Genomic DNA, 56,895 nt, shown 5'->3' with positions numbered 1-56,895 from the left:
CTTCGCGCCATCGACGTCGGCTGCGACAACGACCCGCCTGGCTCCGAGCGTCCCGTCGGCATCCTCTGTCGCGAGCAACCGCAGCGAGGCGCGCGCGGCCTCTGCCATCGCAACCTCGGCCAGCTCGTCGTCGTCGCCTGCCGTGTATGCCTCACGCAGAGCCGCTGTGACGGCGAAAGCCGTCCCGCTCACCGCATCGATCTCCCCTTCGGCCACGAGCCGCTGCAACATCGCGAGCGTCGCAGGCACATAGACGCGCGTCACTTCTCACCTACTGGCATCCAACAACTCCTCGAGTGATTCGTGCAGCAACGATGCGAGGACATCCACATCGGGCATGGCATCGCGGTCTGCATTCAAACCGTAGTAGATGTTGCCGTCGTACGACGTGAGGGCAACGCTGAGCGCCTGTGTCTTGAGCAACGGCGACACCGGGTACATCGCGAGAACGCGTGCCCCCGCGAGGTACAGCGCGTGCTGCGGCCCCGGGGCATTGGTGATCATGAGATTGAACATCCGCTGCGAGAACCCCGACGCGACCCGTGCGCCCACCGCGTGCATCGTGGCCGGAGCGAAGCCGGACAACCGGATCATCGTCTGCGCCGCGATACGTCTCCGCTGTCGCGAATAGGCCTCACCCGCATGCGAGATGTGCGACAGACGCACCACCGCATTCGGTTCGCCCACCGGCAGGTCCACGAGGAACGACGAGACCTCGCCCTGAGGATGGACCTGGATGGTATCGCCGTCGCCGACGGCTCCTTCCGGCTCCTGTGTGTACACCGACATCGGCACCATCGCACGTACCGTGGTCGCCTCGGTGACCGGCTCGCCACGCGACAACAGCCAATACCGCAAGGCACCCGCGATGACGGCGAGCACCACGTCGTTGATCGTGCATCCGTAGCGCGCGTGGATCGTTCGGTAGGGCCCGAGTCCGGACTGCACGACCGTGAACCTGCGGCTGCGTGAGATCGACGCGTTCAACGGTGATTCCGGCGCGGACTGCGCGGCCGTTCTCGCGAGCCTGCCCACCACATCGACGGTCTCCCCGATGGTGGACGCGAGATCGCCCAGCGCCGTACGCACGGCGGCCACTCCCTCACCGGGTCGCGCCACCGAACCCGCGAATGCACCCACCAACAGCGCGGTGTCCGATGGCTCCTGCTCGGGCATCCAGAGTTCTTCGGGGACCTCGCGCGGTTCGGGAGTGCGGTCGAACAGAACTTGGCCGATCTCGAGGGAGTCCTCGCCGTCCACGAGGGCGGAATGGGATTTGGTGAACAACGCGGCCCGGCCGTCGGCGAGGCCTTCGACGAGATACATCTCCCACAGGGGGCGGGTGCGATCGAGGGGACGGGAGATCAGGCGTGCGATCAGATCGAACAGCTGCTCGTCCGATCCGGGCCGGGGCAGCGCCGAGCGTCGTACGTGATAGGTGATGTCGAAGTCCCGGTCGTCGACCCAGACCGGACGCGCCATACCGAAGGCCACTTCGCGTACCTTCTGCCGGTACCGAGCGACTTCGGGGAGACGCTTCTCGACGAGGCGGACGACGCTCTCGTACTCGAGTCCGCCTTCCGGGGGTTCGAGGATGGCCAGCGATCCGATGTGCATCGGAGTGTTACTCGTCTCCAGGTAGTAGAACGATGCGTCCTGCGCCGTCATACGGCTCGTCATAGCGAAGCGTCCCCCTCGATCCCGTCGGCAACTTCCGATGCCTCGTCGATACTGAAGAGTACGGCCAACCCTGCCCTCATCGCGCGCGGAACGTCATGGTGGGCACCGGCCATCCCCGCCGCGGCAGCGCCGCGCACGTTCACGACGAGATCGTCGATGAACACCCATTGCGCCGGTTCCGGAGCCGACCCCTGTGCAGCCGGGAGACAACTTTCTTCGTCCGGTTCCACCACGCCGACGTCACCGAGCTCCTTGCAGGACGATATGTCACGATGTGCCTGGTTCCGTCCTCTCCCGGAGCCCACCACCGACCGGCATCCGCCGGCCGGTACAGATCGATGCTCCGGGGGTTTCGCGCATGTCACGTCCGCAATCGGGCCGCTTCATCCGACCCGTTCCACTCTTCGAGCCTCCGGTGCAGGAATCCTGCACCGCGCACCGGCCACACGCCCTACGCCGGACCACACCGCACTCCGGCCGGTCCGGACGCACCCGTGTGGCCGCGGATCGGATTCGCTCGCGGATCCCACTGGATACGCCGCTGAGTCCGGACATCGATCCGAGTGCGCATCGGTTCGCAGATCTCGCGGTGAGGCTCGTCCTCGAAGTCGTGGACGGCCGCCGACCGGACACTCAACTCTCGACGGTGCTCACACCGGCGCTGGCCACGACGTTCAGCGCCGCACGTCATGCCCGGTCCGAAGCGGACTCGGCCGTCGTGCTGCGCGCACGCCTACAGACACGCGATGCCCGCACGGCAGAACTGTTCGGGTCCTACGCACGCGGGCATCGTGTGTTCGCGATGGCCGGACGGGTCGTGCGCGCCCCGGCACGCGGACACAACCGTCACGGTTGGGTCATCACGACCCTGTGGCTCGGCTGAGAGTGCTCGATCGTGGGGTGATCATCCCTGCCGATTCGTCTTGGTGTCCTTGCGGGCAGCGGCCCGACGTTCCCGCCGCGTGCCACCCTGCTGTGGTCCGGACGCCTCGCTCGGACCCGAGCTGCTCCGGGCAACGTGGGCGCGGCCGTCCTCTGCCGGGCCCGTGTACGTCAGCCGACGCTCGGTCTCGTCGAGCCCTTTCGCTCGCAGCGCTGCCGGAGCGGGTGCAGGAGCGGTCTGCCGCGGCAGCGTGGGCGGCGCGGGCTGCCTGCCCGCCTGCTGCTGAGGCTGCTGGGCAGGCTTGGTCAGCGACGGCGCGTTGCGGGCAGCCGCGGCTGCGGACGAAGACGTGACCGCAACCCCACCGCCGGCTGCCTGTGCCTGGGGAGCGTTCGCCTCGACCTGCAGATTGAACAGGAAGCCGACCGATTCCTCTTTGAGACCCTCGAGCATGCCCGTGAACATGTCGAAGCCTTCACGCTGATACTCGACGAGGGGGTCGCGCTGTGCCATTGCCCGCAGGCCGATGCCCTCCTTGAGGTAGTCCATCTCGTAGAGGTGCTCACGCCACTTCCGGTCGAGGACGGAGAGCAATACCCGCCGTTCGAGTTCGCGCATCGCGCCCTCACCGGCGATGCTCTCGATCTCGGCCTCACGACGCGCGTATGCCTCGCGCGCATCCTGCAGCAAGATCTCGCGCAGCTGGTCGCGGTCGAGGTCCTCGTTCTTCTCGACGAGCGACTTGTAGTCCACGGTCACCGGGTAGAGCGTCTTGAGCGCGGTCCACAGCTGCTCGAGATCCCAGTCCTCGACATAACCTTCGGCAGCCGCACCGTCGACGTATGCGGTGACCACATCTGTGAGCATGCGCTCGACCTGGCCTTCGAGGTCCTCGCCACGCAGGATCCGGCGACGCTCCTCGTAGATGACGGTGCGCTGCTGGTTCATCACCTCGTCGTACTTGAGCACGTTCTTGCGGATCTCGTAGTTCTGCTGCTCGACCTGCGTCTGTGCACTCTTGATGGCTTTCGACACCATCTTCGCCTCGATCGGGACATCGTCGGGCAGGTTGAGTCGGGTCATGATCGACTCGAGTGCCGCGCCGTTGAAGCGCCTCATCAACTCATCGCCGAGTGAGAGGTAGAACCGCGACTCACCCGGGTCGCCCTGTCGACCGGACCGGCCACGCAACTGGTTGTCGATACGCCGCGACTCGTGCCGCTCGGTGCCGAGGACATACAGTCCGCCCGCCTCACGCACCCGGTCGGCGTCCACCTTGACGTCGGACTTGATCTGCTCGAGGGTCGGATCCCACGCGGCCTCGTACTCCTCCGGCGTGTTGACCGGATCCAGGCCGCGCTTGCGCAATGCGATGTCCGCAAGGATGTCGGGGTTGCCACCGAGCACGACGTCGGTACCGCGACCGGCCATGTTGGTCGCCACAGTGACCGCGCCCGACCGGCCGGCCTCCGCGATGATCTGCGCTTCCTGCTCGTGGAACTTCGCGTTGAGGACGCTGTGCGGAATACCCTTCTTGGTGAACTGCTTCGACAGGTACTCCGAGCGTTCGACGCTGGTCGTGCCGATCAGGACCGGTTGGCCCTTATGGTGCCGCTCGACGACGTCGTCCACCACGGCAGCGAACTTCGCTTCCTCGGACTTGTAGATGAGATCGCCCTGGTCCACGCGGACCATCGGGCGGTTCGTCGGGATCGGGATGACACCGAGGTCGTAGATCTGGTGGAGCTCGGCTGCCTCGGTCTCGGCCGTACCGGTCATGCCCGAGAGCTTGTCGTAGAGGCGGAAATAGTTCTGCAGCGTGATGGTGGCGAGGGTCTGGTTCTCCGCCTTGATCTCGACCCTTTCCTTGGCCTCGATCGCCTGGTGCATGCCCTCGTTGTAGCGGCGGCCGGAGAGCACACGTCCGGTGAACTCGTCGACGATGACGACCTCGCCGTCACGGACGATGTAGTCCTTGTCCTTGGTGTAGAGCTCTTTCGCCTTGATCGCGTTGTTGAGGTAGCTGACCAGCGGGGAGTTCGCCGCCTCGTACAGGTTGTCGATGCCGAGCTGGTCTTCGACGAATTCGACGCCTGCCTCGTGCACACCGATGGTGCGCTTCTTGATGTCCACCTCGTAGTGGACATCGAGCTTCAGCATCGGCACGATCCTCGAGAACTCCGCGTACCACTTGCTCGACGCATCTGCCGGACCCGAGATGATCAGCGGAGTACGGGCCTCGTCGATGAGGATCGAGTCGACCTCGTCGACGACCGCGAAGTTGTGTCCGCGCTGCACCAGGTCGTCGAGGGAGTGCGTCATGTTGTCGCGCAGATAGTCGAAGCCGAACTCGTTGTTCGTGCCGTACGTGATGTCGGACGCATATGCAGCGCGGCGCTGGGCCGGGGTGAGACCGGACAGGATCACGTCGGTTTCGAGACCGAGGAACCGGTGGACACGACCCATCCATTCGGAGTCTCGCTTGGCGAGGTAGTCGTTGACGGTGACCACGTGCACGCCGTCACCGGACAGAGCATTGAGGTAGGCCGGAAGAACGCAGGTCAGGGTCTTGCCCTCACCGGTCTTCATCTCGGCGATGTTGCCGAAGTGCAGCGCCGCGCCACCCATGATCTGGACGGTGTAGTGCTTCTGACCGATGACACGCCACGATGCTTCCCGCGCCACAGCGAACGCCTCGGGCAGCAGGTCGTCGAGGGTTTCCCCGTCCTGAATACGACCACGGAACTCGGCGGTCTTGGCCTGCAGCTCCGCATCGGTCAGGCTCTCGAACTCCGGGGCGATGGATTCGACGTGCTCTGCGATGTGCTTGAGCCGCTTGACCATGCGACCTTCACCGAATCGGAGCAGCTTCGTCAGCGACAGCACTGGTGTGTTCGTCCTCAATCTCGGGTACCTGCACGGACAAGAAAATCCGGCCGAGGCCTTTCGGACCCCGGCCGGATTCCATGGTAGGCGTTCACTCGAACGAACGGCGATCGCCACTACCTCATCGCCATCTCACACGGGCATCATCCGAGTCGGAGCAACCCGTAGTCGAACGCGTGACGGCGGTACACCACCGATGGCTTGTCGCTCTCCTTGTCGTAGAAAAGGTAGAAGTCGTGGCCCACGAGTTCCATCTCGTACAGTGCGTCGTCGACCGACATCGGATCTGCCTTGTGTTCCTTCGTGCGGACGATCCGGCCGGGGCCGTCGGGCTCCTGCTCGTATCCGTCGAAGTGTAGGTCAGGCGAGATCCCGAGGGAGTCGTCCTGCGCGAGCTCTGCCGTCGCTTCCGCAACCGACACCGGGGTCTTGTCCCCGTAGGACACCTTGCGGCGGTCCTTCGTGCGACGCAGTCGAGATTCGAGCTTGGCCGTCACCGATTCGAATGCGGCGTAGAAACTGTCGGCCGCGGCTTCAGCGCGGACGACGGGCCCTTTACCTCGAGCGGTGATCTCGACCCTCTGACAACTCTTCATCTGACGACGATTCCGCTCGTGCTGAAGTTCGACGTCGAACAGGAAGATCGTGGGGTCGAATCGTTCGAGCCGAGCTAGCTTCTCCGACACGTAGATCCGAAAATGATCGGGGACCTCGACGTTGCGGCCTTTCACCACGACATCGGCGTTCGCGGTCTGCGGAGCGGATTCGCCGGTGTCGGCGACCGCGACGGTGGACTTCGAAGGGGTCGTCACTCGTACCTCCCGAGTACGGCCGGTGCAGCACGCGCACCGGCAGATCGATGAGCGCCTGGGCGCTCCGCCCGGAACGAGAAGATCGAGTATTTCTACCCGTCTACCTTGTTGTTTCCGGGCCTGTGGCCGACGGTAGTACGTAACCGGAAGCTCCGCCACTGTTCCGATCGAATTCACTTTTCCGGCGATGACCCGCCTATCACACAGGCGCACTCAGGCACGTGCGATCACCAGAATTCCGGACGTCCGAAACCCCGCTTTCCGGAGGACTCGGACAGCTTCCGCCGTGGTCGCTCCCGTGGTGACGATGTCGTCGATCACCAGTACCGGAAGTCCCCGCGGTACGGAGTCGGCACGAATCGAGATCCTGCCCGCGAGATTGATCTGCCGCTGAGCCGCCGACAGTCCCACCGAATCGCGCACCCTCGCGCCCGTGACCAACACCGGATGTACGTGAAGCGACGGATCATGGGACGCCGCGCATCGGGCCATCCTCGTGACCGGGTCTCCCCCACGCGCACGCGCCACTCGGATACGAGTGGGGGCCGGCACCACGATCAACGGCCCGGTCGGTAACTCACCCCACCGCCGCAGACGAGCAATCGCGACGGCGGACGCCAACCCGAGCGGTGCCGCGAGGTCGCGGCGACCACGCTCCTTCGCGGCCACGACGGCACTGCGACGGGCACCGGAGTACGCCCCGAGCGTCCACACCGGCACCGTCGGATCCACGCGCGGACGCACTTGCGCCGGTGGGTCGTTCAACGTTCGCGCACACTCACGACACCATGGCGTACCGGGCGCATCGCAGCCACCGCAGCGGACGGGGAGCACCAGATCGAGCAACTCCGACAGCATCCGTACAGTGTGCCCACCCGGTACGACAGCTCGGTGTCGTCAGCCCGGTAGCACCGGCACCGCGGTCAATCCTGCCAGGCCGGGCACCTCCCGCCAGTAACGGTCACCTGCAGGATCGCTGTTGTTGAGTTGGAACACCGCTCGTGTGTCGGCGACGAACTCGGTGGTCGTCGACGCCTCGACTGCAACGACGGGCGGGGTGAGATTGCGGCTCGGGAGCGCGTCCATCCTCGATCCGTCGATCGCGATCTGCACGACCGGGATGTCGGAGGCCGACCGCGACACCACGACGGTATCCGCGGTGCTCCAGTCCAACGACAGTGCAGGGCCACCCAGATCGAAGGCGATCTCGCGTGGACTCGTGAGAGAGAACTCTCCGTTCGGAGTCTGGACGACGGTCGCGACATGGACACGACCGTCGATGATCATCGCGGCGCGCACGCCGTCGCGGGACAGACGCAGTTCGCTGACCCGGCCGCCGAGTGCGCGGATTGCTCCGGCCTCGACCCCCACGACGGTCACTCGCCCGCTCCCGGGCTCCCTGACGGCCCGCACGACGGCTGTGCCGTTGACCACCGCCCACACGGAATTTCCGTTGGGCGACCACGACGGCCGGGTGATCGATTCCCCTTCGACGGCAGGCTCGGGCGAGCCGTCGTTGTAGGCGCCGACCACGAGTTCGGCGGCGGGCTCCGGCGCCGGCCGACCGGTGTCTGCGACTGCAGCGAGGAGCGCGCCGTCCCGCGACATCCCGACCGACCGAAGATTGTCCGTAGACCCGAAGTAGCCCTGGACCGGGGTGACTCCGGTCTCCGCGACACTGACGAAGGCACCGCTGAGCAACGCGTGCAACCCGATCGGGGTGCCCGACGTCGCGAGCGGGTTCATCGACGCCACGTCCGCGGTGGTCCACCCGTTCGGGAAGCGCTCGTCGAGTGGCTGTCCGTCGGCGAGCAGGATGTAGGGCCCGGCGATCTCGGCATTGGCGAGAGTCCAGATCACCTGGGCGGCGAGGAGTTCCCGGGCCGGTTCCTCCAACGACGAGAGTCCACCGAAATCCACCCGGATCCCGCCCAGGCCCACACCGACCTGAGTGGTCCTACCGTCTGCCTTCGTGATCGCCCCGAGGATTGTTGCGCCGGCCAACTCGTTGTGGACCGCGGGCGCGAGCGAGGGTTTGGGACCCTCGATGAGAAGCCCGATCAGTTGCGTGGCCGCTTGCTCGGGTGTTCCGGAGATCCACCGGGGATCGGGCACCACGGTGTTGCCGTCAGGGGTGACGAAATACAACGACCGACGCTGATAACTGTTGAGGAAGCGGGGCTTGTCCATGATCACGCCCGGCGGCATCTCATCGATCCGCCATTCGCCGTCATTGCGGACCAGCGTGAATTTCGCTGCCAGATCACCGTCGTCGGCGCGGTAGAGGCCGCCTTCTTCCAGGTGCCCGACGATGTTCGCGCGCACGACGTACTTCGCGGTGTTGTCGTCGCGTTCCTCGGCCAGCACGTCGACCTTGTCGACGATGGTGGCGCTGGCGGCGTCATCCCACCGAGCCGACATCCCTGATGTGAGGAACTGTCGGGCGGCGACATGCCGGTTGGTGGGGTCGGTATTCGCTTGGAGGAAGTCGCGCAGGAGCAGGTCCGGTTCGCGCCCGGGTTCGGGTTCGGGGACCTCCGTCGTCGCAGGGCCGCGGTCGATCGTCCCGATGGCCTGAGGCGACGACGAATCGGGCAGGCTCGCGCAGCCCGAGATCACCAACGCGAGCGCTGAGAGCAGCACGATCATCGGGCCGAGCACACGTGAGCGTAGGCGGCTCATGTCGCGGCTCCTTCCGATGGGACATGCTCGTTCGCTCCGGCGCTGTCGTTCGCTCCGGTGTGTTCGGATCCTGCGGTATTCTCGACGGCCCTGTCGGCCTCGGGCACTACCGGCGGTGGTTTGCCCTGGACCGCGTGAACCGCTGTGGGCACGAGCGGGAGCGGGCTACGGCCCGCCTTGCGTCCCCGAACGCGTGGCAACGTCAACCGGAAGCTTGCACCTCGACCCGGTTCGCCCCAGGCTTCGAGTTTGCCGTTGTGCAGATTCGCATCCTCGACGCTGATCGCCAGACCCAGCCCGGTGCCACCCGAACGTCGCACCCGCGACGGGTCGGAGCGCCAGAACCGGTTGAAGACGAGTTTCTCTTCGCCGGGGCGCAGTCCGACGCCCTGGTCCCGCACGACGAATGCGGCGGCATTGTCGTCGGCGCGCAAGCGCAGCAGGATCGGTTTGCCTTCGCTGTGGTCGATGGCGTTGGCGAGCAGATTGCGCAGGATTCGCTCGACCCGGCGTGGATCGACGTCCGCGTTCACGGCTTCGTCCGGCAGGTCGACGATCAATTCGGTGGAGGTCTCACGCGCGAGGTGACGGACCGTGCCGATCGCCGCCCGCGCGCACATGCGCAGGTCGAGTTGCTCGGAGGCGAGCTCCGCCACGCCGGCGTCGTGACGACTGATCTCCAGGAGGTCGTTCAGCAGGGACTCGAACCTGTCGAGTTCGGCGACGAGCAGTTCGGAGGCGCGCTTGAGCGAAGGGTCCAGTTCGTCGCTGCCGTCGTGGATGAGATCGGCCGCCATCCGGACTGTGGTCAACGGAGTGCGGAGTTCGTGACTGACGTCGGACGTGAACCGCTTCTGCAGATTTCCGTATTCCTCGAGCTGAGTGATCTGCCGCGACAGGCTCTCTGCCATCTCGTTGAACGACATCGCCAGGCGTGCGATGTCGTCTTCGCCTCGCACCGGCATGCGCTCCTTGAGTCTGCCGTCGGCGAAGCGCACCGCGATGCGCGACGCCGACCGAATGGGCAGCACGACCTGCCGCGCGACGATCATGGAGATCGCCGCCAGCAGTACCAGGAGCACACCGGCACCGACGAGGAGTGTTCCCCGGACGAGCGCGAGAGTGCGCTCCTCGCCTCCGAGGGGAAACACCAGATACAACTCGAGGGTCGAGATATCGGACTCCGTCGGGCTGCCCACGATCAACGCCGGTCCGGAATAGCCGGCCGGATCGTCGACCGTCGCGAACTGGTATGCGATCTGATCGTTCTGGACGAAGGCGCGCAGATTCTGAGGGATCTGCTCGTCCGGTCCGCTCGACGTAGGTTCCCGCGGACCGTCGCCGGGGACGATGAGGACAGGATCGAATGTTCCGGCGACACCGGTGTCCTGTCCCGCGTCGCTCCCCCGGTTGGTCAGCGTCGCCGCGGCCCCGTCGAGCCGGACGGTCAGCGAACCGGAGTCGTCGGCTCCTGCCAGCTGCGCTTCGACCAGCGCGCGGGAGCGCTCCATCTCCTCGGTGGCCGCATCGATCTTGACTTCGAGAAGACGGTCGGTGATCTGGCTGGTGAGCACTACGCCCAGCACGAGCATCACGATCAGCGACAACGACAGGGTCGACGCAACGACCCTCAGCTGAAGTGATCGACGCCAGGTATGCGCGAGCCCACTGCTCAGTGTGCGTGACCACCTCAGCAGCGGCAGAGTTCTCCGTGTGATCCTCCGCCGCAGACGGTAACCACGGATCACGGCGGTCCGGCCTTGTAGCCGACCCCCCGAACAGTCAGAACGACCTCGGGGTTCTCGGGATCCTTCTCCACCTTCGCGCGCAGACGCTGCACATGAACGTTCACCAGGCGGGTATCAGCGGCGTGGCGGTATCCCCACACCTGTTCGAGCAACACCTCACGCGTGAACACCTGCCGCGGCTTCCGCGCGAGCGCCACGAGGAGGTCGAATTCGAGGGGAGTGAGGGAGATCTGTTCCTCTCCACGGCTGACCTTGTGCGCGGGGACGTCGATCGAGATCTCCCCGATGGACAGCATCTCGGCGGGTTCCTGCTCGGTGCGGCGCAGCCGCGCCCGCACGCGGGCCACGAGTTCCTTCGGCTTGAACGGCTTGACGATGTAGTCGTCGGCGCCCGATTCGAGGCCGAGTACGACATCGACGGTGTCCGACTTCGCCGTGAGCATGACGATGGGCACACCCGAATCCGACCGGAGCACCCTGCACACGTCGATCCCGTTCATGCCGGGCAACATCAGGTCGAGCAGGACGAGATCGGGGCGGATCTCACGCACGGCGCCCAGAGCCTGAGTCCCGTCGCCCACCACGAAGGGCTCGAACCCTTCACCGCGCAGGACGATCGTGAGCATCTCTGCGAGTGCAGAATCGTCGTCGACAACCAGAATCCTCGGCTTCATAACCTCTATCGTGTCACTCCTTGACCGTTGTGAAGCAGATTTGAGATCTGAACGGCGAGTTGATGTGGGTCGGAATCCGGTCCGGCCACAATCCACTCCGATGCCCACCGGTCTGCGGCGAGCCCGTCGTACACCTCACCGGTGCGTGCCTGCAGGCCCCCATCGCGCTCGTAGGCATCGCGATCGCGCGTGGAATCGGTGGCCTCCCGGTTGCGTGCGCGTTCGGCCGCGAGATCCACGGGGACCCGCAGCAGCACTTGCAGATCCGGCGCGGGTAGCCCGAACCTGCCGAATTCGAGTTCGCGCACCCACTCGACGGACGGTCCTGATGCCGACTCGTGATGCCGCGCAGCGGTGTACGCGGCGTTCGAAGCCACATAGCGATCGAGTAGCACGATGTCGTTGTCGGCAAGGAGCTTTCGGAGTTCGTCCGCCGCATCACGGCGATCCAGAGCCCACAGCAGGGCCATCGCCTCGATACTCGAGGCGGTGTCGCCGTGCCCGCCCCGCAGGGCTTCGGCCCCCAGGTCGGCATGCACGGACTGCCCGTATCGCGGGAATGCGAGAGTCGCCACCGACGACCCGTGTGCACGCCAAGTCTCGACGAGGCCGGCGGACAACGTCCGTTTGCCGGCTCCGTCGAGACCTTCGACGACGATCAGAACACCCATGCTGCTGTGTTTCTCGGATTCGCTGTGTTTCTCGGGTTCGCCTTGTCAGTAGCGGTAGTGCTCGGGCTTGTACGGGCCCTCGACGTCGACCCCGATGTACTCGGCCTGATCCTTGGTCAGCTTGGTGAGCGTGCCACCGAGCGCCTCGACGTGAATCCGCGCGACCTTCTCGTCGAGATGCTTGGGAAGGCGGTAGACCTCGTTGTCGTACTCGTCGGGCTTCGTCCACAGCTCGATCTGTGCGATGACCTGGTTAGCGAAGGAGTTGGACATGACGAAGGAGGGGTGACCCGTTGCGTTACCGAGGTTCAGCAGTCGTCCCTCGGACAGCACGATGATCGTGTGGCCGTCGGCGAAACGGAACTCGTCGACCTGCGGCTTGATGTTGACCCGCGTGACGTCGGCGGCCCGCTCGAGACCCGCCATGTCGATCTCGTTGTCGAAGTGCCCGATGTTGCCCAGGATCGCCTGGTGCTTCATCGCCTTCATGTGCTCGAAGGTGATGATGTCCTTGTTGCCGGTCGAGGTGATCACGATGTCGGCCCGGCCGATGAAGTCCTCGACGGTGACCACGTCGAAGCCGTCCATCATCGCCTGCAGGGCGTTGATGGGATCGACCTCGGTGACGGACACGCGTGCGCCCTGGCCGCGCAGAGCCTCGGCGCAGCCCTTGCCGACATCGCCGTAGCCGCAGACCAGCGCTGCCTTGCCGCCGATCAGGACGTCGGTGCCGCGGTTGATGCCGTCGAGCAGCGAATGCCGGGTTCCGTACTTGTTGTCGAACTTGCTCTTGGTGACCGAGTCGTTGACATTGATCGCCGGGAACACCAGCTCACCGGCGGCCGAGAGCTGGTAGAGCCGCAGCACGCCCGTCGTCGTCTCTTCGGTGACGCCCTGCACGGACTCGGCGATCGTGGACCACTTCTTCGAATCCGCGGCGAGCGATGCACGCAGCAGCTGCAGGAACACCTGGTATTCGCCCGAGTCCTGGTCTTCATCGGTCGGCGGCACGACGCCGGCCTTCTCGAACTGGGCGCCCTTGAGGACGAGCATCGTCGCGTCGCCGCCATCGTCGAGAATCATGTTCGCGGGCTGGTCGGGCCAGGTGAGCATCTGCTCGGCCGCCCACCAGTACTCCTCGAGGGTCTCGCCCTTCCACGCGAAGACCGGCACGCCCTTCGGCTCCTCGACGGTGCCGTGGGGACCGACCACGATCGCCGCTGCGGCGTGGTCCTGCGTGGAGAAGATGTTGCACGACGCCCACCGGACCTGCGCTCCGAGCGAGACCAGGGTCTCGATCAGGACCGCGGTCTGCACCGTCATGTGCAGCGAACCCGAGATCCGCGCACCCTTCAGCGGCTGGACCTCCGCGTACTCACGGCGCAGCGTCATCAAACCCGGCATCTCGTGCTCGGCCAGGCGGATCTCTTTGCGGCCGAATTCGGCCAGCGACAGATCGGCGACCTTGAAATCGAGTCCGTTGATCTGGTCGGCGACAAGCGTGGTGTCAGACACTGTGCGGGGGCCTCTTCCTATCGGCAATCGGTGGATGCCCACCAGGCTATACAACGCGCGGGCGTAGGACCTGCCCCAGCCCTGTTCGACCCCCAGTCCTGTTCGACCCCCAGTCCTGTTCGACCCCCAGTCCTGTTCGACCCCCAGTCCTGTTCGACGCAGCCCTGTCCACCGTGTGCTCAGTCCGTCGCGGTGACCTTCTCGACGAAGGGCACGAGGATGTCGGCGAGCTCCGCCGCGACATCCGACCCGGACGCCGGCGGCATCGAGATGAAACTCAGCGCCACGCGCACCACGACGCGAGCGAGCATCTCGGCATCGGAGACGGGTGCCGAGATCCAGCTGTTCTCGAAGGTGTCGGCAAGCCTGCCCGCGCCGCGTTCGAGGATCGGTGCTGCGTCCGTCGTGATCAAGCGCAACAGATCGGACTTGGCGTCGCCGTCGAGCAGCGAACGCACGAGCGGGTCGGCAGCCGAGGCGACGAAGTAGGACGCGAACCCGTCGACGAGGGCTGCGCGCGTATCGCCGACGTTGGCATATACCGAGTCCGCGACCGCATCGACGAATTCGTCGACGAGCCGCAGCGCGTATCCCTGCGCGAGGCCCTGCCGGGACGAGAATTCCTTGTAGAGCGTCTGCCGGCTGATCCCGGCTGCACGAGCGACATCGCTCATGGTCACCGCGGGCCAGTCTCGTTCCAGGAGCAGTCCGCGCATCGCATCGAGAATGGTTGTGCGCAGCAGAACCCGGCTCGCCTCGTGGAAGTGGCGAGGGGATTGTCCGCGCTCCGGTGCCATGACGGTGACATTCTCACGACCCGGAGGGTGCGTCAAAGCGCACCGTTCATCGCCGCACGATCTCGACCATCCGGAAATCGGCCTTCGCGGCGCCGCAGTCGGGGCACGACCAGTCGTCGGGGATGTCGTCCCACAGGGTGCCGGGACCGATACCCTCCTCGGGCCAGCCCTGCGCTTCGTCGTATTCGAACCCGCAGACCAGGCAGCGGAACAGTCGGTATTCGTCGGTTGTCATGCCTTCTCCTCGAAGCCTGTGGTCTGCGCCGGGTCCACATTCGCCTGCACGGCGTAGCGGGCGAGGATTGCGTCCCGGCGCCGCGGGTGCACGTTCACCCGGGAGATGTCGCCGGAGTAGTGCGCGAGGACCCGGTGGTCCATCACCTTCCGCCACAGCGGCGGGATGTACGCGAGGGTGAGCATGGTGGCGTACCCCGCGGGCAGCTGCGGCGAGATCTCCATGCTGCGCAGCGTCTGATAGCGCCGTGTCGGGTTGGCGTGATGATCGCTGTGCCGCTGCAGGTGGTAGAGGAAGACGTTCGTCACCAGGTGGTCGCTGTTCCAGCTGTGTGCGGGGCTGCACCGCTCGTAGCGGCCGCTCGCCGTCCGTTGACGCAGCAATCCGTAGTGTTCGAGGTAGTTCACGACTTCCAGCAGACTGAAACCGAATACGGCCTGGATCACGAGATACGGTGCGATCCCGATTCCGAACGCTGCGACGAGCGCGGCGAACAGAACGACCGAGATCAGCCACGCGCTCAGCACCTCGTTGCGGAGCGTCCACGTGGGGCGGCCGAGGCGCGCGAGCCGGTCACGTTCGAGCCGCCAGGCAGAACGCAGACTCCCGACCACACTGCGCGGCAGAAATTCCCAGAAGCTCTCCCCGAACCGCGCAGAGGCCGGGTCTTCCGGTGTCGACACACGGACGTGGTGGCCACGGTTGTGTTCGACGTAGAAGTGGCCGTAGAAGGACTGGGCGAGCGCGATCCGCGACAGCCGTCGCTCGAGACGGACCGTCTTGTGCCCGAGCTCGTGCGCGGTGTTGATGCCGATGCCCGCCACGACGCCCACCGAGATCGCGAGCCCGACCTCGGAGACGACGCCGAGGCCTCCGTCGATGCCGAGCCACGACAGGTTGTCGGCGGACCACAGGTAACACGCCCACACCAGCGTCGCGAATTGGAACGGCAGGTAGAGATAGGTGCAGTACCGGTAGAACCGGTCGTTCTCGAGCGCGTCGACGATGTCGTCGGGCGGATTCTCACCGTCGGGACCGAAGAGAAGATCGAGAGCCGGGACGAGCACGAAGACGAGGATCGGCCCGATCCACCAGACAGCGGGGGTGACCGCGTCCAGGCCTAACCGATTGCCGCCCCACACCAACGCCGTGGCCATGAATACCGCGGTGGGTGGAACGAGACCGAGCAGCCACAGGTATCGCTTGCGGTCGTGCCATTGCGGTGCGGGTGGGTTGTGTACCCCTTCCGTGTGCGTGGCCATGCCCGAGTCCCCTTCGTCCCGCATGAATGATCTATGTCACTACACGGTGGACACTACGCCGCTACAAGTGCGCGGTCTAGACAAATTCGTATCTTTGTAAGAGGTCATAGGCGAACGGAAAGGGGCGCCCCATGGGAGCGCCCCGAATGCGAGCGATCTATACCGTCCGAACCTTCGCTGTCATGACATGACCTGTCCGTCCGCATCGTCCCCGAGCCGGGCCCGGAACACCTGCACATCCGCGTCTCCGGCACGAATCTCCAGCTTCGGGTCGGACGCGGGAAGCCACACCGAGCGACCCGGCCCCAGCTCGATGCTCTCGCCGCCGCATTCGACCGTCGCCGAACCGGACGTGCACAGCATGATCTGCGGCCCGCAAGGAGCCAGCGACACGGCGTCGCCGGCACCGAGTTCGAGCCGAGACAGAGCGAACTCCGGAGCCGGCGCGCGATACCGCCATTCATACGGACCCACCGGGTCCGCCTCGAGGATCGGGACACCGGGTGCACCGAAATCGAGCACCCTCAACAGCTCCGGCACATCGACATGCTTCGGAGTCAGGCCACCACGCAGGACATTGTCCGAGTTCGCCATGATCTCGATGCCCATCCCGTGCAGATAGGCGTGCAGGTTGCCCGCGTCGAGATACAGGCCCTGGCCCGGTTCCAGAGTGATCCGGTTCAGCAACAACGACCCGAGGACACCCGCGTCGCCGGGATAGATCTCGGCGAGCTGCAACGCGGTACGCACCTCGGCGACGAACTCTCGGGGAGTGTCGCCGCCGGTCGCGAGATACGTCACACACCCATCCAGGACACGGGGAACGAGCGCCGACAACGCTTGCGCCGGCAACGTGATCCAGGTGGTGAACAGGGCTCGAAGCCCGTCGGAATCCGGCTGACCCGCGAGCAGGCCCACATACGGCTCCAGCTCGGGCACGGACAGCGCCTCGAGAAGCTCGACGGTCCGCGCCGCATCGCGGAAGCCCGCGAGCGCCTCGAAACGTGTCAACGCGACGACCAGTTCGGGCTTGTGATTCGGGTCGCGGTAATTGCGCACCGGCGAGTCGAGCGGCACGCCCAACGCTTCCTCACGTGCGTATCCCTCGGCGGCCTGCGCGGCGCTGGGATGAGCCTGCAGCGACAGCGGTTCCTCCGCGGCGAGGAGCTTCAACAGGAACGGCAACCTCGGGCCGAATCGTTCGACGATCTCGTCGCCGAGCTGCGCGGGAGGATCCTCGTCGAGAAGCTCGAGCAGCGACATCGACCCCTGACCGTCATCTATCACCCGAGCCGGATCGGCCGGGTGCGCACCGAACCACAACTCGGCCTCCGGATGATCGGACGGCACGGTCCTGCCGCACAGTGCGGCAATAGCAGTGCGCGAACCCCAGGCATAGGAACGCACTGCACCTTCGAGACGGTGCACTATCGACCACCGGCCAGCCGCAGATAGGCCGCAGCCATTTCCAGTCGCACGGTCAGCACCGCCACCTGCTCGAGCGCAGGTGGCACCTCACGGGCTTCGAACTCCCCCACAACAGACACCAATTCCATATCCGGTAGAGCCGCGGCTCGACGTCGCGCGGCCGGTCGATCCTCGTCCGTACTGAGCACGAACACCCGCACGGGCGCGACCGGTGCGGGTCCGTCCAGTTCCTCGTCGTGAAAGAACGGGTCGTATGTGTCGGAGGCAGCGGTCGAGTCGAGCAGCCGATCACGCGCTACCAGAGCATCCGGTAGTGCCGCTGGTGCAGCGATCACACCGGCAATCTGCAACAACGAATCCGTGGAGTGCCGTGCCAACACAGCCGTCGCCGGTGAATCCCCCGCGATCACGACCCGCCGCGACAGCATCCGCGCGGCCAGCGCCTTCGCCGGGTTCTCGAAGACATCGTTCGACGGATGGTCGCGCGCTGCCTCGGCGTCGACCGAATCGGCGATCGACCCGAGATCGGGGAGTGTGCTGCCGAGACGGGAGGCCTCCAGCGACGTGAGCACTGTGCAGAACACGGCGAGATGCCGCGCGAATGCATAAGCGGCCGGGACGCGCACGCGCGGCGCGAGCAGCACCGCGCGGCCTGCGGCCACCGACCGGACCGGCCCTTCGTCGGGAGCGTCGACCACGACCTCCGCACTCCGCCGCAGCGCACCGTCGATGGACGCAACGAGTGTCGGATCGCCCGCATCGTCCCCCGCGACGACCACCACGTCCAGCGGTCCCACCCACGGGGGTGTGGTGGGAGCGGCCACGAGCGGCACTGCACAGCGATCCGAGAAGAGAGCGACCACGATCTCGGCCGCGCGTCCGGCGCGGACGTCACCGCCCACGAGGACGACGCTGCGCGGATGGATACCCTGCAGGCGGTCACGCAGGTGCTCGTCGGCGACAGAGACGCTCGCGCGAATCTGGGCGCCCCCGAGCGCAGCGCTACGCAGGATGCCGTCGACATCTGCCTCGATGAGTGCAGTCGCGTCATCGAAGTCGAACAGCGGCGAGGGAGCCGTCACGACCGTGCCCCCTTTCTCTCCTCGCAGACTCGGGTCGACCCGATGCAGCACACGCACCGGGCACTTCGATTATCACTGCCACGAATACTTCCGTCACGCACGCACGACAGCCAGGATCTCTTCGACCAGCGTGTCGACCTCCGCGCGCGTGGGCGCCTCCACATTCAGCCGCAGCAGCGGCTCCGTGTTGGACGCGCGCAGGTTGAACCACGTGTTGCCGGGAAGTTCGACGGTGACTCCATCGAGCCGGTCGACGGACAGAGTGCGGTCGGCGAACGCGGTGACCACGGCTTCGGTCCGTTCCGCCGCATCACCGACGGTGGAGTTGATCTCCCCCGATGCCTCGTACCGGTTGTACGACTCCATGAGATCGGACAGCGGGCCATCATGGGCGGCAAGCGCGGCCAGGACGTGCAGAGCTGCGAGCATGCCCGAGTCTGCGCCCCAGAAATCACGGAAGTAGTAGTGGGCGGAGTGCTCCCCGCCGAACACTGCACCGGTCTCGGCCATCTGCTGCTTGATGAACGAGTGCCCGACCCGGGTGCGCACGGGCTTCCCGCCGAGTTCGGTCACCATCTCGGGCACGATGCGTGACGTGATCAGGTTGTGGATGATCGTGGCGCCCGGCTCTTTGCCGAGTTCACGGGCCGCGACCAGTGCGGTCACGGCGGAAGGAGTCACGGGTTGACCGCGCTCGTCGACGACGAAGCAACGGTCCGCGTCGCCGTCGAAGGCGAGGCCGACATCGGCACCGGACTCGACGACGAGGCGCTGCAGATCCACGAGGTTCGCGGGGTCGAGCGGGTTGGCCTCGTGGTTGGGGAAGGACCCGTCGAGTTCGAAGTACAGCGGCACCAGATCGATCGGGAGCGGGCCGAACGTCGCGGGGACGGTGTGGCCGCCCATTCCGTTGCCTGCGTCGACCGCCACCTTCAGCGGGCGCAACTGCGACAGATCCACCAGCCCCCGTACGAACGACGCGTATTCCTCGAGTACGTCTTGTTCGCTGATCGTGCCGGGAGCACCGTCATAGCCGGGTACCCCTGCGGTCACCTCGTCGGCGATGGTTCCGAGCCCGGTCTCCTGACCGACCGGCTTCGCGCCCGCCCGGCACAGCTTGATGCCGTTGTACTCGGCCGGGTTGTGGCTCGCGGTGAACATCGCGCCGGGGGCATCGAGGATGCCGGAGGCAAAGTACAGCTGATCGGTGGACGCGAGCCCGATGAGCACCACGTCGAGTCCCTGCGCGACGACGCCGTCCGCAAAAGCGTTCACCAGCGCCGGGGACGATTCGCGCATGTCGTGGCCGATCACCACGCGGGTCGCGGCGCTGTCGTCTCGGACGAGACGTCCGAACGACGCACCGATCTCGCGGACGAACTGCTCGTCGATCTGCGTCCCCACTACGCCGCGAACGTCGTACGCCTTGATCACGGCTGCAACCGATTCGGCAGATCTCGCCACTGTTTCCGCTCCTGATCGTCGAATTGCACCGCGCCACCCTCGTGGCGCAGACCCGCGATCAGCCTAGTGCGACGGAGTCAGCTCGTGGGATCGGGCAACACCCGCAGGTGACCTCGGCGGCCGGTACGCGCAGTCGACGGAACCGCAGCACGCGGCGCGACCTCGGCCTCTGCCGGATCCGCTTCGAGTCGGTTGCGTTCGCCCATACCTGCCTCGCGCACCGCCTCGGCGAGTGCAGTGAGATCGTCCTCATCAGGGGTGGCGCTGTCGAATGCCCCCTCGTAGCGGACGAGTTCCCAGCCCTTCGGCGCCGTGATTCTCGAGCCGTGTGTATCGCACAGATCCCACGAGTGCGGCTCCGCGACCGTGGCCAAGGGCCCCACCACGGCGGTCGAGTCCGAATAGACGTAGGTCAGCGTCGCAGCAGCAGGGTTCTTGCACCCAGGCCGGCAGCATCGACGCAGTGATCTCACGCATCGGAGCGTAGCGTGTCGCCCGCCCCGGGACTATTCGGACACACCGGGGAACCTCCCGATGTTTTCCTCTGTCGTAATCTCCACTGCATGGCCCGAGCACGTCGTACAACCCCCGTGTCGTCCCGCGCGGTGACGCGACGCGGTCGCGGAATCCGCGGACCGCTGTTTCCCCACGAGCTGCCGGCATGGAAGTCGCGTGCCGAGAAATTCGACCTCCTCGTGCTCAGCGCGTTCGCACCGATCGACGCTCAGTGGCACGACCGCCTGACGAAACTCGACCTCGCGGTCGACGACGTTCCGAAGATTCGCGCACGCGACCCGGACTCGGTGAACTGGCCCGACGAGGTCGTCGCCGACGGCCCTGTCCCGCTGTCGCGACTGGTGCCCGCGGGCATCGACCGGCGCGGCGCTGCCACTCGCGCACGGATCGTCTTGTTCCGCCGGCCGCTCGAACTCCGCGCGGAGGATCCCGAGGACCTCACCGATCTCGTCCACGACGTCCTCGTCCATCAGGTCGCGACCTACCTCGGCATCGAACCGGAGGTGGTCGATCCGGGACTCGGTGATCTCGGCGACGAGGACTGAGGCCGGCACGAGACACACATGACGAAGGCCGGGCACTCGGTTGCCCGAATACCCGGCCCTCGTCATGCATCGCGTCCGGACACGAATGGATCAGGCCCGTACTCCCCGTACCGGACCGGACCCGCCCGTCAGACGATGCCGCGCTTGAGGCGCCGCCGTTCCCTTTCTGACAGCCCACCCCAGATTCCGAAACGTTCGTCGTGAGCAAGGGCATATTCGAGACACTCGTCACGAACTTCACAGCCCAGGCAGATGCGCTTCGCTTCCCGCGTCGAACCGCCCTTTTCGGGGAAGAACGCCTCCGGGTCGGTCTGTGCGCACAGCGCGCGTTCCTGCCACTGCTCTTCGATATCCGTGGGATCACCGAATCCTGTAATCAATTGCAGAATCGGTGTGCCACTGTCGGACTCGTCGCAGATACTCTCGACTGCAGTATCGATCCGAGAGATCTCGAAAACTTCGCGCTCGTCGGCCATCCTCCGCCTCCTCACCTGCAGCGCCGCAACTTTCGCGGATCGGGATCTTTCTGCCACCCCCCGAATCTTGCTCGAATGCGACGTCGTCGCAATCGATCCCGATCCGGAAACCCGGAATGACACATATGTGATTAGACACGCCCGGCGTGTCGCGGTCAAGCGGAACGGATTTTCTCGCTTACGATCTACGACTTTGCAATTTCTTGGTTTGAGACGGCGCTCGACCGGGTACCACGCGCACCGCATAGGCTGGCCCCGTGAATGTGACTGTATTGGTCGGAGGTGTCGGCGGTGCCCGTTTCCTCACAGGATTGCGAGAACTCCTCGGCATCGCACCGGGCTCCGACATCGATCCCGACGCACCGCATCGGATCACCGCCATCGTCAATGTCGGCGACGACGTGTGGATGCACGGTCTGAGGATCTGCCCCGATCTCGACACATGCATGTACACCCTCGGCGACGGAATCGACACCGAGCGCGGATGGGGCCGCAAGGCCGAAACCTGGAACGCCAAGGAAGAACTCGCGGCATACGGCGCAGACCCCGACTGGTTCGGCCTCGGCGACCGCGACATCGCCACCCATCTGATCCGGACGAGGATGCTGCGCACAGGATATCCGCTCTCCGCGGTCACCGAAGCGCTGTGCACACGGTGGAAGCCCGGTGTGACGTTGCTCCCGGTTTCCGACGAGCGCAGCGAGACCCATGTCGTGATCACCGATCCGGCCGACGGCGAGCAGCGCGCAATCCACTTCGAGGAATGGTGGGTGCGTCACCGCGCACAGGTACCCACCCACAGCTTCGCCCACATCGGTGCCGACGAAGCGACACCCGCACCCGGCGTCCTCGAAGCCATCGAGTCCGCCGACGTGATAGTTCTCGCACCGTCGAACCCGGTCGTCAGTGTCGGCGCGATTCTCGCAGTGCCGGGAATACGTGGCGCGCTGCGCACGACGAAAGCCAAGGTCATCGGCCTCTCGCCCGTCGTCGGCGGTAAACCGCTGCGTGGCATGGCCGACGCGTGCCTCGACGTGATCGGAGTCGACACCACCGCAGAGGCCGTGGGCAGGCACTACGGAGCGCGCAGCGGTACCGGAATCCTCGATGGCTGGCTCGTACATTCGACCGACGACGCCGATGTTCCCGGCGTCGAGGTACGCAGCGTGCCACTGCTCATGACCGATGTCGATGCGACCGCCGAAATGGCGCGTGCCGCACTGGAACTCGCTGGAGTGCAATTGTGATGCCCGCCGATGCCGCGACCGATGCCCAAGTGCACGACCACGCACCTGGCGGCCCGATCGAGATCCGGCCGGTCACCGGACTACCGGAGTTCCGGCCCGGAGACGACCTCGCGGCCGCGCTCGTTGCTGCCGCGCCGTGGCTCGCCGACGGCGACATCCTGGTGGTCACCAGCAAGATCCTGTCGAAGACCGAGGGCCGCATCGTCGCCTCACCCACCGACGCCGACGCGCGCGACGCCCTGCGGCGGCGCCTCGTCACGCAGGAAGCGGTACGGGTGCTCGCCCAGAAAGGCCGCACCCTGATCACCGAGAACAAACTGGGTATCGTGCAGGCCGCATCGGGTATCGACGGCTCCAACGTCGACGGCGCGGAACTCGCACTGTTGCCCGAGAATCCCGATGCCAGCGCCGCCGCACTGCGCACCCGGATCTCGGAACTGCTCGGCGTCACCGTCGGGGTCGTGGTCACCGACACCATGGGCCGTGCGTGGCGGGTCGGCCAGACCGACGCTGCAATCGGATCGGCCGGACTGCCGGTCCTCCACGGCTACGAGGGTTCCCGCGACTCCCAGGGCAACGAACTCATGGTCACCTCCGTCGCCCTCGCCGACGAGATCGCGGCCGCGGGAGATCTCGTCAAGGGCAAACTCGGCGGAGTCCCGGTCGCGGTGGTCCGCGGCCTCGACCTTCCCGACGACGGATCCACCGCACGCGCACTCGTGCGCGGGGGCGAGGACGATCTGTTCTGGCTCGGCACCGCCGAAGCGCTGGAACGGGGTCGACGCGAAGCACTGCTGTTGCGCCGCTCGGTACGCGAGTTCTCTGCCGATCCCGTCGATCCCGAAGACCTGCGCGACGCGGTCGCCGAGGCCCTCACCGCGCCCGCGCCACACCACACCCGTCCGGTCAGGTTCGTGTGGGTACGTACCGAACAGGTGAGGGGACGTCTCCTCGACCGGATGCGCGACCGCTGGGCCGACGACCTCGCGGGCGACGGACTCGACCCTGTCGCCGTCGAACGTCGGCTCGCGCGCGGATCGATCCTCTACGACGCACCCGAGGTACTGGTGCCGTTCTGGGTTCCCGACGGTGCGCACGAGTATCCGGATGCGCGGCGCACCGCCGCCGAAGCCACGATGTTCACCGTCGCCGCCGGCGCAGCCGTGCAGGGCCTCCTCGTCGCACTCGCGACACGCGGCCTGGGTAGTTGCTGGATCGGTTCCACCATCTTCGCCCCCGACGTCGTACGTGAGGAACTCGACCTTCCCGCCGACTGGTCGCCTCTCGGCGCGATCGCGGTGGGGTATCCGAAGGACGATCCGCAGCCTCGCGAGGCCGCAGATCCGGGCGACGCCCTGCGGGAGCTGTAGTCGTGTCGGCCGGTTCCCTGCACGCGTCCGCACTCGAGCGCCTCACCGCATGGCGCACCGATTCGGCGGACGCGGAATCGTTGCGGCACACGATGCTCGCGTTCCTCGATTCGGCGCCGGGCGGCTGCCTGCGTTCACACGCTCCCGGGCACATCACCGCGTCGTCCCTCGTGCTCGACGCCGATCACCGCCATGTGCTGCTCACACTGCATCCTCGGGTCGGCAGATGGATCCAGCTCGGCGGGCACTGCGAGGAGAACGACGAGACCGTCGTCGACGCCGCCCTCCGCGAGGCCACCGAAGAGTCGGGCATCGACGAACTCAGGATCGACCCGAATGTGCTCTCGGCACATACTCACCCGATCACGTGCTCGCTCGGCGTGCCCACACGGCACCTCGACCTGAGGTTTCTCGTGACCGCGCCAGTGGGTGCGGTGCCGGTTCGCAGCGCCGAGTCGACCGACCTGCAGTGGTGGCCGATCGACGCATTGCCTGCCGACGCCGAACACGAGACGATCGAGCACCTCGTACGCCTCGCCGCTGCCCGGCGCTGATTCGCGCGACTGGGAGGCGCGCTACAGTTCGACCGGTGCCGGAATCGGACGTCTCGGGGCGATCCCGTCGCCCGAAGATTCGCGGCGGACCCGTCGCCCGACCCAGGGCACGAGGAACTCCCGCGCCCACTTGGCATCGGCCCGCCGCTGTTCCGGGCGAGCAACTGCCGGTGCCGGTCCGAGGTCCACGGGCTCGATCTCGTGCTCGGCTCCCAGCGTGTCCAGCACCCGGATCGCCATGTTGCGATGACCTTCCGGCGACATGTGCAGCCGATCGAAATCCCACATCCGGTAATCCTGATACTCCGCGAATCGCCAGTAGTCGACGAGCGTCGCACCGTGCCGGTCGGCGACCGCGCGGACGAGTTCGTTGTAGATCGCGACACGTCCCCGCAGATGCCGGAACACCGGGGCCCAGCCGACGTCGTACGCCGTCCACATCAGTACCCGGGCGCCGGTGCCGGTGAGTGCGGCGATCGCCTCCTCGTACTGCGCGACGAGCGCATCGAGATTCAGACCGGGTCGCATGATGTCGTTGCCACCGGCGTAGATGGTCACGAGATCGGGTTCGAGGGCGACTGCAACATCGACCTGTTCGTCGAGGATCTGCCGGAGCACCCGCCCACGGATCGCGAGATTGGCATAGCCGAATCCCTCGTGGCTCCTGCCGAGCTGCTCGGCGACGCGGTCGGCCCATCCCCGCACCCCGTTCGGACGGGACGGATCGAGATCGCCCACACCCTCGGTGAACGAATCCCCCAGCGCTACATACCTATCGAACTTCATGTCGACTTCCGTTCAGACATCGGTGCTGAACCGGATGCCTCCATCCGGGATCCGGACGCCGGGCCACACCCGCGCACCACGCAACAGTTCGCAGCGCGCACCGATGTCGGCGCCGTCGCCGATCACACCGTCGCGGATCAACGCGCGCGGACCCACCCGTACACCGAAACCGACGATAGTCCGCTCGATGACCGCACCGGCCTCGACCCTCGCACCGTCGAAGATCACCGCGCCGTCGAGGCGGGCCCCCGCACCGATCTCGGCGCCACGACCGACCACCGTGCCACCGATCAGCAGCGCACCCGGCGCCACCGACGCACCGGGGTGCACCAGCGACTCGCCACGCTGCCCGTACAGCGCCGGCGACGGAGCGATCCCACGTACCAGATCCGCCGAACCACGCACGAAGTCCTCGGGGGTGCCCATATCGCGCCAGTACGCAGCGTCGACGTGGCCGAAGAGCTTCTTACCCTCCGTCAACAGCGCGGGGAACACCTCACGCTCGACCGACACCGGACGGCCCTCCGGGATCGACTCGATGATCTCCCGGCGGAACACGTAGCAGCCCGCATTGATCTGGTCGGTCGGAGGATCCTGTGTCTTCTCGAGGAAGGCCGTCACCCGACCGTCGGCGTCTGTCGGCACGCAACCGAACGCGCGGGGATCACCGACCCGAACCAGGTGCAACGTCACGTCGGCCTCGGTGCGGACATGCGTGTCGAGCACGGCGCCGAGATCTGTACCACCGAGCACGTCACCGTTGAACACCATGATGTTTTCGGCACGAAGCTTCGGGAGCACATTGCGGATACCACCACCGGTCCCGAGGGGCTCGGTCTCGGTGACGTACTCGATCTCGAGTCCGAGATCGGATCCGTCCGCGAAGTGCTCCTCGAAGACCTCCGCCTTGAACGACGTTCCGAGCACCACGTGCTTGATGCCCGCCTCGCGAATACGCGCGAGCAGGTGTGTCAGGAACGGCAGACCCGCGGTCGGCAGCATCGGCTTCGGCGCCGACAGCGTCAACGGTCGCAGCCTCGTCCCCTGCCCGCCCACCAGAATCACCGCGTCGGTATGCGGTGCGGCAGCACTCGTCATGATTTCCCCTGTTTCTCGTCGAGATCGATCCCCTCGCGGCCGACCTTGCCTGCATCACGCTCACGTACGGCCGAAGCGACCGCCACCTTCGATCGCACCGCGAGGCCACCGCGCAATGCCCAGCGCAACGGGGCCTGCCACGGATGCGGGTGCCGATCGGCCTGGAACCGGTACGCACTCTCATGGTGCGCCGGAAGCATCAGTTCCGGGTGACGTCCCGCAGCGTGACCTTTGGCGTGCGTGACCTCGGAGGACGGGACGAAGACGTTGTGCCACCCGGCGCGCCCGAGTCGATCACCGAGGTCCACGTCCTCCATGTACATGAAGTACCGGGAATCGAAACCGTCGACGGTGTCGAAGGCTGCACGGCGAAGAAGCAGGCAGGACCCGGAGAGCCATCCGACGGGCCGTTCGCTGATCGCCTCGTTCTCCTGACGGTAACGCTGTGTCCACGGGTTCGTGGGCCACACCGTGCCGAGCAGTGCGTGCCCGGCGCCGGAGGACAACGTCGGCACAGTGCGCGCGGACGGATAGATACTTCCGTCCGGTTCGCGGATCAAGGGGCCCAGAGACCCAGCGCGCGGCCACCGCTGCGCCGCGGCCAGAAGGGTGTCCAGTGAGCCGGGACTCCACCGGACATCGGGGTTGGCGACCACCACGAACTCTGCCGACTCACCGATCTCGGCAACCGCACGGTTGACCGCGCCGCCGTAACCGATGTTGCCGCCGGTATGCAGCAAGGTCACATTCGAATGTGCCTGCGCTGCCGCTTCCGGCGTCCCGTCGGTCGAGCCGTTGTCGGCCATGATCACCCGAGTAGGCAGCGACGTCGCGGTCGCGAGCGAAGTCAGAAAGTTCTCGAGGTGCTCGCCGGGCGAGTAGGTCACCGTCACCACGGCCAGCGTCGAATCCACGCGCGCCACCATAGCGGCCGCGGCCGTGTGCGACGAGTCACAGGCAGAGTTCGTCGGATTCACGCGGGTGAATCCAGCGCACTGAGCGCCGCGTCCAACGCGTCCTTCCACGGCCGGAGTGGAGTGAGGCCCGCCACCGACCAGGCCCGCCCGTCCAGCACCGAGTACGCGGGACGCGGGGCCGGTCGCACGAACTCGTCGCTCGTGCAGGGCCGGACCCGTTCCGGATCGGCGCCGACACCGGCGAAGACAGCGCGCGCCAAGTCGTACCACGTGGTCTCCCCCGCATTGGTCGCATGCAGGATCCCGCCCGGGACCGGATCGGTGTCGGTGCGCTCTGCGAGTTCGAGCAGGCCCGCAGCGAGGTCACGCGCATAGGTGGGAGAGCCGACCTGGTCGTCGACGACGCGCACAGTGTCGCGTTCACGCTCGAGGCGTCGCATCGTCGCGACGAAATCGTTTCCGTCACCGGTGTAGACCCACGCGGTCCGCACGACGTGCGCGGACGGCAGGGCCGCGAGGACAGCCTGTTCGCCGAGTAGTTTCGTCCGTCCGTATGCGCTACGGGGGTCGGTGCGCGCATCGGTCGGGTACGGCTGTGAAGCATCCCCGGCGAACACGTAGTCGGTGGACACGTGGATCAGGTGTGCACCGGTGTCGGCGCACACCCGGGCGAGGACGGCCGGGCCGTGCCCATTGACGGCTGCGGCTGCATCCTCGTCGGCCTCCGCCGCATCGACCGCCGTGTACGCGGCACAGTTGATCACGACCGAGCCTGGCTCGACAGCGGCAGACACCGATGCGGCGTCGGTGATGTCGATCTCGGCGGAGCCCGCGCCACGAATCGGGATTCCGGAGGAGGTCGCGAGGTCGAGCACATGACGGCCGAGCTGGCCGTGGGCCCCGGTCACGAGAACGTTACGCACCTGGCCGAGTCTGGCACGCCGGTGTCGAACACGCCCGTCGGGGAATTCCACCAGTAACCTTCATCGAGTACCCGGACGACAGCCGAAGGAGGACCGCAGGTGCCGTCAGAGCCGCCCCGCCGCAGGACCAGGGCGCGCCCCAGCACGGGTGAGCGGCGTAGGACGCGTCCGACGCGCTCGTCGTCCCGGCCCGTAGGTGAGCAACGCAGCTCCCGGCGCAGCGCCGGTGAACGTGCGATGCCCCAGTCCACGCTCGGGGTGTCGCGGGTGTTCACGGGCCGGCCGCGCCAGTTCGCGGCCGCGATCGCCGCCGGACTCGTGTTGATCGCCACCGGGGTCGGCTGGCGTACCTATGATTCGTTCGCATCGTCGCTCGCATCGGTGGAAGGCCTGAACCTCGGAAACGGCGCGGACGGCGCCCTCGACATTCTCCTGGTGGGTACCGACAGTCGCACCGACGCGCACGGCAACCCCCTGTCGCAGCGCGAGCTCGACGCATTGCGCGCCGGCGATGAAGTAGCCAACAACACGGACACCATCATTTTGGTCCGGGTACCGAACGATGGAAGCTCGGCCACAGCCATCTCCATCCCTCGCGACACGTATGTCGAGGTGCCGGACATCGGGATGTCCAAGATCAACGCCGCGTACGGCGCCACGAAGGAACTCGCGCGGCTCGACGCCGCCGAATCCGGCGCCGATGCGGCCGAGGCGGAGAAGTCCTCCACGAAAGCCGGCCGGGAAGCGCTCATCGAATCGGTCGCGGACCTGACCGGTGTGACTGTGGACCACTACGCCGAAGTAGGGCTCCTCGGATTCGTCCTGCTCACCGACGCGGTCGGCGGTGTCGACGTGTGCCTCAACGCCGCGGTCGACGAACCGCTCTCGGGTGCCAATTTCCGGGCAGGAGAACAGACCTTGCAGGGATCCGACGCGTTGAGCTTCGTCCGCCAGCGCCACGACCTGCCGCGCGGAGATCTGGATCGGATCGTGCGTCAACAGGTGTTCATGGCCTCGCTCGTGCAGAAGGTTCTCAGCGCGAAGACCTTGAGCAATCCGTCGAAGGTCGCGCAGCTCACCGCCGCAGTGCAGCGCTCGGTGGCGCTCGACTCCGATTGGGACATCGTGCAGCTCGCCACCCAGATGCAGGGCCTCGCGGGCGGATCCGTGCAGTTCTCGACGATTCCGGTGCAGGACATCAACGCAATGACCGACTACGGCGAGTCCGTCGTCCAGGTCGATCCCGACGAGGTACGTGAGCAGGTCGCCGGTCTGGTGAATGAGGAGGCCCGTCAGGAGGGGTCCGAGACCACCACCAGCGACACACCGGCCCCCGATATCGACCCGTCGACCGTCACCGTGAACGTCTCCAATGCCGGCAGCGTGTCAGGGCTGGCCTCCGCGGTATCGCTGGCAATGAGTTCCGAAGGCTACGTCGAGGGCGAGATCGGCAACTACTCCGGCGGCACGACGTCGTCGACGACCCTGTACACCGCCGACGCCGACTCCGACGAAGCACTCTCCGTTGCCGCAGTACTCGGAGACGTCGATATCGAATCCGACCCGAGTCTGCCTGCCGGCACCGTCGAGGTAGTGCTCGCCGACGACTACACCGGTCCGGGTTCATCGTCCTACTCCGGATCGAGCTCATCATCCGCGTCGGGCACGACCGCACAATCCGGCGTGACACCGGCGGGTGAGTCGGCGACGCCTGCTCCTGCCGCGCCGCCCATCGACGCCGGGTCCGATGGTCCGCGCTGCGTCAATTGATCCATCCCGATACGACTCCCCAGAACGAGGTTTCCGTGACCACCTTGACCGCCGCCCTGCTCGACCCGATCCTCGCGTCCGATCCCGCCGGGCCGCGCATCACGTGGTACGACGACGCGACCGGCGCACGGATCGAACTGTCTGCGATCACGCTCGCGAACTGGGCAGCCAAGACCGCCAACATGATCCGTGACGAGTTCGGAATTCTGCCCGGCGGCCGGGTGTCGGTGCTGCTACCCGCGCATTGGCAGAGCGCTGCGGTCCTGCTCGGCGCGTGGTGGGCGGGTGCGGAGGTCGTCCTCGACGCCGACCCCGACGCGGAGCTCGCGCTCGTCACCCCGGACCGACTCGACGAGGTCGACGATGTCGCCGAGGTGGCGGCGCTGTCACTGGACGCATTCGGACGCCCCGTTCCCGACCTGCCCCCGGGTGTCACCGATTACGCCTCCAATGTGCGGCTGCACGGCGACCAGTTCCGTCCGTCCGGTGCCGGCGACGCCGCGCTCGACGGTCGCACGGTCGCCGATCTCGTTGCGGCAGCACAGGAGTCTGCGTCACGATCCGGGATCACCGGCACCGACCGTGTGTTGTCGAGTCGCGACTGGACCACCGTCGACGAACTCGTCGACGGGTTGATCTCGGTGCTCTCCGTCGGAGCTTCCCTGGTCCAGGTCAGCAATCCCGACCCTGCCGCGATCGGCCGTCGCGTCGAGAGCGAGAAGATCACCGCACGATTGGACGCATGACGCACATCCTCGTGCCGCACCATGAATGTGAGGCCGGCCCCGTGCGGTAGTCTCCTCGCCGGAGAAGACACGTAGGGGGATTCGTGCCGGGGGGCTCACCATCAGAAGAACTGTTCATCGACATCGTGGCCGTTGCCATGCTCGCGTCGACGCTCGACACGGCATCGGACGACATGTCGGCGGCGGTCGATGTCCTCGGATCGATCAGCGGTCAGGACCTCGGCTGCGCCGAATTGGATCGCGCTGCAGCCGATTTCCGTGACCGCTGGCAGGACGGCATCCGCAAGATCGCGTCGGCCACAGACGGCCTCGCGGTCGCACTGACAGAGACGTGCGATGCCTACAGCGCTCAGGTTCATGCCACCGCTGCAGCATTGGGCGCGGTCGGTTCGGCACTGCCAGACGGGGGCGACTCCGCCGGGAATGCCGCACCTCCACCCGCCCGGCCCCCTGTCATACTGCTGGGAGACTTCTGATGTCGGCACCCGGCACGTCGGGCGATTCGAATGCCGCGCTGTTCCCGAACCTCGGCTTCGACCCTGCCCCGGGCAATCCGGCCACGGTCGGTTCGGTCGCTATCCAACTGCGCACCACCGCACGCACGCTCGACGAGGCGCACCGAGCACTGGCCCGGATGGGGCACAGCGACGGCATCTGGCGGTCGACCGCTGCGACAGCATTCCGCGCTCGAAGCGCCGAACTTCCACCGATACTCGACACCGCCGGTTCCTCACTCCAGCAGGCCGGTCGGGCGCTCGAGGCATGGAGCGACGACCTTGTCTCGCTGCAGAAAAAGGCAGTGAGCCTCGAAGAGCTTGCTCGGGTCGCACGCAGCAATGTTGCTGCGGCGGAATCCAATCCTGCGCTGCAGGAACGCCATCGCACGTACTCCGATCCCGACCGGCTGGCAGCTGCACAGGGCCGGCTCGACAGTGCCGTCGCGGAGTTGGACCGCGCCCGCACCACACTCGACGACATCATCGCGCGCGCCGAATCGCTCCGAACGCAACATCGCGGACTCGTGGACGAGACCACACGTGTCCTCCGTAAGGCCGCCGAACAGGCACCCGACGAAGGACTCTTCGAACGGCTCGGGCGTCGCCTCGACGACTTCCTCGACGACGTCGGCGAGCTGTTCGAGGACATCTGGGATTACGTGCAGGACAATGCCGATCTCATCAACGAGTTGTCGAACACCCTCGCTACTTTGAGTTCTGTCCTCGGAGCTGCGGCAGCGGTCACGTTCTACTTTCCCGCCATCAGCGGACCGCTCGGAACGGCGGCTCTCGGATTGGGCGTCGCTGCGCTCGCTGGGCACGCACTCGCGAAGGCAGCCGGAGCCGAAGTGACCGCAACAACATTCGTGGTCGATATCGTCGGGGTCGCCACAGGCGGGATCGGCAAGGTTGCTTCGACGCTGGGAGACGGCGCCGGGATGGTCGTCAAAGGCGCCGACAGCATCGGGGACGCCCAGGGCGCTGCTGCTGCAGCCGTCCGGCAAGCGCAGCTTGAAGTGGTCGACAAAGCGGCAGGCAGGACCGGCGCGGGTACCGCACTTACCGTCCCGATTGCTGCACAGCTGACCGGCGCTGAAGGGGTGACCAACATCTTTCAGGACGTCAACAAGTACGTACTCCCTGATACGCCTTCCGAACAATTGAGCACTCTCATTCTCGGTCCGATATCCGGTTCAGTCTTCAACACTCTTGTCCGGGAGTCGTCGTGAGACTGCAACTAGATCTCCCGTCAGGGCTCTCTCTCATTCCGCTCCAAAGGGATATTCCGCTGAGGACAGCCGCAGCCGAGGCTCTTGTCGCCTCAGCCACTACACAAGACTCGAAGGCCGACGTCTCCAGTGTTCTCGCAACAAGCGAACTCCTGTCGCATTGCGACCTGGTGCTGGCCGGCGCCCTCGCCCTGCCTGATTCCGAGCCGAGCGAGTTCGCCGCTGTGACGCTGGCCGTTCGGCGCCTTCCTGACGGACGCGGCCCCTTCGATCGACCCGAAGCACGGGATGAACTCGCACGAGCATTGGCGGACACACTGGCTCGGGCCAACCCTGCCGCGGTGGTTCAATACCGCCGACTCGGATGCGGACCGGTCGTCCTCGCGCTGAGGGCATCCCTGTTCGATCTGCCGGGGGACATGACGGTCACCGGCAAAGCGGTCCTGATCACTTCCGATTCGTTCCAAGCACTCATTCCGCTGCCTGGAGGTGCCGAGATGGCTGTGCTCGATCTCAGTAGTTCATCGCGCGAACTGTGGCCCCGGTTCGTGGACATCGCACTGACGATGGTCGACAGCATCCGCATCGGATCCTCCGACGATGCCCACTCCGACCGAGCCGAGAGGTGAGCGTTGCATCTGCCGACACCATTGACCGCTATAGTCGCATCAGCCGATACCGGCGCTTACACCGCCAGCTGGTGGGCAAGCGTGGCGCTGCTCGTGGCCTTTCTGTATTACGTTGCCGTCTACGATTATCGAGTCGGTCACCGCTGGAAGGTACGAAGAGGTATCAAAAAAGCACCTGCTATCGACATTCAAGAAACACAGATCCGCGCAATTTTCGACGGCAGCCCCGTTGCCACGATCGACCCCAGAGAATTTACGGTCACAGTGGCTCGCATGAACGGTATCGCCAACACCTATGGCTACCACTACATAGGAGAACACGGCCATGCCTATGGCAGCACTCGAATCGCGTTCCAGTTCCTACCCTGCCGCCCCCCTCCGCGGATCCCTATCGTTTCGATTCGTTGGCGACCGTCCCCCCTTCCCCAGGTTCCGACCGCGACGCACCCCCAGCACTTTCCCACCGGCACGCAGCACGCCGGTTACCCACAGGGGTTTTCAGCGCATAACGGAATTCGGGCCGCACCCAGCTCGCCGCGCCCGGATCTATACAGAGCGACCAGGTACTTTTTCGACGGCCGCGACCTCGTACGCGTACGGGGCCCCTTGGAGGATCCGGTATACCTCGCCGACATTGCACACGAGCGCGGATATGCCTTCGCATGGTCGTATATGCCCAGAATCCGATCGTCGAAAAACGCACCGTGCTTCTGCTTTCGCCGCCTCTACCCCGCCGAATGACGCGCTCGTTTCGGGGCCGCCCCAACCTCGAGGTGAGCTACTCATACTGTCGAGACCCACTCGCCGTGACGGACTCACTCAGCTCCAAGAAGACGGTCGCAGAGAACGGGCCGCGGCCGACGAACTCGTCGTATCGACCACCACCAGACTCCTCCGACGACACCCACTTCCGCTGAGACGTCAAGAACGCACCGGACATCGACATACAGGAAACACAGATCCGCACGCTCTTTGACGGTCGTCCGCTCGTCACTCTCGATCCGCGCGAGTTCACCCTCACAGTGGCCCGAATCAATGGCATTGCAAACGAGTTCGGGTATCACTACGTCAATGAATGCGGAAACAGATTCGGGAGCATACGAGTGGATTTCCACCGCCTTCCTGAACCTCCACCACCCCGCATACCGCATCTGCCCCGGTGCTGGGCGCAAGGACGCGCCTTGGGATCCACTGGGACGAACACCTCCGTATATCTACCACCAGAGCAAGCCGATATTCTCCGCACGCATTGGGATCCCGTCTCGCTGATGCGGTGGAGGCCGGCGAGTATGACGTGCTCGACAACTCGGTTGAGGTGCGTCCGGACTATCGCCCCGGCCGGCCCCGCAGCGGGAATGCTGCCGAAGAAACCCGGCCCCTTGCCGTTCGACTCACCGAGGCCGATCGGCGTCGGTTGGCGGAGTACGCCGAACGGACTGGTCGGCCGATGAGTGCTGTCATTCGAGCTGCGATCGACGAGTACCTGAGCAGGCATCCAGCCGCGTGAATTGAAGCGTCGGATTCAATTCGCAAACGTAGCGTCTTCAGGTGCGGTAGCCGCCGTCCTCGAGCCCCGCTTCGATTTCGAACTTGTTGCGCGAACCGGGGTTGTGTACTTCCTCCCACAGATAGCGCACCGCGAAACCGAGTCCGTGACGTGCCCACTGATCGGCGTGGACGGCCTCGTGGCGAAGCAGCCGACGCGAGGGCATCGTGCGGGTGAGGAACACTCCCCCGATGGTGGTGCCGCCGCGCGCGAATCCGCCACGCATACCGGTACTCACGTAGAGACCGAACTCGTCGTCGAACGTCACCGCACCGCCCCAGAGACGTGCCCAGGTCAGGGCGAGGGCAGTCGGGATACGAGCGGAGGGGACTCCCCGCGACGCTCGCGTCATACGGTGTGGACTGCGGCCTGTTCTCGACACGCCTCGAGCCTAGCGACGACAGTGGGCGGCCTCCCACGAGGACCGCCCACCTCGACACTTTCCCCCACTTGTCCGAGTTTCCGTTGCCTCACGACCTACGGCAACCCATGCAACGGGAGGAAAGTGTCGTGCGGTGGGCGACCTTCATACGACGACCGCCCACCGCGACACGTTTCAGACCCGGACAGGGACCGCTTCGTCGACCTTGTCGAGTTGCTTCCGCTTGGCAACCGGAATCGTCAGTGTGATCACGGCGGCGATCACGGCGACACCGCATCCGATGAGCAGACCGGTCTGGAATCCCGATTCGGTCGGGATGCTGTAGTCACCCGACTGGACGCTCATCTGAGCGAGCACGAGACCGACGACGGCGGCCGAGATCGAGGTGCCCATTGCCCGCATCAGGGAGTTGACGCTGTTGGCCGATGCCGTCTCGGTCTGCGGCACCGCCGCCATGATCAGCGCAGGCATTGCACCGTAGGCGAATCCGACGCCGGTACTGCAGATCGCTACAACGATCATCAGACCCCATGTCGACCCCATGAGCAGGAGGGACGAGCCATACGCGATCGCAATGATCACGCAACCCACGAACAAGGAGACCTTCGGTCCACGTGCCGACGACAGTCGGCCCGCGATCGGCGAGACCGCCATCATCATCAATCCGCCCGGCGCCATCCACAGGCCCATCTCCAGCATCGACTGGCCGAGGCCGTATCCGGTTTCAGTGGGCAGCTGGAGCAACTGAGGGATGATCAGCGACTGCGCATACATTCCGAACCCCACGACAAGTGATGCCGCATTGGTCAGCAGCACCGCGGGCCGGGCCGCGATCCTCAGGTCGACGAGCGGGTCGGTGCGGCGCAGTTCCCACCAGCCCCAAGCCACCAGAACGATCGCCGCGAGCGCGAACAGTTCGAGCGTCGTCGCACTCCCCCATCCCCAGTCGGCCCCCTTCGATACCGCAAGCAGCAGCGATGTCAGTGCGATGCCCAGACCGATGGCGCCCACCATGTCGAAGCGTCCGGGATTCGCCTTGCGCGAACCATCGGGCACCACGTTCCACAGCAGGACGAACACCACGGCGCTCAGGACTGCCGTCGCCCAGAACAGCACACGCCAGCTCGTGTTCTCGGCGACGGCGGCGGCGATGGGGAGGCCGAGGGCGCCACCGATACCCATCGATGCGCTCATCAACGCGATCGACGAGTGAAGACGTTCCGGCGGGAGGGCGTCACGCAGCAGGCTGATACCCAGCGGAATCAAGCCGACGCCCAGTCCCTGCAAGCCGCGACCGAGGAGCATCGGCAGCAGTGACGACGACAATGCACACACCACGGCACCGAGAATCAGCGGAACCGTGCAGATCAACAGCATCCGACGCTTGCCGTAGGTGTCACCGAGGCGGCCGATGACCGGTGTCGCCACTGCGCCTGCGAGAAGGGTGACGGTGATCACCCACGATGCGTTGGACGCTGTCGTGTCCAGCATGGCGGGTAGTTGACCGATGAGGGGAACCACGAGCGTCTGGGTGAGGGCGCCGACGATTCCGGTGAACGCGAGCACCCCCACCAACAGTGAGGGACGCACTTCCGGCGTCGCGACAGAACCTTGCATGGAACGAACTCCGTCTTCGAGTAAAGAAAAACCCAAGCTAGCGGGTAATATGTATTGAGCACATGGTATGCATGATGCATATTCGTGGGTCAACACCGAGTTCGCCCATACTGGGAAAACGCGACCTAGGAGTGATGAGACACACAGATGGACAAGCCGACGCACCTGATCGAGTTCGAAATGATGCTCATCGGGCGGCATCTCAACTTCTTCGGCCCCCGCCGGCGAGATGCCGGACGTCTGGACCGTAGTGCGTACACCATGCTCAGTCGCCTCTCCGCCCAGGGACCGATGAGCATCGGCCAGCTGAGCGACGCATTCGGACTCGATTCATCCACGGTCAATCGCCAGACCTCGGCACTGTTGAAGACGGGGTTGGCCGAGCGCATCCCCGACCCTGACGGGGGTATCGCACGCAAGTTCCAGATCACCGAGAATGGCGCCCGTCGCCTGGACCACGAACGCGCCCGAGCGATCGAGTCGCTCGAGCGCGTTCTGGTCGATTGGGACGCCGACGACGTGGTCCAGTTCGCGCGCTATCTCGAACGGTTCAACACCGACATCGAGCGCTTGTCCGGCTCACCGTGGAGCCGGCGCGCCGATCTCGGGCAGCACGAAGCGCCGTAACTTCAACCGGCCAGCGCGGCGACGGGCGACACGTGACCACGACTCCACCGTTGCCACCGCTCGAGGATCGGGGTGGTCTGCACGGATCGCACCCGTCAGCCGAGCAGCTTCTGTCGCAATGCCTCGTCCTTGTCGAGCACCATGCTCTCGAGTCCGGCCTGGAACCGTTCCATCTGCTCACGCAGCGCGGGGTCGGATACTCCGAGGATGCGGGCGGCGAGCAGGCCTGCATTGCGGGCACCTCCGATCGACACCGTTGCGACGGGAACGCCCGCAGGCATCTGCACGATCGACAGCAGCGAATCCATTCCGTCGAGGTACTTCAATGGAACGGGCACACCGATCACGGGCAGTGGGGTCGCCGATGCCATCATCCCCGGCAGGTGTGCGGCACCGCCTGCTCCGGCGATGATGACCCGGATTCCGCGACCCGCGGCGTCCTTCGCATAGTCGAGCATCCGCTGCGGGGTTCGGTGCGCGGACACGACACCGACCTCGAATCGGATCCCGAACTCGGCGAGCGCCTCGGCGGCGGCCTCCATCGTGGGCCAATCCGAGTCGCTGCCCATGATCAGGCCGACCTGTGCACCCTGAGTCATGGCAGTTCCCTGCGTGGCGTCTGTCACTGTGCTTCTCCCGTGTGTTCGTTCCAGCCGTCGGTCCACTGTGCATGCGAGAGCCAGTGCGCGGCGCGCTCTGCACGTTCCCGGACCGCAGCGACGTACTCGGCGTCGTCGAGCGAGCCGGCCTGGTCGCCGAGCAGATTGACGTGCCCGATCTTGCGGTCTTTGCGTTCGCCCTTGCCGTAGAGATGCACGCGCACATCAGGCATCCGGGCGAACAGGTGATGCAGCCGCTCGTCCATGCTCATCGCCGGAGATTCCGGAGCACCGAGGACATTCGCCATCACGACCACAGGTGCGAGCGGTGTCGTGTCGCCGAGCGGGTAGTCGAGCACCGCGCGCAGGTGCTGCTCGAACTGCCCTGTCCGCGCACCGTCCATGCCCCAGTGGCCGGAGTTGTGCGGGCGCATCGCGAGTTCGTTGACGATCAGCTCACCGGTCTGTGTCTCGAACAGTTCGACGGCCATCACACCGACCACGCCGAGTTCGCCAGCGATCCGCAAAGCGAGATGTTCCGCCGAGGCGGCGACATTTGCAGGCAGGTTCGGTGCGGGCGCGATCACGACGGCGCACTGGCCGTCGCGCTGCACGGTTTCCACCACGGGCCAGCTCGCACCCTGGCCGAACGGCGAGCGGGCGACCATCGCCGACAGCTCCCGACGCCACGCGACCTTCTCCTCCGCGAGCAGCGGCACACCGCGGTCGAGTTGCTCGGCAACGATCCGCTCGAGTTCGGACTCGTCGTCGACGATCCACACGCCGCGCCCGTCGTACCCGCCGCGGGCGGCCTTGAGGACGAACGGCCATCCGAGGTGTTCCCGTGCCTCAGTGAGGTCGCCGACCGAGGTGATCTCCGCGAACTTCGGCATCGGCGCACCGAACGCTCCGAGCCGCTTGCGCATCGCGATCTTGTCCTGCGCGAAGATCAGAGCCTGCGGCGGCGGCAGCACAGCCACACCCTCGCTCTGCAGAACTTCGAGGTGCTCGGTGGGGACGCCTTCATGGTCGAAGGTGAGCGCGTGGGCACCGGTAGCGGCGCGACGCAGCGCATCGAGGTCGTCGTGGCTGCCCAGCACGACGTCGGGGCTCACCTGGGCGGCCGGTTCGTCCTCACTGGCCGCGAGCACACGCAGGGTCTGGCCGAGAGCGATCGCAGCCTGATGCGTCATCCGTGCGAGCTGGCCACCACCGATCATCGTCACGACGGGCATTCCGGCCGTCAATGCGCGGGGGGAGTCGGATCTGGGAAGCGAGTCAGGTCTACCGGTCACAGCTGACAATGGTGTCACAGCGGGGGGATGCAGCCGCGCGGCGCCGTCGTGCGGCGATCCGATGAACATTTCGAGACGAACCTTCCGATTCGTCACATTTCCGTGGTATGTCTGAGAATTTTTCGTTGTAGTTCGTAGAAACCGCTCCGGGTTTCGTAGACTCGGCCGAGTGTCCGTCGTCGATGATGCTTTGAGCCGCTTTCCCGCACCGCTACGGGAGCTGATGCTGCGTCATCGCGAACTTGTCAAGTTCGCGATCGTCGGTGGTACGACGTTCGTGATCGACTCCGGAATCTTCTACACCCTCAAGCTCACGGTCCTCTCGGAGAAGCCCGTCACGGCGAAAATCATCGCGGGTGTGATCGCGGTGATCTGCTCGTACGTCCTCAACCGCGAATGGTCGTTCCGGAACCGCGGCGGGCGGGAACGCGCGCACGAAGCGTTCTTGTTCTTCTTCGTCAGCGGCATCGGAGTGGTGCTCAGCTTCATTCCGCTGTGGATCTCGAGTTACGTATTCAATCTGCGGGTGCCCGAGGTCAGCCTCACCGTCGAGAACATCGCCGACTTCGTCAGCGCGTACATCATCGGGAACCTGCTGCAGATGTTCTTCCGCTTCTACTGTTTCAAACGGTTCGTGTTTCCCGACGAAACCGGCCCGGACGTGCACATTATCGACGCGCGGGACGAACCCGACCTCGACAGGGCCTGACCACACGCTCTCACCGCGGTTCCCGGGCACCGTCCGCACGTACCGCCGTCCAATCGCGTGCCGCGCCGAGGAACATCGCGAACAACGCAGGTCTGCGCCGCTGCAGTTCGAGGCGTCCACCATCCGCTTCCGCGAGCGCGCGGGCAAGTGCGAGACCGACACCGGTGGATCCCCGACCAGAGAACCCTCGATCGAAGATGTGCGGGACCATGTCGTCGCTGACGCCTTCTCCTTCGTCGCTGACTTCGACGCACACCGTCGAGTCCCCTCTCATCGCGACCTGCCGCACGGACACCGTGCAGGTCCCCCCGCCGTGCGCGAGCGCGTTGTCGACGAGGACGGCCGCCGCCTCGCGCAGACGCGACGCAGTCACGGACGATCGCAGAGACGGGTCGCCGCGAAGCAGCAACTCTCGGCCCGCATCCTGGTACGGACCTCGCCAGTCCGCGATCACCCCGGCGAGCTCCCCCACCACCGAGACCTCGGTACGCAGTTCCGCGCCACTGTTCCGTGACTGACGCACCAACCCGTCGATAGCGGTGGTGAGGCGATCCACCTGAGCCATCGCTGCCTCAGCCTCCTCGACCACCAGCGGATCTTCGTGCGTGGACAGCTCGTCGAGCCGCAATCGGATCGCGGTCATACGCGAGCGGAGCTGGTGAGAGACGTCCCCCACCAGTGCATGCTCGCGCTGCAGACGACCCGAGATCTCTACTGCGGCGGAATCGAGCACGTCCGAGACCCGGTCGAGCTCGACGATGGAATGACGCCGCGGCACCGGCCTGAAGTCGCCCTCGGCGAGCCGGGCGGCGCGGGACGCCACGTCACGCAGCGGGTCGGCCAATCGTCGCGCGGTGGCCACGGCCACGAGTGCTCCCACCGCCACGGACAACAGCACGAGGAAGCCCACAGCAGCGAGCACCTGGTGTTGCAGCGTGCGCATGCCATCGGAGGGCGCTTCGAGCCGCAGGGATCCCGATGTACCCATCGACAGCGATTCGACGAGCGGATTCTCCAAGGGGAGACCACCGATGTCGAGGCGCGCCACGTCGTTCTCGGGTGTGGGATACACCACCACCACCCGCCCGCCGTCCGGCACCAGCAGTCGTAGCGAGCTGGTATCGAGTCCGCCGACGACGAGGCCGTCGGTGCCTTCCTGCGCGATGATCTCGTCGGACATCCGCTCGAGCCGATCCTGCAGGTCCCGGCGCGTGGTGTCCTCCACGAACAGATAGGCCGTGAAAGCGAGAGGTAGTCCCAGCAGCAGAGCTACGAGCAGCACTGCGGCCAGGACGGCGTTCAGGATGCGCCTGCGCATCGCCGCGCCCCTTCTGGTCGGTGTTCAGCTCTAGTCGGTGTTCAGCCGGAAACCGACCCCGCGCACAGTCGCGATGCGGCGTTCCCCGGCGGGTCCCTCATCGCCGATCTTCCGGCGCAGCCACGACATGTGCATGTCGAGGGTCTTCGAGCCACGGAGGTCGGCGTCACCCCACACCTCGTCGAGGATCGCGTCGCGCGAGACCACCTGGCCGGCGTGTTCGAGCAGGACACGCAGGAGTTCGTATTCCTTGTTGGCGAGGGTGACCTCGGAGCCGTCGACCAGCACACGCCGGGCCGCATGTTCGAGGCGGATTCCCGACACCTCGACGACGTCGTCCGCTTCGCCGCCACCGCGGCGGCGCAGCAGCGCGCGGACCCGCGCCATCAGTTCGGCGAGCCGGAACGGCTTGCCGACGTAGTCGTCGGCGCCTGCGTCGAGACCCACCACGAAATCGACTTCATCGGTGCGCGCGGTGAGCATCAGCACCGCCAGGTCGGAACGGTTCGCCCGGATCTGACGGCACACTTCGAGGCCGTCCATCCCCGGCAGTCCGAGGTCGAGGATCAACAACTCGTAGTTTCCGGAGAGCGCCTGTTCGAGCGCGCGAGGTCCGGTGGACTCGGTGGTCACCTCGTAGCCTTCGCGCCCGAGGGCCCGGGACAGAGGTGCAGCGATCGCTTCGTCGTCTTCCGCTAGCAGAACGGTGGTCACGCCGTCAGCCTACGGACCGACCGGCGGGAAACCGGCTCACCACGCCAAATCACCACGCCTTGCGATGTCTCTCACCCTCATCCGGGGGGCGCGCGGCGGAACGGTCGGTGGAGTGCACATCGAACGCCGTCCGGTACAGCAGCGTGTGGACATTCTGGACGTCGGGAATGTTGTCGAACTCGAGTGGGTCGTCGGCGGCGGAGACCACGACGAGGGTGCCGGTGCGCAGGAGTCGGTCGACGAGTCCGTGCCGGAACTGCACGTTGCTGATCCGCCCCATCGGGATGTCGATCCCCGAATGGGTGATCACGCCCTGGCGCACCAGCACGCGCCGATCGGTGACGATGAAATGCGTGGTCAGCCACCGGATGAACGGAACGAGACACCGCCACACCACGATGGTCGCCCACAACACCAGGACCGCGATCACCACGAAGACGGACGCTCCTCCGTCGAGTCGGGTCTGCGCGAATCCCACGAGGAACCCGGCCACAGCTGTGGCCGGCAGGAAGACGAGGATGGGGACGATCAGCATCTTGGCGTGTGGATGACGGTGGAGCAGCAGGTTCTCGTCCGGTGCGAGGGCGTCCTCCGGGTATCCCATGGGCACCACGATGGCACACCCGATCACCGTGCCCGAGTCCCTGCCCGTCTACACCGGCCGGAGGTGTGTGATGTCACCCGCAGCGATCGCGACCGGCTCGCCCTCGCCGTCCGGTTGGATGACGATGCGGCCCTGCTCGTCGATGTTCACAGCGACGCCGTGCAGTTCTGTGTCGCCGGGCAGGATCGCGCGCACCCGCCTGCCGATGGTGCTGCACCGGTCCCGGTACGCGTCGGCAGCGGCCGTGGGGTCCCAACCGTGCCGCTCCCACTGACGGATGCGCTCACCGAACGACACGAGCAGAGCCTCGGCGAGCCTCGTGCGATCGAGTTCGCGGGCACCGGCAAGCAACAGTGACGTTGCCGTGGGCACCGGTAGTTCGTCCTCGGTGAGCGTGACGTTGATCCCGACGCCGACAACGACCGTGGGAACCGGAGAGGTCGATGCGACCTCGACGAGAATGCCTGCGAGCTTACGACCGTCGACGAGGACATCGTTGGGCCATTTGAGCTCGGCCGGAACACCGGTGACCTCGCGGACGGCGTCGACCGTCGCGATGCCGGTGAGCAGCGGAAGCCAACCGAGGTCCGGAAGGGCGACGCCGGGCAACTTCAGCAGCACCGACACGATCACCTGCGCACCGGGAATCCCGTTCCAGGCCCGCGCATGCCGTCCACGTCCGCCACTCTGGAACTCGGCAAGCAGGACCCGCCGGTCGCCGGATGTGGCCTCGGCGAGCAGGTCGGCGTTCGTCGAGCCCGTTTCGTCGACGACGTCGAGGCGATCGTAGAACCCGGCACCGTCTTCTACGCCGTCCACCAGTACGTTCTGCAGCCGCGACACGTCGAGCGGCATACGCAGATCGGGATCATTCGGCAATTCGGGGTTCCGGGACATGAGCCCAGCCTAAAGTGGGCGAAAACAGATACTGGCCGGTAGCTCCAGTTCAATAATTGAACGCACACCGACCTCCGTGCGGCGGTGCAGATTGACGATCGCTAAGCTGACTGCCCATGACCACTGTCCAGGAGCCGTCCGCGCCCGAGGCGGCGAGTACGCCCGATATCCACACCACCGCCGGCAAGCTGGCAGACCTGCGCGAACGGCAGGCCAAGGCTCAGGCTCCGGTCGGTGAAGCAGCCATCGAGAAGGTCCATGCCAAAGGCAAGATGACCGCCCGTGAGCGCATCAACGCGCTCCTCGACGAGGGCTCGTTCGTCGAAATCGATGCGCTCGCCCGCCACCGCAGTACCAATTTCGGCCTCGCCGACAACCGCCCCGTCGGTGACGGCGTCGTCACCGGCTACGGCACCGTCGACGGTCGTGACGTCTGTGTGTTCTCCCAGGACGGCGCCGTCTTCGGCGGCAGCCTCGGTGAGGTCTACGGCGAGAAGATCGTCAAGGTGATGGACCTGGCGCTGCGCACCGGCCGCCCGCTGGTCGGAATCAACGAAGGCGCAGGCGCTCGTATCCAGGAAGGCGTCGTCTCGCTCGGTCTCTACGGCGAGATCTTCCACCGCAATGTGCAGGCCTCCGGCGTGATCCCCCAGATCTCGCTCATCATGGGCGCCGCAGCAGGCGGGCACGTCTACTCCCCCGCGCTGACCGACTTCGTGGTGATGGTCGACCAGACCAGCCAGATGTTCGTCACCGGCCCCGACGTCATCAAGACCGTCACCGGCGAAGACGTCACCATGGAAGACCTCGGTGGCGCTCAGACCCACATGGTCAAGTCCGGTGTCGCCCACTACGTCGGCGACGACGAGCAGGACGCCCTCGACTACGTCAGGGACCTGCTGTCGTACCTGCCGTCGAACAACCAGGCCGCGGCACCGCGCACCGCGCCGACCGACCCGATCGCCGGGTCGATCGAGGACTCCCTCACCGACGAGGACCTCGAACTCGACACGATCATCCCGGATTCGGCGAACCAGCCGTACGACATGCACGAGATCATCCGTCGCCTGCTCGACGACGACGAGTTCCTCGAGGTTCAGGTCGAGCGCGCCAAGAACATCATCGTGGGCTTCGGTCGTGTCGACGGCCGCAGCGTCGGAATCGTCGCCAACCAGCCGATGCAGTTCGCCGGCTGCCTCGACATCGACGCCTCCGAGAAGGCCGCACGCTTCGTGCGCACCTGTGATGCGTTCAACGTCCCGATCATCACCCTGGTCGATGTCCCGGGCTTCCTGCCCGGTACCGACCAGGAGTACAACGGCATCATCCGCCGCGGCGCGAAGCTCCTCTACGCGTACGGCGAGGCGACGGTCGGCAAGATCACCGTCATCACCCGCAAGGCGTACGGCGGCGCGTACGACGTGATGGGCTCGAAGCACATGGGCGCCGACGTGAACCTCGCATGGCCGACGGCGCAGATCGCCGTCATGGGCGCCTCGGGTGCCGTCGGGTTCGTGTACCGCGGCAAGCTCAAGGAAGCCGCCGCGAACGGTGAGGACGTCGACGCATTGCGCCTCGAGCTGCAGAACGAGTACGAGGACACTCTTGTGAACCCGTACATCGCAGCAGAGCGCGGTTACGTCGACGCGGTCATCCCGCCGTCGCATACTCGCGGCCAGATCGTGTCCGCGCTTCGACTGCTCGAGCGCAAGATGGTCTCGCTCCCGCCGAAGAAGCATGGGAACATTCCGCTGTGACCGCGCTGACCGAGGAAAAGATCATCACTGACGCAGAGCTGACCGCCGCGACCATCGGTGCCCTCGAGGACACCGCCGGTCCTGCGACCGCAGACGCAGAGACGGCAGCGACCTCCGATGCTCCCGCTCTCCGCATCGTGAAGGGCAACCCGACCGACGCCGATGTCGCGGCGTTGGTCACCGTCCTCGCGGCTGCAGCCGCGGGCGGCGCGCCCGAAGGTGACGGGAAGCCGCCGGAAACCTGGGGCGCCCCTACCCGGATGCACCGACAGTGGGCTCCGTTCTCGCCGTACTCGTATCCCAACCTCGGCTGATCGATGCCCCGATTGGTTCTCGCTTCGGCGTCGCCGGCACGGTTGTCCGTGCTGCGCGGCGCCGGGGTCGAGCCGTTCGTCCAGGTGTCGGAAGTCGACGAGGACGCGATCATCGCGGAACTCGGCCCCGACGCGCTGCCGGAGGTCGTGGTCACCACGTTGGCCCGCGCCAAGGCCACTGACGTTCTCCGCAGACTCACCGCAGAAGGCACTGCTTCCGACGATCTCGTCGTCATCGGCTGCGATTCGATGCTGCTGTTCGACGGGAAACTCCAAGGCAAACCGGGCACCGTCGAGGTGGCCCGGGCCCGCTGGAAGCGCATGTCCGGGCACAGCGCGGAGTTGCTCACCGGACACAGCGTGCTGCGTGCGCGCGGCGGGCAGATCGTTGCCCAGGCCGACGATCATTCCGGCACCGCTGTGCGTTTCGGCACTCCATCCGACGCCGATCTCGAGGCCTACCTCGCGACCGGTGAGGCTCTGCAGGTCGCCGGAGCGTTCACGCTCGACGGCCTCGGCGGCTGGTTCATCGACGGCATCGAGGGCGATCCGTCGTCCGTGATCGGGATCGGTCTGCCGCTCGTCCGGCGACTGCTCGCCGATGCCGGAGTCTCCGTCGCCGACCTCTGGTCCTCGAACCCTTCAGCACATGAGTGACCCCGGCACGTCCGAAGGCAGTTTCGAACGCCTTCGGCAGGACCCGTTCTTCGACGTGGTCGTCGACCTCGTCGCCGGCTACCTCGCCACCGCCTTCACCGATCCGGACTCGGTAGCGGGCGAGAAGTGGACGTTGACGTGTCTCCCGGCGCACAACGACAAGGCGGGGATGACCCGTCTGTTCTCACTCCGCGTCGGGCCGCTCGAGGTTCTCTACATCGATCAGTACACCGAGAACGGCGAGACGGTCGACTACCGCACCGTGATGGTCACCTCGACATCCGCTCTGACCCGGGAACTCGGATGCCCGCTCGACGATCTCCTCCTGCGCTATCCACTGCTGCGTTTCCGTCCTGTCGAGGATGCCGCCGCAGGCGGCGACGCCGTGGCGATCGACTGGTTCCTCTCCGACGACGGCGCCGACGATCAGTTCTTCACTCTGCCGCTCGACGAGTCCACGATCGCACCGCTGGCAGAACGGCTGGCCGACAAGGAGCTCGGCCCGAACCCTCGGTCCCACAACCGATGGTTCGCGCAGTACGTGCTCGATGCGATCGAAGACGATGACTGACAGTTCGATTCGCCTACCCAAGGTGCTCGCATCGGGAGACGACGACAGTGCCGTCGACGTGGTGCGAGAGTACTTCTACGAGGCTCTGGTCAAGACCGGCCGGATCCGCAGCGGAGCGCTGTGGGACGAGTGGGATTCGACGAGCACGCGACAGCGTGACGTCGATGTCTTCACGGCCGACGATCTCGTTGCCGTCACTCTCTTGTCGGTATCGGTGGATCCCGATGGCGCACAGGTGCTTCTGAGGGAACGTCACGCCGAGTTCACCGAGCTGTTGCGCGAGATCGGACCCGACCGTGATCTCGTCGACGAGGCAGACGAGATCACACCCGAGTCGCCCACGTGGCGGCTGGAGACGGCACTGTGGACGGTGCCGAGCATCGGTCGCACGATCGCCTCGAAACTGATCGCCCGCAAGCGCCCCCGGCTGTACCCCGTCTACGACCGGGTCGTGGGCGAGGTTCTCGGAACGAGAACGGCGCACCTGGAGCCGATCCGACAGGCGTTGCGGGCGAACGATCGGGAGCTACACCATCGCCTCGTCACAGTGCGGGAACGTGCAGCTCTGCCTGCGACGGTCCCTGCGATCAGGATTCTCGATGTTCTCGCCCGCATGCAGGTGAAGTCGCCGCGCTGACGCAGTTCCGTTCCCGAGCAGTTCCGGCGGTCACGCTCCGGTCGTCGCGCGACGCAGCGCCACGACCATCGTGTCGGCCTTCGACTTCGCCCGGCTTGCGTCGACACCGGTGAACAGCTCGTCGACCGACTCGTGCCACAGCACCCGCCAGCGCTCGAACCGCTCGGGTGTCAGGTCGTACTTTCCGTGCAGCGCGCGGTGGACGGGTATGAAGGCTCCCTGGTAGCGCGTCGTACGGAAGAGGATCTGCTCCCAGAAGTCACCGACGACCACGAGGTGCTCGTCGAGGCCCACGATCGCGAGGACCTCGAACACCGGGGCCAGCAGAGGGTCGACCATGGCCCGTTCGTAGAAGACTCTCACCAGCCGATCGATGTCGGCACGCGACGACAGTTCGGTGCGGCGAGGTCGGCTGGAGGTCACACCCACCGAAGGTACCGCCTAGAATCGACGACGCACCTGCCACCACTGCCTCAGGAGCCCCTGTGCCCGTCGCGCCCGATCCCACCACTTCTTTCGCTTCCTACTCAGACCCCAGCCGCCTCGTGTCCACCGAGTGGCTGTCCGCTCATCTGGGCCACCCCGAGGTCAAGGTCGTCGAATCAGACGAGGACGTGCTCCTCTACGACGTCGGGCACATCCCCGGCGCAGTGAAGGTCGACTGGCACCTCGATCTCAACGATCCCGTCACCCGCGACTACATCGACGGTGCTGCGTTCGCCGCGCTCATGGACCGCAAGGGAATCCGGCGCACCGACACGGTCGTGATCTACGGCGACAAGTCCAACTGGTGGGCCGCATATGCACTGTGGGTGTTCACGCTCTTCGGTCACGAGGATGTCCGTCTGCTCGACGGCGGTCGCGACGCGTGGATCTCCGAGAACCGCGACACCACCCTCGACATCCCCTTCACCACGACGAGCGGTTATCCCGTCGTCGAGCGCAACGATGCCCCCATCCGGGCCTTCAAGAGCGACGTGCTCGAGCACCTGGACAACGGACCGCTGGTGGATGTCCGGTCGCTGCAGGAGTACACCGGCGAACGGACCCACATGCCCGACTACCCGGAGGAAGGCGCGCTCCGCGGCGGCCACATCCCCACCGCGGTGTCGATTCCGTGGGCGAAGGCAGCGGCACCGGACGGTCGGTTCCGTTCGCGCGCCGAACTCGACGAGATCTACGCGGGCATCGGCAAGGACGACGACGTCGTCGCGTACTGCCGCATCGGCGAGCGGTCGAGCCATACCTGGTTCGTACTGACTCACCTCCTCGGATACCCGCACGTGCGCAACTACGACGGTTCGTGGACCGAGTGGGGCAACGCCGTGCGCGTCCCGATCGCCAAGGGCGAGGAGCCGGGGGCTGTTCCCGCATCATGAGCATCCCCGCACCACTCGCCGAGATCGTCGACGACTTCGCTGCCGTCGAGGGCCAGGACAAACTTCAGTTGCTCCTCGAGTTCAGCCGCGAACTACCGCCGCTGCCTGCAGAACTCGAGGAAGCAGGCATGGAGCCGGTCCCCGAATGCCAGTCGCCCCTGTTCCTCTCCGTCGACGCCACCGACCGGGCACACGTGAAGCTGCATTTCAGTGCGCCCGCCGAAGCACCCACCACGCGCGGTTTCGCGTCGATCCTGCATCAGGGACTCGACGGACTCAGCGCGCAGGAGATCCTCGACGTACCCGACGATTTCTATTCGGATCTCGGTCTCGCAGCCGCGGTCAGCCCGTTGCGGCTGCGCGGTATGAGTGCGATGCTGGCGCGCATCAAGCGGCATCTGCGAGTCTGACGGGTCATGGAGTTCACGGAGCTCGCCGACTACTCGATCCCGGCGGGGGTCTTGATCGAGTGGTTGCCCTGCGCCGAGCAGGACGCCTGGCGTCAGGATCCCCGTCCCGCGTCGTACATCCATGAGGCACATCTGCGCCGGGCCGCAGACCCGCGGTCCGGCCAGGGCCGGGAATCGTGGCTGGGCACCGCATTCGAGATCGCCGGGCCACTCGATACCGACATCTTCGGCCGTGCCCTCCAGCGTTGGATCGACCGGCACGAACCCCTGCGCAGTCAGACGACGTTCGCGGCGGACGATGATCCGGCCGGTGCCCTGGTCCGCCGGACTGCCCCACCCGGCAAGGTGTCGGTGCGGCGCATCCAGCACGATCCGGCCGACTCCACCATGGTCCGTACACAACTCCACTCGTTGTTCGACGACTACACGACACCGCACCTGTGGCCCGCATACGTGTTCGCGACGCTGGCCCACGAGTCCGCCCCTCCGAACACCCCAGGCGAAAACACCGCGTTCACCGTGTTCTTCGGTGCCGATCACTCGATCATCGACGGCTACTCCATCGTGCTCGTCGCTCACGAGATCACCGCGCTGTACGAGGAAGAACGGACCGGCCGAGCAGCCGAATTGTTCCCCGTCGGCAGCTACATCGACTTCGGGGCAGAGGAGCGTGCCGACGCCGGCGACCTCGACGCCGATCACGAGGCGGTACGGATCTGGCGGACGACGCTCAGGAAGACAGGCGGCGCGATGCCCGAATTCCCGCTGCCGATCGGACGACGCACCGCCCGGACGACACCCCAGAGGCGCCTGTCCGAGCGCTGGTTCGACAGCGACGATGCCACGCGATTCTCGGAGCGATGTCGCGATGCCGACGCCGGATTCTTCTCGGGTCTGCTCGCGTGTTTCGGTCAGACCGCCGTAGACCTCGTCGGCACCGATCACTTCCGCACGGTCGTTCCGTCACACACCCGGACCGGACCGATGTGGGCCGGATCCCTGGGGTGGTTCGTGGGGCTCCGGCCGATCGATCTCGACTTCGGGGGCTCTCCCGGTTTCGTCACCCTCGCGGGCCGCGCAGCGCAGGAGCTGCATCGCACCCGCGCGAGCGCGCGCATTCCGTTCGACAAGGTCGGTGAGCTCCTCGGCGTGCCCATCCGTCCACGATTTCTGGTGTCGTACATGGACGTCCGGTTCGTGCCCATGGCAGCTCAATGGCCGGAAGCGAATGCACGTGCGCTACGGAGCCGCAGCTATACCCACGACGTCTACATCTGGATCAACCGGACACCCGAGGGACTCAATGTCTCTGCGAGATTCCCCGACAATCCCGAGGCCTCGTCGAACGTTCCGGCATACCTGGGTGGAGTGCGCGAACTGATGCATCGGTTGAATACCTCCGGGCCGTGGGCTCCCGACCTGGAGATCCACGAGCTCCCAGCTACCGGCCGGTAGTATTGTGTGCTCGACTGCGCGCCGTAGTGTGTAGAGGCCATCCGGTTACATCGTCTATCCGATTGGTGCTTAGACTGCCGACGACGGAAATAACCTAACGATCGATCAACAGGAGGCTCCGTGCCCAGTCATGCCAGCGCGCAGATCTCGAAGGTGCTTGTCGCGAACCGCGGTGAGATCGCTGTGCGGGTCATCCGAGCCGCCAAGGACGCAGGCTACGGAAGTGTCGCGGTCTACGCCGAACCCGACGCAGACGCACAGTTCGTGAAGCTCGCAGACGAGGCGTTCGCCCTCGGTGGCCAGACCTCCGCCGAGTCCTACCTGGTGTTCGACAAGATCCTCGACGCCGCGGCCAAGTCCGGCGCCGACGCGATCCACCCCGGCTACGGCTTCCTCTCCGAGAATGCCGACTTCGCGCAAGCAGTCATCGACGCAGGCCTGATCTGGATCGGCCCCTCGCCGCAGTCCATTCGCGACCTGGGCGACAAGGTCACCGCGCGCCACATCGCCGAGCGCGCCAAGGCTCCGATGGCGGCCGGCACCAAAGACCCGGTCAAGAACGCCGACGAGGTCGTCGAGTTCGCCAAGCAGTACGGCGTGCCTGTCGCCATCAAGGCGGCCTTCGGCGGTGGCGGTCGCGGCATGAAGGTCGCGCAGACCATCGAGGAGATCCCCGAGCTGTTCGAGTCCGCGACCCGTGAGGCCATCGCCGCCTTCGGTCGCGGCGAGTGCTTCGTCGAGCAGTATCTCGACAAGGCCCGCCACGTCGAGGCCCAGGTCATCGCCGACCAGCACGGCAACGTCATCGTCGCAGGCACGCGCGACTGCTCGCTGCAGCGCCGCTTCCAGAAGCTCGTCGAAGAGGCTCCCGCGCCTTTCCTGACGGACGATCAGCGTGGTCGCATCCATGCGTCCGCCAAGGCCATCTGCAAGGAAGCCGGCTACTACGGCGCAGGCACCGTCGAGTACCTGGTGCAGGGCGACACGGTCTCGTTCCTCGAGGTCAACACCCGCCTGCAGGTCGAGCACCCGGTCACCGAGGAGACCGCGGGCATCGACCTCGTTCGCCAGCAGTTCCGCATCGCCAACGGTGAGAAGCTCGAGCTCACCGAAGATCCGGCACCGCGTGGCCACTCCTTCGAGTTCCGCATCAACGGTGAGGACGCAGGCCGCGGCTTCATGCCCGCGCCCGGCCCCATCAGCGTCTACAAGGAGCCGACGGGCCCCGGCGTGCGCGTCGACTCGGGCGTCGTCCAGGGCGACGTCATCGGCGGCCAGTTCGACTCGATGCTCGCCAAGCTGATCGTCACCGGCGAGAACCGCGAGCAGGCGCTGCAGCGCGCCGCCCGCGCCCTCGCCGAGTTCGAGGTCGACGGTCTCGCCACGGTCATCCCGTTCCACCGCCACATCGTCGAGAACCCGGCGTTCATGGGCAGTGTGGATGAGAACGGGGTCGAGAAGTTCGACGTCTACACCAAGTGGATCGAGAACGACTGGGACAACACCATCGAGCCGTTCACCGGCGGTGGTGCAGCAGACGACGAGGACGAGGCACTGCCGCGTCAGAACGTCGTCGTCGAGGTCGGCGGTCGCCGCGTCGAGGTGTCGCTGCCCGGTCAGTTCTCGCTCAGCGGCAACGGTGGCGGCGCTGCAGGCGCCATCCGCAAGAAGCCGAAGGCACGCAAGCGCGGCGGCGCAGGCGGCGGCAAGGCCTCGGGCGACGCTGTGACCGCTCCGATGCAGGGCACCGTCGTCAAGGTCGCGGTCGCCGAGGGCCAGGAAGTCGCCGAGGGCGATCTGATCGCAGTGCTCGAAGCCATGAAGATGGAGAACCCGGTCACCGCGCACAAGGCCGGGGTCGTCACCGGTCTGTCGGTCGAGCCGGGCGCCGCCATCACTCAGGGAACGGTCCTCGCCGAACTCAAGTGATGATGCACCGAGCTGGGTCGCACTGAGCTGAGACATGCTGAGCTGAGACACGCTGAACAAGTCGACGGCGCCCACCCCGAACTGGGGGTCGGGCGCCGTCGCTTTCTCCACCCCAACAGTCCGGAAGGCAGCTGATGGAACCTGTCGAGATCAACGCAGGCAACTGGTACCTGCTCGCACGCGAGCACGCCGCCTGGGCCGACGACACCGCGTACAGCTGGTCGGTGTGCGAGTCGACGACCGCCGACGTGCAGGCCACCGTCACGCTTCTCCCCGACGGTGCGCTGAGCGGGACCGCGATCGACGGTCACGCCGACGCACTCGACGCGGCCCTCGCCGCAGTCACGAGATTTGCCACGGGAGCGCTCGGGCTGACCGTCCACGATGCGTGATCCGTACCGCCCTGCCCGGCTCCCACTACTCTGGGAACATGGCCGAACTGCCTGAAATCCGAATCGGTACCGCAGAGCGTGAAGAAGCGGTCGCGTTGCTCGGCGAGCATTTCTCGGCCGGTCGCCTGTCCCTCGTCGAATTCGACGATCGTGTCGCCTTTGCGGCACAGGCCGTCACTCGGGCCGACCTTGTTCCGTTGTTTTCCGATCTGCCGTCGGCACCGTCGTTCCTGGACGAACCCCCATCCGGCACCGTCGCCACCGACCTGCTGACACTGGTCCCGTTCGCGCTTCTCGCCCTGGTCCTCATGGTCGCGGTCCGGCATCCGATCGCCATCCTGCTCGGATTCGTGATCCTGTTCGTGGTCGTCCGACGAGGACTACGACTGATGCGAGAGCCCGGATCGGGGTGACGAGCTGACTGTGCCCGGTTCTTCCTGGTCTCTCCGGTCATCCTGGTATCGACGGTCGTCCTGGTATCGCGTCGCTCCGTTGGTCCTCGCGACGATCACGATTACTTTCATGCTGCTGACGCCCGGCGGCACCGTGCCCAGCGGTCCTCCCCACACCGACAAGATCACGCACGCATTGATGTTCGCGGTGCTGGCCTTCTGCTCCCGATACGCCCGCGTCTCACCGATCGTCACCGTCGTGTGGCTCGCGGTCTACGGCATCGCCACCGAGATCCTGCAGGCCACGGTCGCGGTTCGGCGGTCGGGTTCGTTCTGGGATTGGTGCGCCGATCTCGTCGGTGTCGCGATCGGCCTGGCGATCGCCGTCGGTATCGGTCGGCGAGTTCGTGCCGGTCAGGCGCAGTAGACCACCAGCCCTATTCGACAGGTGGAGTGTTCTCGGCATCGATCATCCGGGTACGCAATGCCTGCAGGCTGTCGTCGTCGAGGCCGAGTCCCGACGCGAAGTATTCGTCGATCGTGCCGTATCGACGCAGCGCCTCGTCAATGGCCGCTTCGAGGTATTTGCGCTCGACCCCGAGTAACGGGACGAGCAGTGAGCGATCGCCGCCGAGCTTCTCGAAATGTACGAACATCTCCTCGAACATCGGAAGCAGCGACTCGTTCGTCAACATGTAGTCGCCGAAGACGTCTTCCTCTGTCGCACCTGCGAACATGAGCAGAGCCGCGGCGGCCCAACCGGTCCGATCTTTTCCGGTCGTGCAGTGGATGAGCGCGGGAACATCACCCATCGCGATATCGAGATACATCCTCCGATACGAACGCTGCGCGCTCGACAGTGTGACGAGGTCGCGGTACGTCTCGAGGAGAAACTGTTCGCCTCTCCCACCTCCGAATCCGCGCGCCGCCTGCACGGGATCGGCCGCTATGTCTCCCATTGCAGCCGCAATCGACCCCTCGTCCTTATCGGCGAGTACATCGAGGTCCACACCCTTCGCTCCGGGTGGCAACCTGTCCGGGGCCTGATCGCGTTCGTCTACCGTCCTCAGGTCGAACACGGTGGTGATCTTCAGCGCGGCGAGGACGTCCAGATCAGTGTCGGTGACACCACTCAGGTCGGTTGACCTGAACACCACTCCGGTGCGAATCGTCCCGCCGAAACTACTCGCGCTGCCCCCGATATCCCGCAGGTTGGCCAACGAAGGAACTGCGAAAGCCGCCACACCAGGGTCATTGCCCACCGCATCGGTCATACGCAACAAGCTACCGTCGGCGAGGATATTCGGTGGCCACTTGCGACACCGAACATCACTGTCGGATGGACTGCACCTCGGTGTCGATCATCCGGGTACGCAATGCCTGCAGGCTGTCGTCGTCGAGGCCGAGCCCAGTTGCGAAATATTCGTCGATCGTGCCGTAACGCCGCAGCGCCTCGTCGAAAGCACTCTCGAGGTATTTTCGCTGCACCCCAAGAAGCGGCAGAAACAGAGCACGGTCGCCACCGGCGGCTTCGAACCGGGAGAACATCTCCTCGAACTTCGGTAGCAACATCTCGTTCGTCAACATGTAGTCATCGAAGACATCTTCCTCGCTCGCACCCGCGAACATGAGCAGCGCCGCGGCGGCCCAACCGGTCCGGTCTTTGCCCGCGGTGCAGTGAATGAGCGCCGGAACATCTCCATGAGCGATACCGGTGTACAACTGCCGGTACGAGGTCACTGCACTCGGCAGGGTGATGAGTTCTCGGTAGGTGCCGAGCAGATGCTGCTCCGCGCGCCCATCCCCCAGATGAGTTGCGGCAGCAACAGGGTCGGCGACCACGTCGCCGAGAGATCCCGCGACCGAACCCGTCGGACGATCCGCGAGCACATCGAGACCTACGAGCTTCGCGCCATCGGGCAGCCGATCCGGGCGTCGCTCACGTTCCGCAGCTGTCCGGAGGTCGTACACAGCTGAAATCTGCAGCGAAGTGAGGACATCGACATCGGTGTCGGTGAGATCGGCCAACGCTGTCGAGCGAAATACCACACCGGCGCGAATGGCGCCTCCGAACGAGCTGGCTATCCCACCGATGTCTCGGAGGTTGACGAGCGACGGAACCACAAAAGTCGGCGTGACATCGGTCGTGTCCACGGCATCGGTCATGCCATCCAAGTTACGCAACATGCTCCGATTCAGCAGCATACGATCCCAGCTTCCGATTCATCGATCATTTGTTCTATTTTTGTTGCGCATCGCTCATACGTTCTATATAATTCGATCATGGGTGGGGACCTCTGGAAACTCGACAACACACAACTCATGGCCGAGACGCTCGCCGTCTCCGCCGAAATCCATACCTGGCAGGTACACCGCGTCGACCTGATGATCGAAATGGTCGAACGCGACACCGTCAAAGAACACGGCTACCGCAGCCCCGCCCACTGGCTGTGTGCCGCCACCAACCTCGAGGTCGGTGAATGCCACCGCATCGAAACACTGGCACGGCTACTGCGGCTGGAACCGGAAGTACGCGAAGCCTATTCATCCGGGCTGTTGGATGCGGAGAAAGCTCGGCAGATCGCCTACTTCTGCCAGCACTACCCCCGCACCATGAACCCCTGCGACTTCGAGAAAGCCCGCACCATCCTGATCGAGCACGCCTCCGAGCGGGTCGCCACGAAAGCCACCGTCCGAGCCGTGATCCGCCGACTCGAACACCTCTACAACACCGGCGACGGACCACCACCGGGCGAAGACTCCTCACGCAACGAACTGTTCGTCTCCACCACCTGGCACGGCCGGGTCGTCATCAAAGGCGAGTTCGACGCCGTCACCGGTGCCCGCCTGCGGCATCTGCTCTCCCCACTTTCCGCGCCGAGGCCCGAGATAAACGGCATCAAAGATAATCGGCCGGCATCGAAACGCACCGCCGATGCCTTCGATCAGCTGTTGCAGTTCGTCGAAGCCGCCGGCCTCGTCCCGGTCGAGGGCGGAGTGAAGCCGCACGTCACGGTCACCGCCTCCATCAAAGATCTGACCAAGAACGCCGCGGTGAAAGAACTGTTCACCCACAGTCCCGAGCATGGGTATGCGACCGAGCCCTGGGCGGGCCCGTTGTCGATCGATGCCGCCCGGATGCTCGCGTGCGATTGCCAGGTCACCCGAATCCTGCTCGACGAACACGGCGTACCGCTGGCACACGGACAGACCCGCCGCACCGCAAGCAAAGAGCAGCGACGCGCCCTGACCGTCCGAGATGGCGGATGCGCCTTCCCCGGGTGTTCGACACCCCCGGCGTGGGCAGATGCGCACCATATTCACCACTGGGTCGACGGCGGCGACACCGACCTCGACAACTTGGTGTTGCTCTGCGGACATCACCACCGGTTGATGCATCACACAGACTGGCACGTGGAAATCACGGAAGAGCGTCGGCCGCAGTTCATCCCTCCCTCGAGTGTGGATGTGTTCCGTATGCCGATCCCGGGGAGCAGGCCGGATCTGGTCGCCTGACCTGCAGATCGACGAATACAGCCACCGTTACCAGGGCACCCGTGTGCCCTGGTAAC

At 65.8% G+C, this 56,895-nt stretch carries 60 protein-coding genes (1 of these 60 only partly in view); 26 read left to right on the top strand and 34 right to left on the bottom strand.

Going from position 1 to position 56,895, the window contains the following annotated elements; genetic code table 11:
- The 3 genes in view from ACFWB0_RS16670 to ACFWB0_RS16660 are tightly spaced (at most 3 nt apart) and all read right to left on the bottom strand, a layout consistent with a single transcriptional unit that may run on beyond the window.
- Positions 1–264, bottom strand: the 5' portion of a protein-coding gene (locus ACFWB0_RS16670; RefSeq protein ID WP_378491574.1) for a DUF6912 family protein. Its footprint begins 240 nt before the window's first position; only the first 264 of its 504 coding nucleotides appear in the window; it begins with the start codon at positions 262–264; its stop codon lies beyond the left edge, outside the window.
- Positions 265–267: 3 nt separating this feature from the next.
- Positions 268–1,680, bottom strand: coding sequence for a wax ester/triacylglycerol synthase family O-acyltransferase (locus ACFWB0_RS16665; RefSeq protein WP_378491573.1), 1,413 nt, complete (start codon positions 1,678–1,680; stop codon positions 268–270).
- Complete coding sequence (locus ACFWB0_RS16660) at positions 1,677–1,913, bottom strand: hypothetical protein (RefSeq protein WP_378491572.1); 237 nt, start codon at positions 1,911–1,913, stop codon at positions 1,677–1,679. The genes ACFWB0_RS16665 and ACFWB0_RS16660 overlap by 4 nt, the downstream gene beginning before the upstream one ends.
- Before the next feature lie 125 nt (positions 1,914–2,038).
- Here ACFWB0_RS16660 and ACFWB0_RS16655 point away from each other — a divergent pair, with 125 nt between their 5' ends.
- Positions 2,039–2,563, top strand: a complete 525-nt coding sequence (locus tag ACFWB0_RS16655; RefSeq protein ID WP_378491571.1) for an Rv3235 family protein — start codon at positions 2,039–2,041, stop codon at positions 2,561–2,563.
- A 21-nt stretch (positions 2,564–2,584) separates the two neighbouring features.
- On the opposite strand, the gene secA is transcribed toward ACFWB0_RS16655, so the two are convergent.
- From secA to ACFWB0_RS16580, 15 genes are all read right to left on the bottom strand, one after another.
- Complete coding sequence (gene secA, locus ACFWB0_RS16650; RefSeq protein ID WP_378491587.1) at positions 2,585–5,407, bottom strand: preprotein translocase subunit SecA; 2,823 nt, start codon at positions 5,405–5,407, stop codon at positions 2,585–2,587.
- Positions 5,408–5,592: 185 nt separating this feature from the next.
- Entirely contained in the window at positions 5,593–6,261 is a 669-nt protein-coding gene (gene hpf, locus ACFWB0_RS16645) for a ribosome hibernation-promoting factor, HPF/YfiA family (RefSeq protein ID WP_378491570.1), read from the bottom strand.
- A 213-nt stretch (positions 6,262–6,474) separates the two neighbouring features.
- Positions 6,475–7,119 carry a ComF family protein gene (locus ACFWB0_RS16640; protein ID WP_378491569.1) on the bottom strand — a complete coding sequence of 215 codons (645 nt, stop codon included), beginning with the start codon at positions 7,117–7,119 and terminating at the stop codon, positions 6,475–6,477.
- A gap of 39 nt (positions 7,120–7,158) precedes the next feature.
- Positions 7,159–8,943: an MtrAB system accessory lipoprotein LpqB gene (gene lpqB / locus ACFWB0_RS16635; protein ID WP_378491568.1), complete on the bottom strand. Its 1,785-nt coding sequence runs from the start codon at positions 8,941–8,943 to the stop codon at positions 7,159–7,161.
- Positions 8,940–10,637 carry an MtrAB system histidine kinase MtrB gene (gene mtrB / locus ACFWB0_RS16630; protein WP_378491586.1) on the bottom strand — a complete coding sequence of 566 codons (1,698 nt, stop codon included), beginning with the start codon at positions 10,635–10,637 and terminating at the stop codon, positions 8,940–8,942. Before mtrB ends, lpqB begins: the two co-directional genes overlap by 4 nt.
- Before the next feature lie 50 nt (positions 10,638–10,687).
- Positions 10,688–11,365: an MtrAB system response regulator MtrA gene (gene mtrA / locus ACFWB0_RS16625; RefSeq protein WP_378491567.1), complete on the bottom strand. Its 678-nt coding sequence runs from the start codon at positions 11,363–11,365 to the stop codon at positions 10,688–10,690.
- A gap of 5 nt (positions 11,366–11,370) precedes the next feature.
- Complete coding sequence (locus ACFWB0_RS16620) at positions 11,371–12,036, bottom strand: dTMP kinase (RefSeq protein WP_378491566.1); 666 nt, start codon at positions 12,034–12,036, stop codon at positions 11,371–11,373.
- Positions 12,037–12,081: 45 nt separating this feature from the next.
- The gene (ahcY, locus tag ACFWB0_RS16615) at positions 12,082–13,551 is read right to left on the bottom strand and encodes an adenosylhomocysteinase (protein ID WP_378491565.1); all 1,470 of its coding nucleotides are present in this window, start codon (positions 13,549–13,551) and stop codon (positions 12,082–12,084) included.
- A gap of 179 nt (positions 13,552–13,730) precedes the next feature.
- Positions 13,731–14,348 carry a TetR family transcriptional regulator gene (locus tag ACFWB0_RS16610; RefSeq protein ID WP_378491564.1) on the bottom strand — a complete coding sequence of 206 codons (618 nt, stop codon included), beginning with the start codon at positions 14,346–14,348 and terminating at the stop codon, positions 13,731–13,733.
- Between the two features lie 46 nt (positions 14,349–14,394).
- Positions 14,395–14,583: a rubredoxin gene (locus ACFWB0_RS16605; RefSeq protein WP_378491563.1), complete on the bottom strand. Its 189-nt coding sequence runs from the start codon at positions 14,581–14,583 to the stop codon at positions 14,395–14,397.
- Positions 14,580–15,845 (bottom strand): alkane 1-monooxygenase, encoded by a 1,266-nt coding sequence (locus ACFWB0_RS16600; RefSeq protein ID WP_378491562.1) that lies wholly within the window; start codon positions 15,843–15,845, stop codon positions 14,580–14,582. The genes ACFWB0_RS16605 and ACFWB0_RS16600 overlap by 4 nt, the downstream gene beginning before the upstream one ends.
- 180 nt (positions 15,846–16,025) lie before the next feature.
- Positions 16,026–17,273 carry a mannose-6-phosphate isomerase, class I gene (gene manA / locus ACFWB0_RS16595; protein WP_378491561.1) on the bottom strand — a complete coding sequence of 416 codons (1,248 nt, stop codon included), beginning with the start codon at positions 17,271–17,273 and terminating at the stop codon, positions 16,026–16,028.
- Positions 17,273–18,355, bottom strand: coding sequence for a tobH protein (locus ACFWB0_RS16590; protein ID WP_378491560.1), 1,083 nt, complete (start codon positions 18,353–18,355; stop codon positions 17,273–17,275). The genes manA and ACFWB0_RS16590 overlap by 1 nt, the downstream gene beginning before the upstream one ends.
- A gap of 93 nt (positions 18,356–18,448) precedes the next feature.
- Complete coding sequence (locus tag ACFWB0_RS16585) at positions 18,449–19,819, bottom strand: phosphomannomutase/phosphoglucomutase (protein WP_378491559.1); 1,371 nt, start codon at positions 19,817–19,819, stop codon at positions 18,449–18,451.
- 77 nt (positions 19,820–19,896) lie between these two features.
- Positions 19,897–20,292 (bottom strand): DUF3499 domain-containing protein, encoded by a 396-nt coding sequence (locus ACFWB0_RS16580; protein WP_378491558.1) that lies wholly within the window; start codon positions 20,290–20,292, stop codon positions 19,897–19,899.
- 90 nt (positions 20,293–20,382) lie between these two features.
- Between ACFWB0_RS16580 and ACFWB0_RS16575 the strand changes: the two genes are divergently transcribed.
- Positions 20,383–20,880: a metallopeptidase family protein gene (locus ACFWB0_RS16575; protein ID WP_378491557.1), complete on the top strand. Its 498-nt coding sequence runs from the start codon at positions 20,383–20,385 to the stop codon at positions 20,878–20,880.
- A gap of 128 nt (positions 20,881–21,008) precedes the next feature.
- Here ACFWB0_RS16575 and ACFWB0_RS16570 read toward each other — a convergent pair whose 3' ends face one another.
- On the bottom strand, positions 21,009–21,269 hold the full coding sequence (locus ACFWB0_RS16570; protein WP_378491585.1) for a WhiB family transcriptional regulator: 261 nt from the start codon (positions 21,267–21,269) through the stop codon (positions 21,009–21,011).
- Between the two features lie 344 nt (positions 21,270–21,613).
- Here ACFWB0_RS16570 and cofD point away from each other — a divergent pair, with 344 nt between their 5' ends.
- Genes cofD through ACFWB0_RS16555 form a run of 3 tightly spaced genes read left to right on the top strand, consistent with a single transcriptional unit; the run spans position 21,614 to position 24,527 of the window.
- On the top strand, positions 21,614–22,603 hold the full coding sequence (gene cofD, locus ACFWB0_RS16565; RefSeq protein ID WP_378491556.1) for a 2-phospho-L-lactate transferase: 990 nt from the start codon (positions 21,614–21,616) through the stop codon (positions 22,601–22,603).
- Positions 22,603–23,973 (top strand): coenzyme F420-0:L-glutamate ligase, encoded by a 1,371-nt coding sequence (locus ACFWB0_RS16560; RefSeq protein ID WP_378491555.1) that lies wholly within the window; start codon positions 22,603–22,605, stop codon positions 23,971–23,973. The genes cofD and ACFWB0_RS16560 overlap by 1 nt, the downstream gene beginning before the upstream one ends.
- A gap of 2 nt (positions 23,974–23,975) precedes the next feature.
- Positions 23,976–24,527, top strand: a complete 552-nt coding sequence (locus tag ACFWB0_RS16555; RefSeq protein WP_378491554.1) for an NUDIX hydrolase — start codon at positions 23,976–23,978, stop codon at positions 24,525–24,527.
- Between the two features lie 21 nt (positions 24,528–24,548).
- Here ACFWB0_RS16555 and ACFWB0_RS16550 read toward each other — a convergent pair whose 3' ends face one another.
- The 4 genes from ACFWB0_RS16550 to rfbD are packed head-to-tail and all read right to left on the bottom strand — an operon-like array spanning position 24,549 to position 28,251.
- Positions 24,549–25,313, bottom strand: a complete 765-nt coding sequence (locus ACFWB0_RS16550) for an SGNH/GDSL hydrolase family protein (RefSeq protein ID WP_378491553.1) — start codon at positions 25,311–25,313, stop codon at positions 24,549–24,551.
- Between the two features lie 12 nt (positions 25,314–25,325).
- Positions 25,326–26,411, bottom strand: a complete 1,086-nt coding sequence (locus tag ACFWB0_RS16545) for a sugar phosphate nucleotidyltransferase (protein WP_378491552.1) — start codon at positions 26,409–26,411, stop codon at positions 25,326–25,328.
- Positions 26,408–27,325, bottom strand: coding sequence for a glycosyltransferase family 2 protein (locus tag ACFWB0_RS16540; protein ID WP_378491551.1), 918 nt, complete (start codon positions 27,323–27,325; stop codon positions 26,408–26,410). The genes ACFWB0_RS16545 and ACFWB0_RS16540 overlap by 4 nt, the downstream gene beginning before the upstream one ends.
- Before the next feature lie 59 nt (positions 27,326–27,384).
- Entirely contained in the window at positions 27,385–28,251 is an 867-nt protein-coding gene (gene rfbD, locus ACFWB0_RS16535) for a dTDP-4-dehydrorhamnose reductase (protein WP_378491550.1), read from the bottom strand.
- A 237-nt stretch (positions 28,252–28,488) separates the two neighbouring features.
- Between rfbD and ACFWB0_RS16530 the strand changes: the two genes are divergently transcribed.
- The 6 genes from ACFWB0_RS16530 to ACFWB0_RS16505 all read left to right on the top strand — a co-directional run bounded on the left by ACFWB0_RS16530 (position 28,489) and on the right by ACFWB0_RS16505 (position 34,629).
- Entirely contained in the window at positions 28,489–30,021 is a 1,533-nt protein-coding gene (locus ACFWB0_RS16530; protein ID WP_378491549.1) for an LCP family protein, read from the top strand.
- Positions 30,022–30,056: 35 nt separating this feature from the next.
- A complete protein-coding gene (locus tag ACFWB0_RS16525) occupies positions 30,057–30,767 on the top strand; it encodes a TIGR03089 family protein (RefSeq protein ID WP_378491548.1) in 711 nt (236 codons plus the stop codon).
- Positions 30,768–30,850: 83 nt separating this feature from the next.
- Positions 30,851–31,243, top strand: coding sequence for a hypothetical protein (locus ACFWB0_RS16520; RefSeq protein ID WP_378491547.1), 393 nt, complete (start codon positions 30,851–30,853; stop codon positions 31,241–31,243).
- Complete coding sequence (locus ACFWB0_RS16515) at positions 31,243–32,493, top strand: putative T7SS-secreted protein (protein WP_378491546.1); 1,251 nt, start codon at positions 31,243–31,245, stop codon at positions 32,491–32,493. Before ACFWB0_RS16520 ends, ACFWB0_RS16515 begins: the two co-directional genes overlap by 1 nt.
- Positions 32,490–33,122, top strand: a complete 633-nt coding sequence (locus ACFWB0_RS16510) for a hypothetical protein (RefSeq protein WP_378491545.1) — start codon at positions 32,490–32,492, stop codon at positions 33,120–33,122. The genes ACFWB0_RS16515 and ACFWB0_RS16510 overlap by 4 nt, the downstream gene beginning before the upstream one ends.
- 1,159 nt (positions 33,123–34,281) lie before the next feature.
- Positions 34,282–34,629, top strand: coding sequence for a ribbon-helix-helix protein, CopG family (locus tag ACFWB0_RS16505; RefSeq protein ID WP_378491544.1), 348 nt, complete (start codon positions 34,282–34,284; stop codon positions 34,627–34,629).
- A 37-nt stretch (positions 34,630–34,666) separates the two neighbouring features.
- On the opposite strand, the gene ACFWB0_RS16500 is transcribed toward ACFWB0_RS16505, so the two are convergent.
- Both ACFWB0_RS16500 and ACFWB0_RS16495 read right to left on the bottom strand, forming a co-directional pair.
- Positions 34,667–35,020 (bottom strand): hypothetical protein, encoded by a 354-nt coding sequence (locus tag ACFWB0_RS16500; protein WP_169686801.1) that lies wholly within the window; start codon positions 35,018–35,020, stop codon positions 34,667–34,669.
- Between the two features lie 204 nt (positions 35,021–35,224).
- On the bottom strand, positions 35,225–36,667 hold the full coding sequence (locus ACFWB0_RS16495) for an MFS transporter (RefSeq protein WP_378491543.1): 1,443 nt from the start codon (positions 36,665–36,667) through the stop codon (positions 35,225–35,227).
- A 147-nt stretch (positions 36,668–36,814) separates the two neighbouring features.
- Between ACFWB0_RS16495 and ACFWB0_RS16490 the strand changes: the two genes are divergently transcribed.
- Positions 36,815–37,294, top strand: coding sequence for a MarR family winged helix-turn-helix transcriptional regulator (locus tag ACFWB0_RS16490; protein ID WP_378491542.1), 480 nt, complete (start codon positions 36,815–36,817; stop codon positions 37,292–37,294).
- 95 nt (positions 37,295–37,389) lie between these two features.
- Here ACFWB0_RS16490 and purE read toward each other — a convergent pair whose 3' ends face one another.
- Positions 37,390–37,893, bottom strand: a complete 504-nt coding sequence (purE, locus tag ACFWB0_RS16485) for a 5-(carboxyamino)imidazole ribonucleotide mutase (RefSeq protein ID WP_378491541.1) — start codon at positions 37,891–37,893, stop codon at positions 37,390–37,392.
- Between the two features lie 23 nt (positions 37,894–37,916).
- Positions 37,917–39,188 (bottom strand): 5-(carboxyamino)imidazole ribonucleotide synthase, encoded by a 1,272-nt coding sequence (locus tag ACFWB0_RS16480; RefSeq protein WP_378491540.1) that lies wholly within the window; start codon positions 39,186–39,188, stop codon positions 37,917–37,919.
- A gap of 223 nt (positions 39,189–39,411) precedes the next feature.
- Here ACFWB0_RS16480 and ACFWB0_RS16475 point away from each other — a divergent pair, with 223 nt between their 5' ends.
- Positions 39,412–39,897: a GtrA family protein gene (locus tag ACFWB0_RS16475; protein WP_378491584.1), complete on the top strand. Its 486-nt coding sequence runs from the start codon at positions 39,412–39,414 to the stop codon at positions 39,895–39,897.
- 10 nt (positions 39,898–39,907) lie between these two features.
- Here ACFWB0_RS16475 and ACFWB0_RS16470 read toward each other — a convergent pair whose 3' ends face one another.
- From ACFWB0_RS16470 to ACFWB0_RS16455, 4 genes are read right to left on the bottom strand one after another with little or no spacing between them, the layout of a single operon-like run.
- Positions 39,908–41,215, bottom strand: coding sequence for a sensor histidine kinase (locus ACFWB0_RS16470; RefSeq protein WP_378491539.1), 1,308 nt, complete (start codon positions 41,213–41,215; stop codon positions 39,908–39,910).
- A gap of 30 nt (positions 41,216–41,245) precedes the next feature.
- Entirely contained in the window at positions 41,246–41,929 is a 684-nt protein-coding gene (locus tag ACFWB0_RS16465) for a response regulator transcription factor (RefSeq protein ID WP_378491538.1), read from the bottom strand.
- A gap of 49 nt (positions 41,930–41,978) precedes the next feature.
- On the bottom strand, positions 41,979–42,533 hold the full coding sequence (locus ACFWB0_RS16460) for a PH domain-containing protein (RefSeq protein ID WP_378491537.1): 555 nt from the start codon (positions 42,531–42,533) through the stop codon (positions 41,979–41,981).
- A gap of 48 nt (positions 42,534–42,581) precedes the next feature.
- Entirely contained in the window at positions 42,582–43,430 is an 849-nt protein-coding gene (locus ACFWB0_RS16455; protein ID WP_378491536.1) for a biotin--[acetyl-CoA-carboxylase] ligase, read from the bottom strand.
- A gap of 116 nt (positions 43,431–43,546) precedes the next feature.
- On the opposite strand from ACFWB0_RS16455, the gene ACFWB0_RS16450 reads away from it, so the two are divergent.
- From ACFWB0_RS16450 to ACFWB0_RS16430, 5 genes are read left to right on the top strand one after another with little or no spacing between them, the layout of a single operon-like run.
- Entirely contained in the window at positions 43,547–45,187 is a 1,641-nt protein-coding gene (locus ACFWB0_RS16450) for an acyl-CoA carboxylase subunit beta (protein WP_378491535.1), read from the top strand.
- Entirely contained in the window at positions 45,184–45,501 is a 318-nt protein-coding gene (locus tag ACFWB0_RS16445) for an acyl-CoA carboxylase epsilon subunit (protein ID WP_378491534.1), read from the top strand. Before ACFWB0_RS16450 ends, ACFWB0_RS16445 begins: the two co-directional genes overlap by 4 nt.
- Before the next feature lie 3 nt (positions 45,502–45,504).
- Positions 45,505–46,158, top strand: a complete 654-nt coding sequence (locus tag ACFWB0_RS16440) for a Maf family protein (RefSeq protein ID WP_378491533.1) — start codon at positions 45,505–45,507, stop codon at positions 46,156–46,158.
- The gene (locus ACFWB0_RS16435; RefSeq protein WP_378491532.1) at positions 46,151–46,729 is read left to right on the top strand and encodes a hypothetical protein; all 579 of its coding nucleotides are present in this window, start codon (positions 46,151–46,153) and stop codon (positions 46,727–46,729) included. The genes ACFWB0_RS16440 and ACFWB0_RS16435 overlap by 8 nt, the downstream gene beginning before the upstream one ends.
- Positions 46,722–47,366: a DUF6308 family protein gene (locus ACFWB0_RS16430; RefSeq protein ID WP_378491531.1), complete on the top strand. Its 645-nt coding sequence runs from the start codon at positions 46,722–46,724 to the stop codon at positions 47,364–47,366. Before ACFWB0_RS16435 ends, ACFWB0_RS16430 begins: the two co-directional genes overlap by 8 nt.
- 30 nt (positions 47,367–47,396) lie before the next feature.
- On the opposite strand, the gene ACFWB0_RS16425 is transcribed toward ACFWB0_RS16430, so the two are convergent.
- Positions 47,397–47,789: a group III truncated hemoglobin gene (locus ACFWB0_RS16425; RefSeq protein WP_378491530.1), complete on the bottom strand. Its 393-nt coding sequence runs from the start codon at positions 47,787–47,789 to the stop codon at positions 47,397–47,399.
- A 62-nt stretch (positions 47,790–47,851) separates the two neighbouring features.
- Here ACFWB0_RS16425 and ACFWB0_RS16420 point away from each other — a divergent pair, with 62 nt between their 5' ends.
- The 7 genes from ACFWB0_RS16420 (at position 47,852) to ACFWB0_RS16390 (ending at position 53,750) form a co-directional block, all read left to right on the top strand.
- The gene (locus ACFWB0_RS16420) at positions 47,852–48,745 is read left to right on the top strand and encodes a sulfurtransferase (RefSeq protein ID WP_378491529.1); all 894 of its coding nucleotides are present in this window, start codon (positions 47,852–47,854) and stop codon (positions 48,743–48,745) included.
- Positions 48,742–49,155 (top strand): SufE family protein, encoded by a 414-nt coding sequence (locus tag ACFWB0_RS16415; protein WP_378491528.1) that lies wholly within the window; start codon positions 48,742–48,744, stop codon positions 49,153–49,155. Before ACFWB0_RS16420 ends, ACFWB0_RS16415 begins: the two co-directional genes overlap by 4 nt.
- 6 nt (positions 49,156–49,161) lie before the next feature.
- Positions 49,162–50,610 carry a condensation domain-containing protein gene (locus ACFWB0_RS16410; protein ID WP_378491527.1) on the top strand — a complete coding sequence of 483 codons (1,449 nt, stop codon included), beginning with the start codon at positions 49,162–49,164 and terminating at the stop codon, positions 50,608–50,610.
- 120 nt (positions 50,611–50,730) lie between these two features.
- The gene (locus ACFWB0_RS16405; protein ID WP_378491526.1) at positions 50,731–52,539 is read left to right on the top strand and encodes an acetyl/propionyl/methylcrotonyl-CoA carboxylase subunit alpha; all 1,809 of its coding nucleotides are present in this window, start codon (positions 50,731–50,733) and stop codon (positions 52,537–52,539) included.
- Positions 52,540–52,673: 134 nt separating this feature from the next.
- Complete coding sequence (locus ACFWB0_RS16400) at positions 52,674–52,931, top strand: hypothetical protein (RefSeq protein WP_378491525.1); 258 nt, start codon at positions 52,674–52,676, stop codon at positions 52,929–52,931.
- Positions 52,932–52,969: 38 nt separating this feature from the next.
- Positions 52,970–53,344, top strand: a complete 375-nt coding sequence (locus tag ACFWB0_RS16395) for a DUF1707 domain-containing protein (protein WP_378491524.1) — start codon at positions 52,970–52,972, stop codon at positions 53,342–53,344.
- Between the two features lie 109 nt (positions 53,345–53,453).
- The gene (locus tag ACFWB0_RS16390; RefSeq protein ID WP_378491523.1) at positions 53,454–53,750 is read left to right on the top strand and encodes a VanZ family protein; all 297 of its coding nucleotides are present in this window, start codon (positions 53,454–53,456) and stop codon (positions 53,748–53,750) included.
- A 10-nt stretch (positions 53,751–53,760) separates the two neighbouring features.
- On the opposite strand, the gene ACFWB0_RS16385 is transcribed toward ACFWB0_RS16390, so the two are convergent.
- Together ACFWB0_RS16385 and ACFWB0_RS16380 are read right to left on the bottom strand one after the other, a co-directional pair.
- Positions 53,761–54,597, bottom strand: coding sequence for a tyrosine-protein phosphatase (locus tag ACFWB0_RS16385; RefSeq protein WP_378491522.1), 837 nt, complete (start codon positions 54,595–54,597; stop codon positions 53,761–53,763).
- A gap of 55 nt (positions 54,598–54,652) precedes the next feature.
- Positions 54,653–55,489: a tyrosine-protein phosphatase gene (locus ACFWB0_RS16380; RefSeq protein WP_378491521.1), complete on the bottom strand. Its 837-nt coding sequence runs from the start codon at positions 55,487–55,489 to the stop codon at positions 54,653–54,655.
- A 117-nt stretch (positions 55,490–55,606) separates the two neighbouring features.
- Here ACFWB0_RS16380 and ACFWB0_RS16375 point away from each other — a divergent pair, with 117 nt between their 5' ends.
- A complete protein-coding gene (locus tag ACFWB0_RS16375) occupies positions 55,607–56,839 on the top strand; it encodes a DUF222 domain-containing protein (RefSeq protein WP_378491520.1) in 1,233 nt (410 codons plus the stop codon).
- Positions 56,840–56,895: the final 56 nt, after the last annotated feature.

It is taken from the genome of Rhodococcus sp. NPDC060086, assembly GCF_042730275.1.
Classification (GTDB): domain Bacteria; phylum Actinomycetota; class Actinomycetes; order Mycobacteriales; family Mycobacteriaceae; genus Rhodococcus.
This window is presented reverse-complemented; position numbering and strand designations above follow the sequence as displayed.

Bases quoted from the DNA above. Each gene is read 5' to 3' on its own strand.
- ACFWB0_RS16665 (WP_378491573.1), bottom strand. From the start codon at position 1,680: ATGACGAGCCGTATGACGGCGCAGGACGCATCGTTCTACTACCTGGAG.
- ACFWB0_RS16655 (WP_378491571.1), top strand. From the start codon at position 2,039: ATGTCACGTCCGCAATCGGGCCGCTTCATCCGACCCGTTCCACTCTTC.
- secA (WP_378491587.1), bottom strand. From the start codon at position 5,407: ATGGTCAAGCGGCTCAAGCACATCGCAGAGCACGTCGAATCCATCGCC.
- ACFWB0_RS16640 (WP_378491569.1), bottom strand. From the start codon at position 7,119: ATGCTGTCGGAGTTGCTCGATCTGGTGCTCCCCGTCCGCTGCGGTGGC.
- lpqB (WP_378491568.1), bottom strand. From the start codon at position 8,943: ATGAGCCGCCTACGCTCACGTGTGCTCGGCCCGATGATCGTGCTGCTC.
- mtrA (WP_378491567.1), bottom strand. From the start codon at position 11,365: ATGAAGCCGAGGATTCTGGTTGTCGACGACGATTCTGCACTCGCAGAG.
- ACFWB0_RS16620 (WP_378491566.1), bottom strand. From the start codon at position 12,036: ATGGGTGTTCTGATCGTCGTCGAAGGTCTCGACGGAGCCGGCAAACGG.
- ACFWB0_RS16610 (WP_378491564.1), bottom strand. From the start codon at position 14,348: ATGGCACCGGAGCGCGGACAATCCCCTCGCCACTTCCACGAGGCGAGC.
- ACFWB0_RS16605 (WP_378491563.1), bottom strand. From the start codon at position 14,583: ATGACAACCGACGAATACCGACTGTTCCGCTGCCTGGTCTGCGGGTTC.
- ACFWB0_RS16600 (WP_378491562.1), bottom strand. From the start codon at position 15,845: ATGGCCACGCACACGGAAGGGGTACACAACCCACCCGCACCGCAATGG.
- ACFWB0_RS16575 (WP_378491557.1), top strand. From the start codon at position 20,383: ATGGCCCGAGCACGTCGTACAACCCCCGTGTCGTCCCGCGCGGTGACG.
- ACFWB0_RS16560 (WP_378491555.1), top strand. From the start codon at position 22,603: ATGCCCGCCGATGCCGCGACCGATGCCCAAGTGCACGACCACGCACCT.
- ACFWB0_RS16550 (WP_378491553.1), bottom strand. From the start codon at position 25,313: ATGAAGTTCGATAGGTATGTAGCGCTGGGGGATTCGTTCACCGAGGGT.
- ACFWB0_RS16545 (WP_378491552.1), bottom strand. From the start codon at position 26,411: ATGACGAGTGCTGCCGCACCGCATACCGACGCGGTGATTCTGGTGGGC.
- ACFWB0_RS16530 (WP_378491549.1), top strand. From the start codon at position 28,489: ATGCCCCAGTCCACGCTCGGGGTGTCGCGGGTGTTCACGGGCCGGCCG.
- ACFWB0_RS16515 (WP_378491546.1), top strand. From the start codon at position 31,243: ATGTCGGCACCCGGCACGTCGGGCGATTCGAATGCCGCGCTGTTCCCG.
- ACFWB0_RS16500 (WP_169686801.1), bottom strand. From the start codon at position 35,020: ATGACGCGAGCGTCGCGGGGAGTCCCCTCCGCTCGTATCCCGACTGCC.
- ACFWB0_RS16495 (WP_378491543.1), bottom strand. From the start codon at position 36,667: ATGCAAGGTTCTGTCGCGACGCCGGAAGTGCGTCCCTCACTGTTGGTG.
- ACFWB0_RS16490 (WP_378491542.1), top strand. From the start codon at position 36,815: ATGGACAAGCCGACGCACCTGATCGAGTTCGAAATGATGCTCATCGGG.
- purE (WP_378491541.1), bottom strand. From the start codon at position 37,893: ATGACTCAGGGTGCACAGGTCGGCCTGATCATGGGCAGCGACTCGGAT.
- ACFWB0_RS16475 (WP_378491584.1), top strand. From the start codon at position 39,412: ATGCTGCGTCATCGCGAACTTGTCAAGTTCGCGATCGTCGGTGGTACG.
- ACFWB0_RS16470 (WP_378491539.1), bottom strand. From the start codon at position 41,215: ATGCGCAGGCGCATCCTGAACGCCGTCCTGGCCGCAGTGCTGCTCGTA.
- ACFWB0_RS16460 (WP_378491537.1), bottom strand. From the start codon at position 42,533: ATGGGATACCCGGAGGACGCCCTCGCACCGGACGAGAACCTGCTGCTC.
- ACFWB0_RS16455 (WP_378491536.1), bottom strand. From the start codon at position 43,430: ATGTCCCGGAACCCCGAATTGCCGAATGATCCCGATCTGCGTATGCCG.
- ACFWB0_RS16450 (WP_378491535.1), top strand. From the start codon at position 43,547: ATGACCACTGTCCAGGAGCCGTCCGCGCCCGAGGCGGCGAGTACGCCC.
- ACFWB0_RS16440 (WP_378491533.1), top strand. From the start codon at position 45,505: ATGCCCCGATTGGTTCTCGCTTCGGCGTCGCCGGCACGGTTGTCCGTG.
- ACFWB0_RS16435 (WP_378491532.1), top strand. From the start codon at position 46,151: ATGAGTGACCCCGGCACGTCCGAAGGCAGTTTCGAACGCCTTCGGCAG.
- ACFWB0_RS16430 (WP_378491531.1), top strand. From the start codon at position 46,722: ATGACTGACAGTTCGATTCGCCTACCCAAGGTGCTCGCATCGGGAGAC.
- ACFWB0_RS16415 (WP_378491528.1), top strand. From the start codon at position 48,742: ATGAGCATCCCCGCACCACTCGCCGAGATCGTCGACGACTTCGCTGCC.
- ACFWB0_RS16410 (WP_378491527.1), top strand. From the start codon at position 49,162: ATGGAGTTCACGGAGCTCGCCGACTACTCGATCCCGGCGGGGGTCTTG.
- ACFWB0_RS16400 (WP_378491525.1), top strand. From the start codon at position 52,674: ATGGAACCTGTCGAGATCAACGCAGGCAACTGGTACCTGCTCGCACGC.
- ACFWB0_RS16395 (WP_378491524.1), top strand. From the start codon at position 52,970: ATGGCCGAACTGCCTGAAATCCGAATCGGTACCGCAGAGCGTGAAGAA.
- ACFWB0_RS16390 (WP_378491523.1), top strand. From the start codon at position 53,454: ATGCTGCTGACGCCCGGCGGCACCGTGCCCAGCGGTCCTCCCCACACC.
- ACFWB0_RS16385 (WP_378491522.1), bottom strand. From the start codon at position 54,597: ATGACCGATGCGGTGGGCAATGACCCTGGTGTGGCGGCTTTCGCAGTT.
- ACFWB0_RS16380 (WP_378491521.1), bottom strand. From the start codon at position 55,489: ATGACCGATGCCGTGGACACGACCGATGTCACGCCGACTTTTGTGGTT.
- ACFWB0_RS16375 (WP_378491520.1), top strand. From the start codon at position 55,607: ATGGGTGGGGACCTCTGGAAACTCGACAACACACAACTCATGGCCGAG.